This window comes from Sphingomonas sp. PSPC2-2, from assembly GCF_049897725.1.
GTDB lineage: Bacteria > Pseudomonadota > Alphaproteobacteria > Sphingomonadales > Sphingomonadaceae > Sphingomonas.
Window position 1 is genome coordinate 54615 of sequence record NZ_JAFCWU010000002.1, and the last position, 54695, is coordinate 109309.

The window sequence follows — 54695 nt, forward strand, 5'->3', positions numbered from 1 at the left end:
TTGATATGCACCATGCCGATGATCGTATCGAGCTTTTCGCGATAGACCGGCAGGCGGCTATGCCCGGCCTCGGCGAACAGCCGCACAAGATCGGCGAAGCTGGTCTGCTCCTCGACCGCGACGATGTCGGCGCGCGGCACGCCGACATCGCCCGCATCGCGCTCGCCGAAATGGAGCAGGTTGCGCACCATCGTGCGTTCGAGCGGGGAGAGGTCGCCCTTGGCGTCGGGTGCCGGGTCGTCCTCATGCGCGTCGATCGCTTCTTCGAGCGTGGCGCGGAGCGACTCGTCGCCCGAATGACCCGAAATCCAGCTGCGGAAACTCCGCCAGATGCTGGTTTCGTTATGCGGGGCACCGCCGAGATGGCTGGCGGTGCCGGTCGTACTTTGGCCGTCGGGCATGGCGGTCGTTTAGTCCTCTTCGAGACAATAAGGGTTGGCGATCCCAAGGGCGGTGAGCGCGTCGATTTCGATCGCCTCCATCGCATCGCCCTCCCGATCGTCGAGATGATCGTACCCTAGCAAATGCAGCGTGCCATGCACGATCAAATGCGACGCATGATCATCGACGCTCACGCCTTTTTCGGCGGCCTCGCGCACGCACGTCTCATAAGCGAGCACGATGTCGCCGAGCAGCACCTCGCCATCGTCGCTATTCTGGTCGATCGTGTCGAGCAGATCGGCCTGCACCATCGGGAAGGACAGCACGTTGGTCGGCTTGTCCTTCTGGCGATACTGCGCGTTGAGCGTCTGCACCTCGGCATCGTCGGTCAGCCGGATCGAGATTTCGACCGTGGCGGTGACGGAGAGCAGGGGGTCGTGCGGCGTGCGCTCGATCGCCGCCGTCGCGGCACGGGTGGCAAGCGCCTCCCAATCCTGCTCGGGCCAGACATCTTCGCGCGAAAGGGCGATTTCAAGCATCAGGCCATGTCCGTATTTGCAAAGTCGTTGCCCGTGTAGAGCAATTTGGCGTCGTTGGTTTTGGCGCAGGCATAAGCGAAGCAATCGCCCATGTTGAGCTCAGCGGGATGTCCGCTGCCCTTGCTGCAATTTTCGTAAGATCATGCGAGGTCCGTTAGGGCGAAATCATTGCCCTTATAAAGAAGTTCGGCTCCGCTCGTCGTCGCCGAGGCATAAGCGAAGCAATCACCCATATTCAGGCTCGCGGGGCTGCGGCCTTTTCCATAGCGTGCGTAGGCGTCTATCGCGACTTGCGTCTCTGCAAACGAGACGGGATTGATACGTATCACGCGCTTGTCGACGAAGTTTCGCACGACTTGGTTGGCCACATCGGGGGCATATCCATAGGAGCGGCAAAGCGCCGCGACCGTTTCCCAATAGGCAATTGCGGACGTCATTCGCTCGACATGACTGTCGACCCGCTCGGCCAATGCGACGGCCTCCTCCTCACCCGCGATCATGGCCACAAGGGCCGATGCGTCGATCAAAATGCTCACAGATCGCCCGATAATTCGTCAAAAAACGTCTTGTCTGCCAACAGTCCGGTAGGGGGCGGAAGGGGGTGGTCCCGCCAAAACTGCTGTAACCACTCGGGCGCATTCGGATGACGATCGGCGCGGTTCATATTGGCCTCAATCGCCTGCAAAGCCTTCTTTACCGCGCCCGTTTTACTCAGGCCGAGTCGAGTTGCGACCCGTGCTGCCAATGCTGTCGTGTCCGGATCCTTGATGTAGAGCGATGCCATCGTGCGTCTCAGTATATCCGGGATATTGAAATAGTATATCCTAAGGTGCCCCAAAAATCAAGCATCCTTCCCCTCATACGCCTCGACGATGCGCCCGACGATCGGGTGGCGCACCACGTCGCCGCTGCCGAAGCGGCAGATCGACAGGCCTTCGACGCCCTCCAGCCGACCGACCGCGTCGTTCAGCCCCGACGCGTTCATCCCGCCGGGAAGATCGGTCTGCTTGGGATCGCCGCACACCACCATGCGGCTGTTTTCGCCAAAGCGGGTGAGGAACATCTTCATTTGCGCAGGCGTGGTGTTCTGCGCTTCGTCGAGGATGATGAAGGCATCGGCCAGCGTGCGCCCGCGCATGAAGGCGATCGGCGCGATCTCGATTTCACCGCTGGCGATGCGCCGTTCGACTTGCTCGGCGGGCAGGCAGTCGTTGAGCGCATCGTAGAGCGGGCGGAGATAGGGATCGACCTTCTCCTTCATGTCGCCGGGCAGGAAGCCGAGCTTTTCGCCCGCCTCCACCGCCGGACGCGACAGGATCAGCCGCTGCACGCTGCCGGTGATGAGCTGCGCGACGGCTTGTGCGACCGCGATATAGGTCTTGCCGGTGCCCGCTGGCCCAAGCGCGAAGATGATGTCGTTGTTCAGCAATTGCCGCATGTAATGCGCTTGCGCGATGGTGCGCGGCACGATCGTCTTCTTGCGCGTGCGGATCATGATTTGCGGCACCGCGCCGCCACCGGCATCGGCCTGGATGATCCCGGCGAGCGTCGGCTCGCTCGACATGGCGATGACCGCGTCGATCAGGCCGGGATCGACCACTTCGCCGCGCACGATGCGGTTGTAGAGCCCGTGCAGCACATCGCGCGCCTGCGCCACCGCTTCGGCGCTGCCCTCCAGCCCCACCTTATTGCCGCGCGCGGTGATATAGACGCCGAGCTTGTTCTCCAGCGCGAGCAGATTCTGGTCGAACTCCCCGAACAGTTGCGCCATCAATTGGGGCCGGTCGAACACCAGTTCAGCGCGACTACGATCACCGGATTGCGCGGGGACAGGCTTGCGGCTCATGCGTTTCCTTTGCTCTGTTGGGTGGGCAACACTTTAGGAAGACAATGCGAGGCCGCGGATCGCGTGCTTGATCGGGGGCGGGCAGATATCAGCGTCGCAGCCCGATACGCTCGAGCACGATGCGTCCGCCCGACAGCAGGATCATGCCGACACCCGCCGCGATATAAACCCACAAGGCCACCGGATTGCGCTTCCATTGCGGCGGAACGAGATCGGTTGGCGCGGGCTTCGACATGGCCCCTATTTGGGCTTTTTGTTAGGCGGTGTCGAGGGGTGTGTGCGGCTCCCCTCCCTGAAAGGGAGGGGCTGGGGGTGGGTTGGTTTGAGGCGGGCGTCCGGGTGCGACAACGCGCCGACCCACCCCCGACCCCTCCCTTTCAGGGAGGGGAGAATTTAGGCGGTGCGCGTCCCCAGCATGGAATTGGCCCCAGCTTCTGCCAGCGTGACCTCGACCAGATCGCCGATCGCGGCATCGCTGACCAAATGGACCGATTGCAGCCACGGGCTCTTGCCGATCAACTGGCCCGGCAACTTGCCGGGCCGCTCGAGCAACAGCTGGCACGTGCGGCCGACGGTGGCGGCATTGAACGACGCCTGATCGCGGTTGAGCGCGGCCTGTAGCCGCTGGAGCCGTTCGTCCATCACCGTTTCAGGGATCTGTTCGGCCATCGTTGCCGCCGGGGTGCCGGGGCGCGGGCTGTATTTGAAGCTGTACGCCTGGGCATAGCCGACCGCATCGACCAGGCTCAGCGTCTGCTCGAAATCGGCATCGGTTTCGCCGGGAAAGCCGACGATGAAATCGCCCGACAGCGCAATGTCGGGGCGGCGCGCGCGAACGCGGTCGAGGATGCGCAGGTAAGAATCGCGGCTGTGGCTGCGGTTCATCGCCTGCAGCACGCGGTCGCTGCCCGATTGCACGGGCAAATGCAGGAACGGCATCAGCTTCTCGACGTCGCCATGCGCGTCGATCAGACCCTGCGTCATGTCATTGGGGTGGCTGGTGGTATAGCGGATCCGCGCCAGCGCCGGAATCTCGGCCAGCGCCGCGATCAGATCGTGCAGGCCGCGTGTATCGTCGCTCCACGCGTTGACGTTCTGCCCCAGCAGCGTGATCTCGCGCGCGCCCGCATCGACCAGCGCCTTGGCCTCGTCGACGATCTGGTCCCAGCCGCGCGAGACTTCGGCACCGCGCGTATAGGGCACCACGCAATAGGTACAGAATTTGTCGCAGCCTTCCTGCACCGTCAGGAACGCGCTCGGCGGCACGCGGCGGCGCGCGGGCAAATGGCCGAACTTCATGTCGACCGGCATATCGGTATCGAGCGCGGATTCGCCGCGTGCTGCCCGCGCAACCAACTCGGGCAGATTGTGATAGGCTTGCGGCCCCACCACCACATCCACCTTGGCGCGGCGCACGATCTCGGCACCCTCGGCCTGCGCCACACAACCAGCGATGGCGATCATCGGCGCGCGGCCAATGTCGCGCAGCGCTTCCTTGCGCAGCCGTCCGATGTCCGAATAGACCTTCTCGGTCGCGCGTTCGCGAATGTGGCAGGTGTTGAGCACGACCAGATCGGCCTCGGTCGGATCAGCCTGGGTCAGGCCCTGCGCGGCCATCAATTCGGCCATGCGATCGCCGTCATAGACGTTCATCTGGCAGCCGAACGACTTTACGGCATAGGTTTTGGGGGCGGGTTTCATGATGCGCGGGCTATAGGCGCGCCGCGCGAGCGTGACAAATTACGGTTGCGCGTGTCCGGTAAACGGCCGCAGCGGGTGGCCGATCGTGCGGACCAGCGCCTCTTCGATGCGACGGCGGCTTTCGGCGGCAATCGCCTTGCGCCCCGGAAAGTCGCGCGGATGGAAGGGTTCCAGAAACGTGACGGTCATGCGAAACGTGCCGCGCCGGGCGAGCAGCCGAACCGCATTGTCCTTACCCGTTTCAACGCCGATCCAGGAGATTTCCTCGCTCGCCGCGCCATAATCGAGCAACACCGGCTGCACGAGAATGCCGGGCGGGGGCGGCTCCAGCACCTTCAGCATCGGTGTCTTGAACGGGAAGAGGGAGCGTCCGTCGGTGGTGGTGCCTTCGGGGAACACGGTGACCGACCAGGTTTCAGCCAGCGCATCGCGCAGGCGGTTGATCTGTTCGGCAACGCCCAGGCGATCCTCGCGCTCGACGAATACGGTGCGGTTCAGCGTGGCGAGCCAGCCGACGATCGGGGCATCGCGAATCTCGGCCTTGGCGACGAAGGCGGTGCCGCTGGCCCCGGCGATCGCGAGGATGTCGATCCAGCTGACATGGTTGGAGATGTAAAAGACGTCGCGCTTCAGCGCCGCGCCCTTCACCTTCACCCGCGCACCGCAAATCCGGGCGGCGGCGGCCAGAAAGAAGCGCGGCCACGGCGAGGAAATATGCAGGATTCGCCACAGATAATGCGGCGGAATCGCGATCAGCAGGGCAAGCGCCAACAGAACGGAGCGGATGCACAGCCGCCACCAGCCGAGCCAGCCAAGCGGGGGCGGGTTGCCCGCCGCCGCCGCCGCGCGGGCTTCCGGGCGAATCGGCATCGCCTCAGGCCTTGCGGTCGAGCGCTACGCCGTAGAGTTCCATGCGGTGATCGACCAGGCGGAAGCCCAATCGTTCCGCAATCGCCTTTTGCAGCTGTTCGAGTTCGGGATCGACGAATTCGATGACCTTGCCGGTTTCGACGTCGATCAAATGATCGTGATGCGCCTCGGGGGCGGGCTCGTAACGCGAGCGGCCATCGCCGAAATCATGGCGGTCGAGAATACCCGCTTCTTCGAACAGGCGGACGGTGCGGTACACCGTCGCAATCGAAATGCCGGGATCGATGGCGGACGCGCGTTCATACACCTTCTCGACGTCGGGATGGTCATCGGCGTCGGACAGCACGCGCGCGATTACGCGCCGCTGATCGGTGATGCGCAGGCCTTTTTCTGCACAGAGAGCTTCGAGATCGATGTGACGCGCCATGAGACGCGTTTAGGCGTTTCGCGATTGTTGCGAAAGGGGATAGTGATTCGCAATAGGACAGGGGTCAGCCCCTCCCACGCCGGGGAGGGGCCAAGGGGTCAGCGAACGACCTTGCGGCGCTTGGTGCCGAGGCCAATCTTCTTGGCCAGCGTGCGGCGCTGTTCCGCGTAATTCGGTGCAACCATCGGATAATCCGCAGGAAGATTCCACTTCGTGCGGTATTGCTCCGGGGTCATCTGATAGTGTGTCATCAGGTGACGCTTCAGCATCTTCAACTTCTTGCCGTCTTCCAGGCACACGATGAAGTCGGGCTTGATCGAGGAGCGGACCGACACGGCGGGTTCCTGCTTCACGACTTCGATGGGTGCGGGGCCGCCGAGGTTGCTTAATGCACCGTGAACGTGAGCGATCAGCACCGGAAGATCCGAAACCGCGACGCTATTGTTGCTGACATGGGCCGCAACAATATCTGCGGTCAGCGTGATCAAAGTCTCCTGAAGCTCGTTCATGGTGTCCATTAATAATCCTTTCAACCGAACTGGACGATTGTTACGCATCGTCAGGGACACGCCTATCGCGCTTGAGAACGGTTCGCGCAAGTAGGTATTGTGCCGCATGACAGTATTGTTAGGTAAAATTGTTAGGCTAGGTCCCGCTGAAATGTCAGAGCATCGAACAGGCGACCGTTAGGTCCCCGATAGTAATCTCGACGTTCGCCGACTTTTGCAAAGCCTTCGTTGCTATAGAGCTTGATCGCTTCGTTGCCGTCGCGCACTTCCAGGTGGAGCGTCCGCGCACCTTGCGCCGACGCGTCCGACGCGACCGCGCGGAGCAAAGCAGCGGCAACGCCGCGCCGCCGCAAATGCGGCGCGGTCGCAAGCAGCAGCAACTCCGCTTCTTCCAGGACTCGGCGGCAGAGCGCAAAACCGGCCGGCTCTCCGCCGACTTCGGCAATCGTCAGCCACACACCGGGCATGGCCAGCAGACCCAGGACTTGATTGTGAGTCCACGCTTCTCCGAAACGGGCATCAAACGCTGCCTGCATGATTCGATCGACGATCGCGAGATCGGCAACGGCACCGCTGCGCAAATCGATCCCGAGCATCGTGCTCATGCGGCAGCTTCCGCAGTGGCCTGCGGTTTTGCGTCTGGGGCGCGCCCATAAATGGGTTTCGGCTCCAACCCGGCCAGGCCAGGCGTCAGCAGCACTGCATCCATGGCGTCGGGCAGCCAGGCTTCGGCTGCCACTGTCGGGTCCAACGCGGTGAGGAAGCGCACGCCGTTACCGACGGCCGGTCGACCGTTCAAAGTGGCCAGTGCCACTTCGGGACGCAGCGAGGCGAACGGACCGGTTTCGGCAAGCGGGGCGCTGAACCCCTGCATGAACACTTCGCCGTGGCCGCCTTCCAGCACAACGGCAATTTCGCCCGTCATGCCGCGCGAAAAGGCGGCGGCCGCCAGTAGCGGTAGCGAAGAATAGCCGCTGAGACTGGCTCCCCAGCCGAGCGCGAGGCCGCGTGCAGCGGCGATGCCGACGCGGATGCCGGTAAAGCTGCCGGGACCGCAATCGACCAGAATGTGGGCTGCGCGGCCGCCCTCGGGCAACGCCGCGATCATCGGCACCAGCCGCTCGGCATGACCGCGCCCTACAATTTCATGGGCGTGGGCGACGATTCGGGTGCCTTCGATCAACGCGACCGAGCAAGCCGCCGTCGCGGTTTCGATGACGAGGGTGCGCAAACCGCGATCAGGCGATGCTGTTGAACTTCTCGAACGCCGGGCGCGGCAGGCGATCGAAGATCGTCGCGGGGTCACCATGGCCAAGCGTCGAGATGAAGTTGGTGGTGACCGAGGGCGTATCGGCGAAGAAGGCGGCATCGACCTTGCCCGCATCGAAGCCCGACATCGGCCCGGTATCGAACCCCAGCGCACGCGCCGCGATAATGAAGTACGCGCCCTGCAGCGTCGAATTGCGGAAGGCAGAGGCGGCGCGGAGCTCGGCATTGCCCTCGAACCACGCTTTGGCGTCGACGTGCGGGAACAGCTCGGGCAGATAATTGTGGAAATCGCGATCCATGCCGATGATCACCGTCACCGGGGCCTTGAGCACCTTTGGCGCGTTCTGCGCCGAGCAGCATTCCGCCAGCTTGGCCTTGGCGGCATCGCTGGTGCACCAGATAAAGCGACCGGGAAGCTGGTTCGCCGACGTCGGGCCCCATTTCATCAGCTCCCAGATGGCGTGCAGGTCGCTCTCGCTGACCGGCGCATCGGTATAGCCGTTATAGGTCCGCGCGGTGCGGAAGATCTGGTCCAGGGTCGCGTCGTTCAAAACGGTCATCATACAGCTCGCACTTCGGTGACTTCGGGGACGTAATATCGCAACAGTTGCTCGATGCCATTCTTCAGCGTCGCACTCGAGGATGGGCATCCGGCGCATGCGCCCTGCATCGCCAGATAGACTTTGCCCTTGTCGAAGCCACGATAGACGATGTCGCCGCCATCGTTGGCGACCGCAGGGCGGATCCGCGTTTCGATCAGGTCCTTGATCTGCGCGACGATGTCGGCATCTTCGGGGTCGTCGGTGAAGGAGTCTTCAGCCGGGACGCTGATCGCGCCCGCAGTGCCGGGGCGGAACAGTGGCATGTCGGCGCTGAAATGGTCGAGCAACAGACCGAGCACGTCGGGCTTTAGGTTGCTCCAGTCGGTGCCGGGGGCGGCGGTGACGGAAACGAAGTCGCGCCCGAAGAACACGCCCGTCACATCACCCAAGCCAAACAGGGCTTCTGCCAGCGGCGAAGCTTCGGCTTCCTCGGGCGTGACGAAATCGCGCGTGCCCGCTTCCATTACCGTCCGGTTGGGAAGGAATTTGAGCGTCGCCGGGTTGGGCGTTGTTTCGGTCTCGATCAGCATGGCTGGCATGTGGCGCGCGGGGGGCGTGCGCGCAAGAGCGGATGTGTTGCGAATAGGACTCGAATAGGAAACGCATCGTCGCCGAAAAGCAATCCTCGGCCAGGTGTCGAACGGGTGTCGCTGGCGGAGGTGGGTTCACCGCGCTATCGTGCCCGGCATGATCGTGTATTCGCGCGCCTCGCGCCTCGCCCTTCTCGCCTTTCTCACCATCGGCGCCGCCCCCCAGCATTCGGTACGTGCCCCCGAAAGTCGCGCCGAGGCGCAGCAGGCCACTCCGTCGTCGAGCGCCGACGCCACCGATGGACGCCCCGGCGCGGCCATCGCCAGCCGGGCGGCATGGCTTTACAAAGGCAGCGACATCACGCCCGATCCGGCATGGCATTTCGGCGTGCTGAAGAACGGCCTGCGCTATGCGGTGCGCAAGAATGGCGTGCCGCCCGGCCAGATTTCGGTGCGGGTGCGGATCGATGCAGGGTCGCTGTATGAAAATGAGGGCGAACGTGGCTTTGCCCATCTGATCGAGCATCTTTCGTTCCGCGGTTCGGAATATGTGCCCGATGGCGAGGCCAAGCGGATCTGGCAGCGGATGGGGACGACCTTCGGTTCGGATACCAATGCTCAGACGACCCCGACCCAGACCGTCTACAAGCTCGATCTGCCGAGCGCGACCGATGCCGGGATCGACGAGAGCCTGCACATTCTGGCGGGCATGGTGTCCAAACCCAACATTACGCCGCAAGCGCTCAATGCCGAGCGCCCGGCCGTGCTCGCCGAGCAGCGCGAGGCACCCGGGCCGCAGGTGCGCGTGATCGATGCGCTGAACGCGACCTTCTTCGCCGGGCAGCCGCTCGCCGATCGTTCGCCGATCGGCCATGTCGCCGAGCTTGAGGCGGCGACCGCAGAGACGGTGAAAGCGTTTCACGATCGTTGGTATCGCCCCGAGCGTGCCCTGGTGGTGATTGCGGGGGATTTCGACCCGGCCAAGCTCGAACTGATGGTCGCCAAGAATTTCGCCGATTGGAAGGGCTCCGGCCCAAATCCCGCCGACCCCGATTTCGGCGTGCCCGATCCCAAGCAGATCACCACCAAGGCGGTGGTCGAGCCCGGTATCCCGACGCGGATCGAAATGGCGATCCTCCGGCCCTGGCGCTACAACGACGATACTGTCCTGTTCAACCAGAAGCGCCTGGCCGACTCGACCGCGCTCGCCGTGATCAACCGTCGGCTGGAAACGCGGGCGCGCTCGGGCGGCAGCTTTATCGCGGCCGCCGTCCGGCTCGATGATCCGTCGCGTTCGGCCAACGGCACCTTTGTCACGATCCTGCCGGTTGGCTCGGCGTGGGAGCCGGCCTTGAAGGACGTGCGCGCGGTCATCGCCGACGCACAGGCTTCGCCGCCGACCAGGGCCGAGATCGAACGCGAACTCGCCGAGGAGCGCATCGCCTTCAAGACGCTGGTCGACACCTATCGCGCGGAGGCGGGCAGCAAGGAAGCCGACGACATGGTGCAGGCACTCGACATTCGCGAGACCACGACCGCGCCATCGACGATCCAGAAGGTTTTCGAAGACGCCGAGAAAAAGGGCTTCTTCGCGCCGGACAAAATCCTCGCCTCGACCCGACGCCTCTTTCAGGGCAGCGCGACCCGCGCCCTGATCTCGACCCCGGCGGCCGAGCCCGGCATCGAGACGAAACTCGCTGCGGCGCTCAAGGTCGATGTCAAAGGTCTCGCGGGCAAGCGCATCAAGCAGGGCAAAGTGACGTTCGATACGTTGCCCAAACTCGGGGCACCGGCGACGATCGTGTCCAACACGCCGATCAAAGAGTTCGACATGCAGGAATATACGCTGTCCAACGGCGTGCGCGTGCTGATCTATCCGACAACGTCGGAGGACAGCCGCGTCTATGTCCGCGTGCGCTTCGGTGGCGGGTACAACGCCTTGCCGACCGATCGCGAAACTGCGGCCTGGGCGGCCGGGCTTGCGCTGACCGCAGGCGGTATCGGCAAACTCAACCAGGGCGATCTCGATGAATTGACCTCGGGCCGACGGATCGGGCTCGACTTCGGCATCGACGAGGACGCCTTCACCTACAATGCGATGACCTCGCCGACCGATCTCAACGATCAATTGCGCTTGATGGCAGCGGCACTGTCCGCGCCAGCCTGGGATCCGGCACCGGTGCTGCGCGCGCGGGCGGTGGCGATCTCGGGATATCCGAGCTCAAACGCGTCGCCCGACGGGGTGTTGTCGCGCGATCTCGAACGCTTGCTGCACGACGGCGATCCGCGCTGGGGCAACCCCAGCCTGGAGGCGATCACCGCCACGACGCCGCAATCGTTCCGCGCGCTGTGGGAGCCGTTGCTCAAGACCGGGCCGATCGAAGTGATGGTGTTCGGTGACATCAAGGCCGATGCCGCGATTGCGGCGGTGCAAAAGACGCTGGGAGCCTTGCCGCCGCGCGCCGTGCCTGCAGGGCTGGTGGTGCCGCCGGTGCGTTTCCCCGCGCACAATCTGTCGCCCGTGGTGCGCACGCATGACGGACCGGACAATCAGGCAGCGGCGGTGATCGCCTGGCCGACCGGTGGCGGCGTCGCGGGCGCGACCGAATCGCGCCGTCTCGACGTGCTGGCGGCGATTTTCAGCGATCGCCTGTTCGATCGCCTGCGCTCGCAAGCCGGCGCAAGCTACAGCCCGAACGTCTCCAGTTCGTGGCCGACAGGCACGCCGAGCGGGGGGCGCATCATGGCGATCGGCCAGGTCGCGCCCGACAACATCCCGCTGTTTTTCAAGCTCTCGCGCGAGATTGCCGCCGAACTGGTGGCCAAGCCTGTCGATGAGGACGAGCTGAAGCGCACGATCGGGCCGATGCAGCAATCGATCATGCGGCAATCGACCGGCAACCAGTTCTGGATGAACCAGCTCGACGGCGCGACCTATGAGCCCGCGCGCATCGCGGCGCTGACGCACCTCTATTCGGACATTTCCACGATGACGGCGGCGGACCTGCAGGCGACGGCGGCCAAGTACCTTCGCCCGGATCGCGACTGGACGATGCAGGTGGTGCCGAAGGCGAAGTGACCTACGCCTTGTACAGTGCCTCCAGTCGGGCACCGTACACCGCCTTCAGCACGTGCCGTCGGATCTTGAGCGAGGGCGTGAGCTGTTCGTTCTCGATCGCGAAGGGCTCGTCGGCGAGGACGAAGCGGCGGATGCGTTCGGTCACCGAAAGATCGGCATTCACGCGTTCCACAGCGAGGCCGAGCGCGGTGCGATATTGGCTGTTCTCGGCGAGGCGCTTGAAGTCACAGACATCGCCCTCGCGCGCGCACCATTCCTGCGTCCATTCGGCATCGGGCACGATCACTGCGACCATATAGGGCCGCCGGTCACCGAAGATCATCGCTTGCGCGATTTCGGGTTGCAGCGTCAGCATTCCTTCAACCTTTTGCGGCGCGACATTCTCGCCTTTGTCGTTGACGATAATGTCCTTCTTGCGATCGGTGATCTGGATGCGGCCCTTGGTGTCGATCAGCCCGATATCGCCGGTGTGCAGCCAGCCGTCCTTGAGGACTCGCGCGGTTTCGGCCTCGTTGCGCCAATAGCCCTTCATGACCAGTTCGCCGCGCACCAGGATCTCGCCATCCTCGGCGATGCGCACTTCGGTCTCGACCAAGGGCGGGCCGACCGTATCCATCTTGAGCCCGACCTTGGGGCGGTTGCACGAGATGACCGGGGCGGATTCGGTCTGGCCATAGCCTTGCAGCATGGTGATACCGATCGCCTCGAAGAAGGTGCCGACCTCGGGCGTGAGCGGTGCCCCGCCCGACACCAAAGCCTTGATCCGCCCGCCGAAGCGTTGCTGGATCTTGGGACGGAGCGTTGCGCCCAGGAACAGGTCCATCGGTTTGTCGAGCAAGCCCGCTTTGCCCGCCGCCTTCTTCGTGCCGAGCGCTTGCGCGCGGCCGAGCAGGAAACTGGAGAGCTTGCCCTGCTTTTCTACCGCCTTGGAAATGCGCGTGCGCAACACCTCGAACAGGCGCGGCACCACCACCATCAAGGTCGGGCGGACTTCCTCGATATTGGCGGCGAGCTTGTCGAGGCCCTCGCTATAGTAGATTTGCGCGCCGAGCCCGATCGGGAAATATTGCCCGCCGGTATGCTCATAGGCGTGGGATAGCGGCAGGAACGAAAGAAATACCTCGTCCTCCCAGCCGAAATCCTCCTCGATGATCGTGCAGCAGCCGTGGACATTGTGCAGGATCGCGCCGTGATGCTGCATCACCCCGCGTGGCGAGCCGCCGGTGCCGCTGGTGTAGATGATGCAGGCGGTGTCGTCGCGCGTCGCGGTCGCGGCGATGCTGGCCGGGTCGGTGTCGTGATCGGCGAGCAAGCGGTTCCACGGATGGAATTCGAGTGCTCCGGCCTGGCTCGCCCGCAGATCCTCGATGCAGATCACGATCTTCGCGGCGCTCGCGCGGATCGCGGCGGGGAGCAGCGTCCTGGCCAGTTTCGCGGTCGAGACGATGACCGCTTTCGCACCCGAATTCTCGATGATGTGGGCATGGTCGCGCTCGGTATTGGTCGTGTAGGTCGGCACGGTGATGCACCCCGCCGCCATGATCGCGAGATCGGCGATGCACCATTCCGGGCGGTTTTCCGACACCAGCATCACCCGGTCGCCGGGTGCCAGCCCGATTGCTTTCAAGCCGGCCGCAAGGCTCGCCACCTGACGCGCAGTCTCAGCCCAACTCCGCGAGACCCATTGTCCGCCGGTTTTATGCCACAGAAAGGGGGCATCCCCCTTTTCGGCAGCGCGCGCGAGGAACATCGCGACGAGATTGGGGAAGTGTTCGAGGGTACGCATGGTTCTCTCCCGGGGAGTAAGCGCGCCGCATTCGGCTGCGCGTAGGGGGGTTATTCGGGCGGTCGCGGCGCGGCACCGGCGCGGACGATCTGGGTGGTCTGGCCGTCTTCGCGTACGGCCACACCTTCGCTGCGCGGATCGGCGGCACCGACCCACTGACCGTTCACGCGCTCGATCGCATTGGCCTTGAGGCCGAGCGGGGCGATCTGGACATGCTCGCCCAGCGCCTGAAGCGCGGGCACCATCGCATCGAGTTGCGTGCCCTTCTCGGCCACTGCGTCAAGCTTGGGGGCATAGAGCAAGCCAAGGCCGATCGCATCCTGCGCCGACATTTTCCAGTCGAGCACCGCCACCAGCGCCTTGGCGACTTGCGCGATGATGGTGGACCCACCCGCCGCGCCGATCGCGATCCGTACCTTGCCATCGGGGCCATAGACGATGGTCGGCGACATCGAGCTGCGCGGGCGCTTGCCGCCTTCGACGCGGTTGGCGACGAGATAGCCGTCCTTGGCGGGGACGAAATCGAAGTCGGTCAGCTCATTGTTGAGCATCACGCCCCCGACCGACAGGCCCGATCCGAAATAGCTCTCGATCGTGGTGGTCACCTCCGCGACATTGCCGCGCCGGTCGACCGCGACCAGATCGCTGGTGCCGGGGATATCGGCATTGGGGGCGGGCGTGCGCGGCGGAGCGCCCGGCGGTGTACCGGGGGCGACACTCGCCATGCTGCGCTCGGGCGAGATCAACGCCGAACGTACGGCGATATAGCCGGGATCGAGCAAGCCTTTGACCGGCACGCGCACATAATCGGGGTCGCCGAGATACAGATCGCGATCGGCATAAGCGAGCCGTTCGGATTCGGCGAAGAGGTGCCACGCGACCGGGTTGTTCTTGCCCAGCGCCGCCATGTCGAAGCGCTCGAGCTGCTTGAGGATCATCAGCACCGCGATCCCGCCAGCCGAGGGCGGTCCCATGCCGCAGACTTTGTAGACACGGTATGTGCCGCAAATCGGCGCGCGCTCCTTGGCGCGGTAGCTGGCAAGATCGGCCAGCGTCATCTTGGACGGATTCTGCGCGGCACCGTTGACCGCCGCGACGATCTTCTGCGCCACCGCCCCGGTATAAAAGGCGTCTGGGCCTTTTGCGGCAATGGCGCTGAACAGCGCGGCCTGTTCCGGGTTTTTCAGAATGGTGCCGACGGGGAGCGCCTTGCCGTCGTCGCCCAGGAAATGCGCGCGCGCCCACGGATCGAGATGCCGACCGAAATTGTTGAGTCCGTTGTGGAGGCGCGGGGTGATCGCAAAGCCATCGCGCGCCAGGTGGATAGCGGGGCCGAACAAGGTCGCCCAGGGCAGTTTGCCATACCGCTGATGCGCCAGCGCCATCATTCGCAAATTGCCGGGCACGCCCACGCTGCGGCCGCCGGGGATGGCAGTAAAGATGGGCAGCGGTTTCCCATCGGCCCCGTAAAACCACTTTGGGTCGGCGGCAGCAGGTGCGGCCTCGCGCCCGTCGAGCCCGGTGGTGCGGTCGGTCGCGGCATCGTGATGCACCATGAAGCTGCCACCGCCGATGCCGCTATTTTGCGGCTCGACCACGTTCAGCGCAAGCATCGTCGCGATGGCGGCATCGGTTGCGCTGCCGCCCTTGCGCAGGATCTCCGCGCCGGCCGCTGCCGCGCGGGGATCGGCAGCGCTGACCATGCCGAGACTGGCGGGGGGCTTGGGGGCGGGGCGGCGCGCTTCTGCGGTGGCGGGTGCGAGCAACAGCAGGGCGAGGGCGGCGAGCGATCTTTTCATGCGACGACCCTAACGCGCTTCACCGCACAGGCAAGCCGCCGCCTGCGCCGCAGCAGCCTCGCCGTCCTCTCTAAAGACGTCGGCAAGGATTTACGCTGCGCGGTGTCGTTCGCTGGTGCCAACCGCCTCGGCGACGGTCGCGAACCCGTCGCGCTGCAGGGTGTTGGCGAGGCCGCGGACGATGCGGCGGGCGAGGCCGGGGCCCTGATAGACCAAGGCGGTATAGAGCTGGACCAGGCTCGCCCCAGCGCGGATGCGGGCATAGGCTTCCTCGGCGCTGTCGATGCCGCCTGCGGAAATCAAGGGAATCGCACCGCCTGTCGCCGCCCGGAAATCGGCGAGCCGCTGGCGTGCCAGAGCCGCAAGCGGTGCACCCGACAGCCCGCCAGTCTCGCCCGCGTGCGCGGAGAGCAGCGGCGGGCGCGAAATGGTGGTGTTGCTGACGATCAGCGCATCGACGTGATGCGCAGCGGCGGCACGCGCGATCGCATCGATCGCGGCCGCGTCGAGATCGGGCGCGACCTTCAGGAACAGGCGCGGCCGCGCGATCGGCGCGCGCCGCGCCTCGTCCGCCGCCGCGAGCAACTCGGTCAATTCGGAGCCATGCTGGAGATCGCGCAGGCCCGGCGTGTTGGGGGAGCTGATATTGACCGTGACATAATCGGCCACCTGCGCCGCAGCGGCCACGCCATGTGCATAATCGGCGATCCGGTCGGGCGCGTCCTTGTTCGCCCCGACATTGATACCGAGGATCCCGCGCCGCCTTGCCGCCGTTGCGCGCGGCAGCGCTGCGGCAATACCGCCATTGTTGAACCCCATGCGGTTGATCACCGCGCGGTCCTCGACCAGTCGGAACAAGCGCGGCTGCGGGTTGCCCGCCTGGGGCAGTGGGGTGAGCGTACCGATTTCGACGCTGCCAAAGCCAAGCCCGAAAAACCCGTCGATCGCGCGACCATCCTTGTCCACCCCGGCCGCCAGGCCCACCGGATTGGCAAAGTCCAGACCGGCGACGGAGGTGCGCAGGCTGTTGGGCGATTGTGCGCGGAAGAACGGAGCGCCTGTCGTGGCCCCGAGCGCCAGCAGCTTGAGGGTGAGGGCGTGCGCGCGTTCGGGTTCGAGCGCGAACAAAGCGGGGCGGATCAGTGGGAACAGCATCGTGCGCCTGATGGCATCCGGGAGCGCTGGCGTCAAAGCCGGCAAAGGTGCCTTAATTATGCATTTAGCATGAAAAGCGACGAATTTGTCCAATACACGACCTTCGAAAGACGCCATTAATGCAGTGCGACCCAAGAAGCTCCGGACCGGAGCATCTTTCCTCCGGCCCGGATGGTATACCATCCGGGCCGCTTTTATTTGTTTGGCAGAAGCGTTACACTTGATCGCGACAGGGCAGGGGCGTCGCGGCGTGGGATCGATTGAACTGGACTATGCCGTGCCGTCGGCCGACCTAGCCGAGTATATCACGCTGTTTTACGATTTTTCAGCGGACGTGCCGATGCTGGAAGATGTCGAGCGCGCCGATTATGCGCAATTGCGATTCCATCTGTCGCCTGGCCAGGCGGTCTATTCCTTTCCCGACGGGAGCGCGCAGGAGGCACCGGACGCGCATGTCCTTGGGCCGACCAGCGGCCCGCGCAGCGTGCGCGTGGCCGGGCCGGTGGCGGTGTTCGGGATGGGGCTGACGGCTGCGGGATGGTCGGCAATGATCGGGGCCGACGCATCGACGATGCTCAACCGTGTGATCGATGCAGCGCCGCTGTTTGGTGCGGCGCGGTTGCAGGGGGTTGCCGACGCTTTGCGCGAATCGCCCGGTGTCGGCCCACGGGTGGGGATTTGCGAGGCACTGGTGCGCGACCTGTTGCATAATGTGGACCCGCATTATGCCGATTTCATCCGCCACGTCGATGCGTGGCTGGCGGGCAGTCCGTCGCCGGAAATGGAATGTCTGATTGCGGCGACGGGCTTGTCGCGTCGCCAGATCGAGCGGAAGTGCAATATCCTGTACGGCGCGCCGCCAAAGGTGCTCGCCCGCAAATATCGCGCGCTGCGCGCGCCGGTGGCGATGCGTGGGGGCGAGGAAGGTGTCGCCGATGCGATCGACCGCGGCTTCTATGATCAGTCGCACATGATTCGCGAGGTTAAGCATTTTACCGGCCTTACCCCGCGCCAGATCCGGGCCGATCCCGGTCTGCTGTCGCAATTGACCATTTTGCACCGGAGCGCGCTGGGCGGGGTGGTCAGTCCGCTGATCAGCGAAACATAGCGCCATGCGCGCGCCGCCTTGGGCGGCCGTGCAACCAGGGGTTGACCCGCGCCGCTACTGCGCCCATTTGCAATCGGACAGAATTAATCCGATTGGAGCCGATGCGTCTTTCCAGCCTTGCCGACTATGCCGTCGTAATGATGTCCGCCGCCGCGCGACATTGCGGCAGCGCGGCCAAGCTGAATGCGACGACGCTGGCCGACGAGACTGGCCTGCCGCTGCCGACGGTGCAGAAATTGGTCAGCCGCTTGTCGGCGGGTGGCCTGATCGAGAGCACGCGCGGCACCGGCGGCGGCTTCCGCCTGTCGCGCCCGGCAGCGGCGATTTCGCTGGCTGAGATCATCGAGGCGGTCGAAGGTCCGATCGCTTTGACCGCCTGTGTCGAAGAAGGCCGCCACGACTGCGCGCTGGAAGGCGACTGCCGCGTCAAGCCGCACTGGAACGCCGTCAACGGCGCCGTCCGCGGCGCGCTCGACGGCGTAACGCTCGCAAGCCTGTCGAGGATGCCAGCATGACGCCCCAGCCGCGCGCAGCGCGTTTATTTTCTCATCTTCTTCGTGTCTTCGTGTCTTCGTGCGAGCAGAATTTTCTCGCACAAAGCCGCAAAGGCACAAAGAGGTTTTGTAGCCGCTGCGCGGCAAGGACTGCATGATGGCCACCAAGAACGCCGAAGCCTATGAAGCCGCGAACAAGTCGTATGAATGGGGTTTCCATTCGGACATCGAGCAGGACTTCGCGCCCAAGGGGCTGAGCGAGGATACCGTCCGCTTCATCTCGGCCAAGAAGGGCGAGCCCGAATGGATGCTCGACTGGCGGCTGCAGGCGTACCGTTTGTGGCTGACGCTTGAGACGCCCGATTGGGCCAAGCTGCAGATCGACCCGATCGATTATCAGGACGCTTATTATTACGCCGAGCCCAAGGCCAAGCCCAAGCTCGGCTCGCTCGACGAAGTCGATCCCGAAATCCTGCGCGTCTATGAAAAGCTCGGCATCCCGATCGAGGAGCAGAAGATGCTCGCCGGGGTCGAGGAGCTTGGCGAGGACGGCCAGCCCAAACGCCGCGTCGCGGTGGACGCGGTGTTCGACAGCGTCTCGGTCGCCACCACCTTCCGCAAGGAACTGGAAAGCGCGGGCGTCATCTTCCGCTCGATCAGCGAGGCGATCAAAGAATATCCCGACTTGGTGCGCAAGTGGCTCGGCAAGGTCGTGCCGCAGCATGACAATTACTTCGCAGCGCTCAACTGCGCGGTCTTCAGCGACGGGACCTTCGTGTATATCCCGGAGGGCGTGCGCTGCCCGATGGAGCTGTCCACCTATTTTCGCATCAATGCCGAGAATACCGGCCAGTTCGAACGCACGCTGATCGTCGCCGATAAGGGGGCCTATGTCTCCTATCTCGAAGGCTGCACCGCGCCGATGCGCGACGAAAACCAGCTCCACGCCGCCGTGGTCGAACTGGTCGCCTTGGACGATGCCGAAATCAAATATTCGACCGTGCAGAATTGGTATCCCGGCGACGAGAACGGCAAGGGCGGGATCTACAATTTCGTCACCAAGCGCGCGCTCTGCCAGGGCCGCAATTCCAAGGTGTCGTGGACCCAGGTCGAGACCGGCAGCGCGATCACCTGGAAATATCCGTCCTGCGTGCTGAACGGTGAGAATTCGGTCGGCGAATTTTACTCGGTCGCGGTGACCAACAACCGCCAGCAGGCCGATACCGGCACCAAGATGATTCACAATGGTAAGGGCAGCCGCTCGACGATCGTGTCGAAGGGCATTTCGGCGGGCCGTTCGGACAACACCTATCGCGGGCTGGTGCGCGTGGCACCCGGCGCGGAGGGCGTGCGCAACTTCACCCAGTGCGATTCGCTGCTGCTCGGCGACCAATGCGGCGCGCATACCGTGCCCTATATCGAAGTACGCAACCCGTCGGCGCAGATCGAGCATGAGGCGACCACCTCGAAGATCAGCGACGACCAGATGTTCTACGCGATGCAGCGCGGGCTGGATCAAGAGGCGGCGGTGGCGCTGATCGTCAACGGCTTCGCCAAGGAAGTGCTCCAGCAACTGCCGATGGAGTTTGCGGTCGAAGCGCAGAAATTGCTGGGGATCAGCCTTGAGGGGTCGGTCGGATGAGTTTGTCGCCGCAAGACTATGATCGGCGCACCGACTCCCCTCCCCTTCAGGGGAGGGGCCGGGGGTGGGGCCTCTCCGCCGAGTACCTAGCGGCGTTGCAAAAGCGCGCCGGAGAAATGCGCCGTAACCCGACCGAACCCGAGAAACGTCTCTGGCGCGCGCTGTCCAACGGCCAGGCGAACGGCCACAAATTCCGTCGTCAAGCCGTCATCGGCCGCTACATTGCCGACTTCGTCTGCCCGCAAAAGGCGCTGATCGTCGAAGTCGATGGCGATACGCATGATGAAGCCAAGGACCGGCTGCGCGACGATGTGCTGGCGGGGTTGGGCTTCCGCGTGCTGCGGGTATCGAACCACGATGTGATGGCGAAACTCGAAGGGGTCTTCGATGCGGTCGTGATCGCGCTGGCACAGGCGTCGGATCGCTGGGAGAGGCCCCACCCCAACCCCTCCCCTGAAGGGGAGGGGCTAGACGCGGTCGAGGCGCAGAAGTTGTTGGGGATCTCGCTTGAGGGGGCGGTGGGGTGATGGAGGCCGCTCGCCTCAAACGCGCGCGGTGGCGGCTTCGTGCCTACTTCATTGGGAGCGGCATCATTATGGCGTTCCTATTTCTGTTACTCGCCGAGGGCGTGATCCGGTTCTTTGGAGTCGAAGCCACCAACTATCTGGCGACACTAGTTTTTGCCGCAATGGTAATGGCCGGCGGAACCTACGCGATCATCTACTTTAGCGCTGTTGTCGTTCACGTCGCGCGACGTCGGCTCAACAAGCAGCCAATCATGGAAACTGAAGACTAACGATGCTTAAAATCACTAACCTCCACGCCGAAATCGACGGCAAGGAAATCCTCAAGGGCCTCTCGCTCACCGTCAATGCGGGCGAGGTCCATGCGATCATGGGGCCGAATGGTGCTGGCAAGTCGACGCTGGGCTATGTGCTCGGCGGGCGGCCCGGTTATGAGGTGACGGCGGGCTCGGTCGAATTCGACGGCAAGGATTTGCTCGCGCTCGCCCCGCACGAACGCGCCGCCGCTGGCCTGTTCCTCGGCTTCCAATATCCGGTCGAAATCCCCGGCGTGTCCAACGTGCAGTTCCTGCGCGAGGCATTGAACGCCCAGCGCAAGGGCCGCGACGAAAAGCCGCTCTCGGGTGCCGAGTTCCTCAAGTTCGCGCGCGCGCAGGCCGATGCGCTGAGCATGGACCAGGACATGCTCAAGCGCCCGGTCAATGTCGGTTTTTCGGGCGGCGAGAAGAAGCGCAATGAGATGGTGCAGATGGGGCTGATCGACCCCAAGCTCGCAATCCTCGACGAGACCGACAGCGGGCTCGACATCGACGCGCTGCGCATCGTCGGCGAGGGTATCAACCGCATCATGCGCAAGCCCGAGAAAGCGGTGATCCTCATCACGCACTACGAGCGCCTGCTGAGCTATGTCGCGCCCGATTTCGTGCATGTCCTCTCGGCCGGCCGGATCATCCGTTCGGGCGGGCCGGAACTCGCGGCGGAGCTGGAGCGCGAAGGCTATGCCGGGGTGGTGGCGTGATCGCGCTCGCCCTGGCGCTCGCGGTGCAGGGTACGCCGCTGCCCGCCGAGGAGCCTGACATCGTTGTGATCGGTCGTCGGCTTGCCGCGCTGTCGGTACGGGTGGGGCGCGATCCGCAGGGGCGCTTTACCTGCGGCCTCAGCCAGTCGACCGGGAATGCTCGGCTCGATGAGCAATTGTGCCGGACTGCGGCGAAATGCGTCAAGACCGGTGCGATCGATCAGGGAGCCGCTGCCGCCTGTATCGATCGCCGCAAACCCGCCTTGCTTGAAGGCGTGCGGCGGACCTTGGCGGCAGGGGCGCGGCCATGACGCTCGCTCTCCCCACGCGTCGCGATGAATCCTGGCGGTATAGCGATCTCGAAGCCGTCGCCTCGGTCTGGCCCGTGCCTGCCGCCGAAGTGATCGACGTTCCCGCTGGCGAGTCGATCGCGCGCGTTATCGTGCAGGATGCCGCGACCGATGCCGTGGCGATCCGCGATTACCGTGTGATCCTGCGCGAAGGGGCGTCCGCAACCTTCCATGTGCTCAACACCGGCGGCAAGCTCGGTCGCGTGACGATCGATGTGACGTGCCATCAGGGTTCGCATTTCGAACTCGGCGGCGCGATGCTCGGCGGGGGCGAACAGACGCTCGAACTCGTCACCACGCTCAACCATATCGAGCCCAATGCCACCTCCAATCAGGTCGTGCGCTCGGTGCTCGGCGGGCGGGCGACGGGGTCGTATCTCGGCAAGGTCGCGGTCGCGCGCCATGCGCAGAAGACCGATGCGTCGCAGTCGGTCAAGGCGATGCTGCTGACGCGCACCGCCACCGCCAATGCCAAGCCCGAGCTCGAAATTTTCGCCGATGACGTGAAGTGCGCGCATGGCGCGACCGTCGGCGAACTCGATGCCAATGCGCTCTTCTACCTCGCCTCGCGCGGCATCGCCCCGCCCGAAGCCAAGGCGATGCTGCTGCGCGCGTTCATCGGCTCGGTGTTCGAGGAGATTGAAGACGCCGCCGAACGCGACCGCGTGGAAGCGGCGGCGCAAGCGGCATTGGAGCGGATGCTGTCTCTCCCTCTCCCGTTGGGAGAGGGAAGGGGCCCATCGCGCAGCGATGGGAAGGGTGAGGGTGGCTTATGACAACCGCGCTTGACCCTCACCCTTCCGTCGCTTCGCTCCTCCCTCCCTCTCCCGATGGGAGAGGGGTTTTGGCAGCCCTCGACCACCGCGCCGATTTCCCCGCCATCCCCGCAGGCTGGGCGTATCTCGACACCGCCGCCACCGCGCAAAAGCCGCAAGCGGTGATCGATGCGATCACGCGCGGCTATGACACGAGCTATGCCACCGTGCATCGCGGCGTGTACCAACGCTCGGCCGACATGACGCTCGCCTTCGAGGCGGCGCGGCGGCGCGTGGCTGGCTTCCTGAACGCGGCTTCCGAAAACGAAATCGTGTTCGTGCGCGGCGCGACCGAGGGCATCAACCTCGTGGCGCAATGCTGGGCGGGCACCCAGTTGCAGGCGGGCGACCGCATCCTGCTGAGCCAGCTTGAGCACCATTCCAACATCGTGCCGTGGCAAATGGTGGCCGAGCGGCTGGGCGTGGCGATCGACGTCATCCCGCTGACGCCCGACCACAAGATCGACCTCGACGCGATGGCGGCGATGATCACGCCCGCCCACAAGCTGGTCGCGCTGGCGCATGTCTCCAACGTGCTCGGCTCGGTGCTCGATGCCCGTCATGCCGCCGATATCGCGCATTCGGTCGGGGCGAAACTCCTGCTCGACGGTTGCCAGGCGGTGCCGCGCATGGCGGTCGACGTCGCTGCGCTCGATTGCGATTTCTACGTCTTCTCCGGCCACAAGCTCTACGGCCCTACCGGCATCGGCGTGCTGTGGGCGCGGCCCGATTTGCTCGAAGCGATGCCGCCTTATCAGGGTGGCGGGTCGATGATCGACAAGGTCAGCTTCGCCAAGACGACCTATGCCCCCCCGCCGGGCCGGTTCGAGGCGGGCACGCCGCATATCGTCGGCGTGCTCGGGCTCCATGCCGCGATCGACTATGTCGAGAGCATCGGGCTCGACCGTATCCACGCGCATGAAACCGCGTTGGTCACGCTGACGCGCGAGGCGCTGTCGCAGATCAATTCGGTGGCGCTGTTCGGGCCCGAGGATTCCGCCGGAATCGTCAGTTTCAGCATCCAGGGGGTGCATCCGCACGACATCGGCACCATCTTGGACGAAGCGGGCGTCGCGGTGCGCGCCGGGCATCACTGCGCGCAACCGCTGATGGAGACGCTCGGCGTCGATGCGACGGCGCGCGCCAGCTTTGGCGTTTACAACACTGCAGACGATGTTGCCGCGCTGGTGCGCGGGATTGAACGGGTAACGAGGATTTTCGGATGAGCGACCGGATCGAAATCGAGGAAGTGAGCGCGGTCGAGCAGCCGCCGCGCGCGCGGGTCGAGGCGGCGGAGGAAACGCCGGGCCAGACGCTCGAGCGCAAGCGCGACTATCTCGAAGGCTTTCTCGCGCAAAAGCCAGCGGGCGATGCGGCGGGCGAGCCTGGCGGCGCGCTGTACGAGGCGGTGGTCGAGGCGCTGAAGGGCATTTACGACCCCGAAATTCCGGTCAACATCTACGATCTCGGGTTGATCTACGGTGTCGATGTGACCGAGGCGGGCCATGCCGTCGTCACCATGACGCTGACCACGCCGCATTGCCCCGTCGCCGAATCGATGCCGATGGAAGTCGAGATGCGCGTCGGCGCGGTGCCCGGCATCGGCTCGTCCGAGGTCAATCTGGTGTGGGACCCGGCGTGGGACCCGGCCAAGATGTCCGACGACGCCAAGCTCGAATTGGGCATGCTATAAAATCCCCCTCCCGCTTTGCGGGAGGGGTTAGGGGAGGGCAGTCCTCGCGAAAGCCGCTGCTCCCCAGATGGAAAGCCCCTCCCCCAACCCCTCCCGCAGGCGGGAGGGGAGAAGAAGGACGAAGCCGATGACCACCACCACACGGGTACGCCCCGCCGCCTTGATCCTGACGGCTTCCGCCGAGGGTCGCATCGCCGCGCTGATGGCGAAGGCGCCCGAGGGCGCGATCGGCGTCAAGCTGTCGACGCCCAAGCGCGGCTGTTCCGGCCTCGCTTACTCGGTCGATTATGTGACCGAGGCCAAGCCGTTCGACGAACGCATCGATACCCCCGGCGGCACCTTGTTCGTCGATGGCGGGTCGATCCTGTATCTGATCGGATCGACGATGAACTGGGTCGAGGATGATTTTACGGCAGGCTTCGTGTTCAACAACCCCAATGCCAAGGGTGCATGCGGCTGCGGCGAGAGCTTCACCGTTTAACCAGGCGTCCGCTGCAACAACGCCGTCCGCAGGCACTCGCACACCAATTCGCTCCGCTGGTTGAACATGCGGTGCTTGAACACCACCAGCCCGGCATCGGGGCGTGATTTGCTCGCGCGCAGCTCGACCACCTCGGTTTCCGCGCGCAGCGTGTCGCCGACGAACACGGGCTTGGGCATCACCACCTTGTCATAGCCGAGATTGGCGACCAGCGTGCCGAGCGTGGTATCGCCGACCGACAGGCCGACCATCAGCCCGAAGGTGAAGATGCCGTTGACGACGATGCGGCCGAATTCGGTCGCGCCGGCATACTCCGCATCCAGATGCAGCGGCTGCGGATTGTGGGTGAGCGTGGTGATCAGCAGATTGTCGGTCTCGGTCACCGTGCGGTGAAGCGCGTGCTCGATCCGGTCGCCGACCGTCCAGGCGTCGAAAAAGCGCCCGCTCATGCCGCACGCCAGATCGCGGATCGAGCACGTGCGGTGTGCCTCACCCTGTATCGGCAGATGCCCTCGCACTCAATCTTCCGCATTCTGCATCCTTTCCTGACGCGCCCTCGGCCTTGGCTTGAGGGGACGTCGATCGCATGTCATGGACCTGTCGATAAACCCCGCCCAAGTGGCGGCGTGATCGCGTTCCCGAGGCACCGGCCATGGCCAAGAAATACTATCTGACGGCTACGCTGTCCGACGGCTATGTGAAGACGATCGGTCCGACGTCGCTGGCGTTCACCCATTATTGGCGGATCGTTGCCCAGCTTGGCAATGGCAAGACCGAGGTATTTTGGGGGCACGCCAAATCGCTGGCGGAAGCCCGCAAGAAGCACACCGCCGCCCGCGACGCCGCCACCCAGCGGGGGTGGATCGATTACGCTTTCGAGGTGGTGGAACTGGCGCGCACGCCGGGATGACCGACGTGTCGGTATCATGTCCGGCGGTCTTCGGTGGAGCTGAGCTGCGCTGGTGACCCCTACGAGAATCGAACTCGTGCTTTCGCCGTGAGAGGGCGACGTCCTAACCGCTAGACGAAGGGGCCGTAAGGCGGAGGAGCGGCCTTACCGATCCCGCCTCGCGGCGTCAAGCGAAGTGCCGCGCGCTCGGAACCTGCCCGGCGCGTGGGCGTTTCCCTAGCCGATACCGCCCGCACCTGCGGAGTGGCGTAATGGGAGGATTTCCGATGCTGTGGACCATCGTCGTCGTTTTGCTGGTGCTGTGGGCGCTGGGTTTTGCCGTTCATATTGGCGGTGGGTTGATCCACTTGCTGTTGGTGATCGCCTTGATCGTCGTGGTCGTTCGCCTGCTGCAGGGCCGCAGCGCGCTCTAACGGATCCGCGCGGCGCGGGGCGGTTCAGGCCGCCGCGCGCCGCCGTTCCGCCATTTCCACGTTCAGCATTTCCGCAAGCAGGAAAGCGAGCTCGATCGACTGGCCCGCGTTGAGCCGCGGATCGCAATGCGTGTGATAGCGATCGGCGAGCGATTGTTCGGTCACGTCGACCGCGCCGCCGGTGCATTCGGTGACATTCTGCCCAGTCATCTCGGCATGAATGCCGCCCGCGATTGAGCCTTCCGCGCGGTGAACCGCAAAGAAGCCGCGCACTTCGGCCAGGATGCGGTCGAACGGGCGCGTCTTATAGCCCGTCGCTGCCTTCACCGTGTTGCCGTGCATCGGATCGCAGCTCCACACCACCGGATGCCCTTCGCGCAGCACCGCGCGCACCAATTTGGGCAGGCCCGCCTCGATCTTATCATGGCCATAGCGCGTGATCAGCGTCATGCGGCCGGGCACGCGGTTGGGGTTGAGCGTGTCGAGCAAGCGCAGCAGCGCGTCGGGCTCAAGGCTTGGGCCGCACTTCATGCCGATCGGGTTGCCGATGCCGCGCAGATATTCGACATGCGCGCTGCCTTCGAAGCGCGTGCGATCGCCGATCCACAGGAAGTGCGCGCTGGTGTCATACCAGTCGCCTGTCAGCGAATCCTGCCGCGTCAGCGCCTGTTCGTAGCGCAGCAGCAGCGCCTCATGGCTGGTGTAGAAGCGCGTCTGCGCGAGTTGCGGCACCGTCTCCGGGCTGATGCCGCACGCGGCCATGAAATCGAGCGCTTCGCCGATGCGGTCGGCGGTTTCGGCATATTTTTTGGCCCAGGGGCTGCGGCCCATATAATCGAGCGTCCAGCGATGGACTTGGGCGAGATTGGCATAGCCACCGCCAGCAAAGGCGCGCAGCAGATTGAGCGTCGCCGCCGACTGGCTATAGGCGCGGATCATGCGCTGTGGATCGGGCAGGCGACCTTCGGGCGTGAACTCGATATCGTTGACGATGTCACCGCGATAGGCGGGCAATTCCACGCCATTTTGCACTTCGACATCGGACGAGCGCGGCTTGGCAAACTGCCCGGCCATGCGGCCGAGCTTCACCGTCGGCAGCTTCGACGCAAAGGTCAGCACCACCGCCATTTGCAGGATGACGCGGAAGGTGTCGCGGATGGTGTTGGCGCTGTGCTCGGCGAAGCTCTCGGCGCAATCCCCGCCTTGCAGCAGGAACGCCTTGCCCTCGGCGACGCGCGCGAGATCGGCGGTGAGGTTGCGCGCTTCCCCGGCGAACACCAAGGGCGGGAAGCTGGCGAGCGTGTCGGTTGCCGCGTCGAGCGCCGCCGCATCGGGATAGGTGGGCATCTGGCGCGCGTCGGCGCGCGTCCAGCTATCGGGGGCCCAGCTGCTCATGTCATTCTCCGTGCGAATCGAAATGTACCAATCGGCATGGGTGGCGATGCCATTGGCCGCGATCTGATTGACGACCGGGCCGCTGGCGCGCTTGCCATCTTCTTCCCAGCCCTGAACGGTGGAGCCGGGCGCGCCATACCACGCGCCGAACGCCGCCCGGCTGAGCGCGCGCTCTTCGCGAAAGTGCTTGATCTTGAGGCCGGCCATCGTCGTCATGGGCGGCGCATTACCCAATTGGGGTAAGGGCGGCAAGCGCGAATTTTCCCAGATGGGGTAAATTAGGGTTTGGGGTGAAGTTGGACGACCGGGATTGGTGGGAAGCGGTCGTTGACGCTGCACATCGAAGCTGTAGTTTTGACCGATGCCCATTCGCCGCTCTCTCTGCGTAGTGTTCCTGTTGGGAATGAACTGTCCAGCTGTTGCTCGCAGTCCAGAGCCTAGAGTCGAAACTGGCTGGATTTCTGATGGAGTGAGGTCATGCGTCTTCGACGAAGGTCCTTCGACTTCGAAGCCAACCCATTGCTCTCAGTATCACCGCGTAATCGACCGCAAGACCACAGGCGGTAGTGTGTGGAGCGAATATGAATGGATGTGGAAAGGCAGCAACGGCCTTGAAGTGCATTACCGTGCCCGTATCGGCACTGCCGGTATAAGCGCTTTCACCATCGGAGAACTGTTCGATGGTAGATCAAATCTACCGGGACGCGCGAGCAAGAACGCAGTTTCATATTCACCAAGCAGAGAGGAGTTGGTGATTGGGGTGCCAGGTGAGGAGTACGAGTTCTCCGTAAAGGGTGGAGCGTTCTAACCGTCAAGCCGACAAGTCAGTCGGCGTTTACCTGACGTCCGCAAGTGGGCGACTTCTGCCTGCCGGGATGGATCAGACCGCTCCCTAATACCCCGCCCCCAAATCCACGACATTTTCCATCGCCCGTCCCGCCAGGAAAGCGTCGAGGTTGCGCAGGAACAAGGCGGTGGCGCGCTGGAACATTTTGGTCTGGCTGCGGCCCGACAGGTGCATACTGTGGATCGCATTGGGCGCGGACCATAAGGGATGCTCGGCGGGCAGGGGTTCGGGGGTGACGGTGTCGAGGAAGGCCCCGGCGATCGTCTTTTGGGTCAGCGCCGCGATCAGCGCGTCCTGATCGACCATGTCGCCGCGCGCGATGTTGATGAGCCAAGCGTCGGGCTTCATCGCAGCAAGCTCGTCCGCGCCGATCAGCGTCTTGGTCGCGTCGGTTGAGGGGGCGGCGAGCACCACCCAGTCGAAATCGCCGAGCCGCGCTTTCCAGGCCTCGGGCGTCAGCGTGCCGCCCTGGCCCGAGCGGGTTACCCCCGTCACCGCGACACCGAAGGCGGCGAGCCGTTCGCCGATCAAGCGCCCGATTGCGCCATAGCCGACGATCAGCGCGGCTGTTTCGAACAGTTCGAGGCGGCCCGGGGCATAATCGGGCCATTCGTGGCGGTCGGCGCTGCGCACCACCCTGTCGAAGCGCTTGGCGGCGGCGAGGATGCCGAGCACGGCATATTCGGCCACCGCGATGGCATTGATGCCCGCGCCATTGGTCACCACCGTCCCGCGCGCGGCGAGTGTCGGCAAATCGAGCGCCTCGACCCCGGCGATCGCGGTGAACAGCCATTTGAGCGATGTCCCCGCCGCCACCGCTTCCGGGGTCAGCCCGTGCGGATAGAGGTCGACCCAGCCGATTTCGGCGTCGGCCATCGCGGTCGTCGCTTCCTCGCGCGTCGTCACCCAGGTCACTTCAAGCGCGTCAGGAAGCCGATGTTCGATCAGCGCGCGCGCGAGCGCAGGGAGGACGGCCTTCATCAATGTCTCCTATCGTGCGCGATCACGATTCCCGGCGTACCGACAGATCGTCCCCCGCATTGTCTGCTGTGCAGCTTGAACGAGGAGGTGTGAGAAGGAAAGAGGGAGCTAGACCGCCAATTTCCAGTCCCAGGCCAGCGCATCACCATCCATCACCTCGACACCGACCGCCGCCAGTGCATCGCGAATCTCATCTGATCGGGTGAAGTTCTTTGCCGCACGCGCTTCTTTTCGGGCGGCGAGTTGGGCATCGATGTCCGCCTCGGTGACGATCGCGGTCACCGGGCGCACGCGGAGTTCGCTGCGGGTCAGCGTGGCGAGGTTGAGGCCCAGTACCGCATCGAAATCGTCGAGCGCCTGCAACCGAGTCGCGGGCGACAGGCGCTTGTCCGCCAGCAGCTCATCCAGCACCGGCAGCGCGCGCGGGGTACCCAGATCATCGCCGACCGCTTCCTCCAGCCGCGCCAGATAGGGTTCGGCATCGCCCTTCAGCGTGCCGTCATCGCGCGCGCGCAGGGCATCGCGCGCGATCACCAGCCGCTTCAGCCGCGTGAAGGCGGCGGCAAGGTTCTCCCACGTAAATTCCAACTCGCTGCGATAGTGCGCCTGCAGGCACATCATGCGGTAGGCGAGCGGATGGAAGCCCGCATCGACCAGCGTCTGCAAGCGCAGGAACTGACCCGTAGACTTGGACATCTTGCCGCCGCGGTCCACCAGGAAGTTGTTGTGCATCCACACTCGCGCGCCGGTGTCGTCGCACGCACAGAACGCCTGGTTCTGCGCGATCTCATTGGGATGATGGATCTCGCGGTGGTCGATCCCGCCGGTGTGGATGTCGAACGGGTGGCCAAGATGCTGCAGGCTCATCACCGAGCATTCGAGATGCCAGCCGGGCGCGCCCTTGCCCCAGGGGGAATCCCATTCCATCTGGCGCTGCTCGCCGGGGGGCGACCGCCGCCAGATCGCAAAATCCTGCGGATGGCGCTTGCCCGAGACCGGATCGATCCGGCTTTCGCCTGCGTCGGACACGGCGCGCGCCAGGCTGCCATAATCGGGCACGCGCGTGGTGTCGAAATAGAGCCCGCCGTCGATGAGATAGCAGTCCTGCTCGATTCGCTGGGCGAATGCGATCATTTGCGGGATGTGGTCGGTGGCGACGGTCCATTCGGCGGGCGGATCGATATTGAGCCGCGCGACATCTTCCTTGAACGCCGCAGTATAATGCGCGGCGATTTCCCAGATCGACTTGGCCTGCGCGGCGGCGGCCTTTTCCATCTTGTCGTCGCCGGCATCGGCGTCGGAGGTCAAATGGCCGACATCGGTGATGTTGATGACATGCTTGGTCGGGAAGCCCTTCCAGCGCAGCACGCGCCCGAGCGTATCGGCAAACAGGAAGGCGCGCATGTTGCCGATATGCTGATAGTTATACACCGTCGGCCCGCAGGTGTAGATTCGCACCAGGCGCGGATCGATCGGGACGAACGGCTCCAGCGAGCGCGTGAGGCTGTTGTAGAAGGTGAGGGGCGTGCTGCTCATTGCGCCCGCTTACAGACCGCTCCGGCCCAAAGTCACGTAAAAGGTGCGGTATGCCTTGAAAGTTCGGGCATCGCCGTGTAGGGCGCACGCCTTGCGACGCGGACCTCATGTTCGCGGCGGCGCTTTTCTATCGATTCGGAGCTGTTCGGGTTTATGCAAATCATCGTACGCGACAACAATGTCGACCAGGCGCTGCGCGCGCTCAAGAAGAAGCTGCAGCGTGAGGGCGTCTATCGCGAGATGAAGCTGCGCCGTCACTACGAGAAGCCGAGCGAGAAGCGCGCCCGTGAGCGCGCCGCTGCCGTACGCCGCGCGCGCAAGCTCGAGCGCAAGCGTATGGAACGCGACGGCGCACGGTAAGATCGTGATCGGGCGGGCGCTGATGCCCGCCACGACCTGATTTCGCCTGCCTATCTTTCTCGACCCCCTGCCCGGGAGCCACCATGTCGATCACCGCTGTCCCGCTAAAGCCCGTGAAGCGGAGCATTTTGGTGTATCTGTGGCTTGGCATCGCCGTCGCGCTGGTCGCGGCGGTTGCACTGGCGTTCCAGACTCAGGTCAATCCCGCTACGGCCTTCCTCGCGCACAACGCGCGGACGAAGGGCGTGGTGACGACACCGTCGGGCCTGCAATATCAGGTGCTGACGCCGGGCACCGGGCCGAACCCGACCGACGCGGACGAAGTCCTCATCACCTATGAGGGACGCCTGCTGGATGGCACCGTCTTCGACAAGTCGCAGCAGCCGACCCCGCTCGAGGTTGGTGGGGTCGTACCCGGGTTCAGCGAAGCGCTGAAGCTGATGAACAAGGGCGGCAAATATCGCCTGTGGCTCAAGCCGAGCCTTGGCTATGGCGAGCATGTGCCGCCCGGCGGCCCGATCCCGCCCAATGCGGCGCTGGTGTTCGATGTCGAACTGCTCGATTCGATGCCGATCCTGAAGTACAAGCAAATGCAGCAGCAGATGATGCAGCAGCAGCAGGGGATGATGCCCCCGGGTGCCGGTGGACCGCCGACGGGCCGCTGATATGCGCGCGATCGCATTTGCCGCCGGGCTGGCGGCGCTGCTCCTGACCAGTGGGATTGCGCAAGCGCGGGTCAAAAAGCCGCTCCCGCGTCGCGCCCAGCCAGTCGCCGCAGTGCCGGTTACGGCCGATGCTTTCCTCGCTGCGAACGCGCGCGTGCGCGGGGTCATCCAGACTCCGTCAGGCTTGCAATATCGGGTGGTGAAACCCGGAACCGGGACGGAAAAGCCGGGCGACGGAGACGTCGCGCTGGTCAACTATGTCGGCAAATTGACGAATGGCACGACCTTCGACAAAAGCGCCCAACCCACGCCCTTGCCCGTCGCGGGGCTCGTGCCGGGTTTCGCCGAAGCGTTGAAGGCGATGCCGCGCGGCGCGCAGTATCGGGTGTGGATTAAGCCAAGTCTGGGCTATGGCGAGGCCGGTTCCGGGCCGATCCCGCCAAAGTCGGTGCTGGTGTTCGACATCGATTTGATCGATTTTATTTCGCAGGCCGCTTTTGACCAGTTGCGCCAGCAACAGCTTGCCGATCCCAAGACGGCTCCGGCCGCGCCCTGACGGGCGGTATCGAAAAACCGGCGTCCAAATTGATGGATGCCATATCCGGCCGGATCGGTATTGAGGCGTAACGAAGTAACCTTTCGCTAACGTATTTTTTCGGAGCAAAGATGACCGTCCGCCCGTTGCGTAAAGCCGTTTTTCCTGTCGGTGGTCTTGGCACCCGCTTTCTCCCCGCAACCAAGGCAATGCCCAAGGAGATGCTGCCGGTCGTCGATCGCCCGTTGATCCAATATGCGGTGGACGAAGCGTTGGAAGCAGGCATCGAGCAGATGATCTTCGTCACGGGACGCGGAAAATCGGCGATCGAGGACCATTTCGACATCGCGTACGAGCTGGAGGCGACCATGACCGCGCGCGGCAAGTCGCTGTCGATCCTTGACGCCACCCGGCTCAAGCCGGGCGCGGTCGCCTATGTTCGCCAGCAGGAACCAATGGGTCTCGGCCACGCGGTGTGGTGCGCGCGCGATATCGTGGGGGATGAACCCTTTGCGGTTTTGCTCGCCGACGATTTCATGGTGGGCAAGCCCGGTTGCCTGAAGCAAATGGTCGACGCCTATATGCAGGTCGGCGGCAACATTATCTGCGCGCAGGAAGTGCCGGAGGATCAGACGCACATGTATGGCGTGATCACGCCAGGCGTGCGCGACGGTGCCCTGACCGAAGTCAAAGGGCTGGTCGAAAAGCCCGCCAAGGGCACCGCGCCCTCCAACCTGTCGGTGATCGGCCGCTACATCCTCCAGCCCGAGGTGATGCGGGTGCTCGAAACCCAGGGCAAGGGCGCGGGTGGCGAAATCCAGCTGACCGATGCAATGGCGCGGATGATTGGCAATCAACCCTTCCATGGGCTCACCTTTGACGGCAAACGCTATGATTGCGGCGATAAGGCTGGGTACGTAACCGCCAATCTGGCGGTGGCCGTCGGGCGCGCGGATATTGGCGAAGCCGTCCGTGCTTTTGCGGTCGACCTGCTGAAATAAGGCTCGAGCGGTCGGGGCTGATCGGGCGCTCAGCAGCGCTCGATATAGCCGCGATACCAATCCACGAAACGGGGCACGCCGACATCGATCGAGGTGGTCGGTGCGAAGCCGAGGTCGTGCTGGATCGCGCTAATGTCGGCGAAGGTATCGGGCATGTCGCCCGGCTGCATCGGCGCGTTGATGCGGATGGCGGGCTTGCCGCACGCCGCCTCGATCAGGTCGATCAGCCGGTCGAGCCGCTCCGAACGGTGGTTGCCGATATTGTAGAGCCGGTGCGGGGCCGGGCTGCCGCCGGCCTTGATGCTGCCGTCATCGGCAGGCGGATGGTCGAGGCAGGCGACGATCCCGGCAACGATATCGTCGATATAGGTGAAATCGCGCCGCATATCGCCGTGATTGAACACCTGGATCGGGCGACCTTCGAGGATCGCGCTGGTGAACAGCCACATCGCCATGTCGGGCCGCCCCCACGGCCCATAGACGGTGAAGAAGCGTAACCCCGTTTGCGGCAGGCGATAGAGATGCGCGTAGGTTTCGCTCATCAACTCGTCGGCGCGCTTGGTCGCGGCGTAGAGCGACAAGGGGCGGTCGGCGCGGTCGTCGACCTTGAAGGGTACGCTCGCATCGCCGCCATAGATGGACGAGGACGACGCATAAACGAGATGCGCCACGCCGCGCTGCCGCCCGAGTTCGAGCAGGTTGAGGTGCCCGGCGATGTTCGAATGGATATAGACGCGCGGATTGTCGATCGAATAGCGCACCCCGGCCTGCGCGCCGAGATGGACGATGCGGGTGAATCGTGCGGACCCGAGCGCTGCATCGAGCGCGGCATGATCGGCGAAATCGACGCGGTGTAGCGTGAAGCGCCCCTCGGCCTCCGCCGCGATCGCCGCGACGCGCGCTTCCTTCAGGCTGACGGGATAATAATCGTTGAAATTATCGATGCCGATGACGTGCTCGCCGCGCGCCAGCAGCGCGCGCGCGACGTGCATGCCAATGAACCCGGCGACACCGGTGACGAGGATGGGGTCGGTCGACATGGCGTTCCCTATCAGGCCTTAGCTGGCGAGGCGCAACGCTTCCGTGCGGACGGGCGCGCGGGGCTGATCGGGCCAGATACCGCGTGTGTCATAGACGATCTTGTCGGCGCGCTCATCGACCGGCACCGATTTGAACACGTCATGATCGACCAGCACGATCATGATGCCGCACGTCTCGATCGCGGTGTCGATGTCGGTCAGCGTCGTGCCGGTGCCGTCAAACGCGGCGGGCAGGGCGCGGGTATAAGGTTCGACCACATCGAGCCGATCGCCGAAGCGCTGCGCGAGTGCCGTCGCGACTTTCAGCGCGGGGCTTTCGCGGAAATCGTCGATATTGGCCTTGAAGGCGAGGCCCAGACAGGCGACGCGAACGCCCGGGTGCGCCGCCACCATCGCCTCGGCGCGTTCCACGACATAGTCGATCTTGGCGTCGTTTACTTCGCGCGCGGTGCGGATCAGCGGGGTGTTGTCGCGATCGGCATGGACCAGGAACCACGGGTCGACCGCGATGCAATGCCCGCCGACGCCGGGGCCGGGCGACAGGATGTTGACGCGCGGATGGCGGTTGGCGAGGCGGATCACCTCCCACACATCGACTTCCATCGTATCGGCGACGCGGCTCAGTTCGTTGGCGAAGGCGATGTTCACGTCGCGGAACGCGTTTTCGGTCAGCTTGGTCATCTCCGCCGCGCGCGCGGTGGTGGTGACGCACGCGCCGCGCACGAAGCGGCGATAGAATTGCAGCGCTTTGCGCGCACACCGCGGCGTGATGCCGCCAATCACGCGGTCATTGTCGATCAGCTCGACGAGGATGCGCCCAGGGAGAACGCGCTCGGGGCAATAGGCGATCGCGATGTCGGCGCTCTCGCCGGTCTTGCCGGGCACCTTCAGGTCGGGGCGCAACTGCGCGAGCAGGTCGCGCACCTTCTCGGTCGTGCCCACGGGCGAGGTCGATTCGAGGATGATGACGTCGCCCGCCTTCAACACCGTAGCAATGGTGGTGGCGGCGCGCAGGACGTAGCCGATATTGGGCGCGTGATCGTCGGCAAAGGGCGTCGGCACCGCGATAACGAACACGTCGGCGGGTTCGATCTGCGTCGCCGCGCGCAAGGTGCCGCGCGCGACCACACCCGAGACGAGGCCGTCGAGATCGACTTCCTCGATATGGATCTTGCCCGAATTGACCGTCTCGACGACATGTTCGGACACGTCGATGCCCAGCACCTTGGCACCCGTGCGCGCGATTACGGCGGCGGTTGGCAGGCCGATATAACCCAGCCCGACGACGACAACCTTCAGTTCAGCATCCGAAACCATCGGCGATTACCTTTGCGATCCTGCCGGACGCATGGCCGTCGCCGAACGGATTGTGGGCGCGTGCCATGGACTGGTACGCGCCCTTGTCGTCGAGGAGGGTTGATATTTCGGAAACGATCCGTTCGGGATCGGTCCCAATCACCTTGGCCGTGCCCGCCGCCACGCCTTCGGGGCGTTCGGTCGTCTCGCGCATCACCAGCACGGGCTTCGCGAGTGCGGGCGCTTCTTCCTGCACGCCGCCCGAATCGGTCAGCGCGATGTCGCACAGCTCCAGCGCGCGGATGAAATGCGGGTAATCGAGCGGATCGATCCGCGCGATATTGGGCCGGTCGCCCAGCACGCGGTTCATCGCCTCGACGACATTGGGGTTGGGGTGCATCGGAAACAGGATTGCCACGTCATCGCGCGCGGCGATGCGGGCGAGCGCGTGCGCGATATTGTCCATGCCCCCGCCGAAATTCTCGCGCCGGTGGGTGGTGACCAGGATGATGCGCTTGCCCGCGAAACGCTGCGCAATCGCGTCGAGCCCGCTCGCGAGCGTCGGGTCCGCGACCAGCTTGGCGCGCGTCGCGTACAGCGCGTCGATCACGGTGTTGCCGGTGACGTGGATCGTCGCGGGGGCGATATTCTCGCGGCGCAGCGCGTCGGCGGCGGTTTCGGTCGGCGCGAAATGCTGATCGGCGATCGGCGCGACGATGCGGCGGTTCACTTCCTCCGGCCAAGGCTGGTAAATGTCGCCCGAGCGCAAGCCCGCCTCGACGTGGCTGACCGGCACCTTGCGATAATAGGCCGCCAGCGCACCGACCATCGCAGTGGCGGTGTCGCCCTGCACGATCACCCGGTCGGGCTTTTCGGCATCCATCACGTCGCCAAGCCCGGTCAGCAGCCGCGCGGTCAGGCGGTCGAGCGTCTGGCCCGGTTCCATCAGGTCGAGATCGATATCGGGGCGCAGACCGGCGATGCTGAGCACCTGGTCGAGCAGCCCGCGATGTTGTGCGGTCACGCAGGTGCGCACGTCGAGGCCGCCCTGCGCCTTGAGCGCAGCAACCACGGGAAAGAGTTTGATCGCTTCGGGCCGGGTGCCGAAGATGACGAGGATGCGCGGAGAGGTCATGGCAGGCGCATAGCGTGCGCTCCCTTAAAACCCCGCTAACTGCATCCCCCGCATCCGGGATCCTTGGGCAGCACGATCGTGCGGAAGCGGAAGGCGAGCGCGTCGATCAGCAGCAGCTTGCCCGCGCTATCCTCGCCGAAGCCGACCACGCTGCGCATCGCCTCCAGCGCGGCGAGGCTGCCCATCACCCCGGTCATCGCGCCGAGCACGCCCTGTTCGGCGCAACTGTCGCCCGCCTGATCGGCCACATTGCCGACGAAGCAGCGATAGCACGGCTTGTCCGCCTCCCAGCCGCGAAAAACGCCGAGCTGGCCTTCGAACTGCCCGACCGCCGAGGAGACGAGCCGGATCCGCAGCGCGTGCGCGGCGTCGGCAACGGCGAGACGCGTCGTGAAACTGTCGGTACCGTCGATCACCACGTCCGCTCCGCCAAGGAGGCGGGCGGCATTGTCGGGGGTCAGCCGCTCGGGGCGCTGGTCGATCACGACATGCGGGTTGATCCGGTGAGCCGCGAGCGCCGCCGCCGCGACCTTGCCCGCGCCGACATCGGCATCGCCGAACAGGGTTTGGCGTTGGAGGTTGGAAAGATCGACGGTGTCGTCATCGATGACGATCAGCCGCCCGACCCCGGCTGCTGCCAGATATTGAATGGCTGGGCTGCCAATACCGCCTGCGCCGACAATCGCGACCGACGCGGCCTTCAGCCGCATTTGCCCTGCGCCACCAACCTCGCGCAGCACGATATGGCGGGCGTAGCGGTTCAGCTCTTCGTCGGACAGCGTCACAGGCAGCCTGTCAGAGGCACAGCTTTGGTGTTTCGCGCCGTTTTCCGTTCGCCCTGAGCCTGTCGAAGGGCCTTGCTCAGGGCAGGCTCAGCCCGAACGGGATGGGGATGATCCGGCCTCTCCGAGGACGGCACTAGGCGTTCCACTCGAACACGATCGTCGCGCGATACCAGGCGTCGGTCGCGCCCGGCCGCATCGGCAGATTGCCCCGCGCAAAACCGGTGACGAGGCCCGCCGCATATTGTTCGACCGTCGGGCAGGCAATGGCGTGCGGCACCGCGCGCCGCACCGTTCCGTCCGAGGCGATCAAGGTCGCGACGTCGACACGCACGACATAATGGCCATCGGCCGGCTTGGGCACGGCGCAGCGCCCGGCGGTGATTTCGGTCGCCACGAACCCGGACAGCTCGGGCGTCACCTTGGGCGGCGCGAGATAGGGGATCGGTGCCAACGCCGACCAGTCGGTCGGCATGGCGGGCAGCTCCGCCGCCTGGAGCAGAAGCAGCAGGGCGATCATCGCCCGGTCGACCCGAAGCCGCCGACGCCGCGCGCGGTATCGTCAAGCGCCTCCACCACTTCCAGCACCGCGCGCTGCACGGGGGCGGGGACAAGCTGCGCGATCCGGTCGCCACGCGCGATTGCGAACGGCTCCTGCCCGAGATTGGCGAGAATGACTTTCACTTCGCCGCGATAATCGCTGTCGATCGTACCCGGCGTGTTGAGGCAGGTGATGCCGTGCTTCAGCGCCAGGCCCGAGCGCGGGCGAACCTGCACCTCATATCCCGGCGGAATCGCGATGGCGAAGCCGGTTGCAATCGCCGCGCGCGCGCCGGGCACGAGCACGGTTTCCTCGGCGGCGACGACGTCCATGCCCGCCGCACCCTCGGTTGCATAAACGGGCAGGGGCAGGCCTTCGCCATGGGGGAGGCGTTTCAGCGCAATGGTAATGGAGCCACTCATCGCCGGATCATAGCAGTGCGTATCGGGCGTGTCGAAGGTCGCCGAGCCGTTCGGCGCAAGCGTTGCCAAAATGCGATCGGCCAGCCGCGCCGCGACCTCGTCCTTCGGCAGCCGCTCCCAGCTTTCGATCCCGCCTGCAGTAACGATGTGGACGGCATTGGCGGCACCCCCCATCACGTCGCCCGACACGTCGTTGGCGACGATCCAGTCGGCGCGTTTGCGCGTCAGCTTGGCGGTGGCGTGCTCGGTTACGCGCTCGGTCTCGGCCGCAAAGCCGATCAGCAGGCGCGGGCGCAGCGGGCTGGCGGCGAGCGTGGCGAGGATGTCGGGATTCTCGACAAGCTGCAGCGTCGGGGGCCCGTCCGGGCCTTTCTTGATCTTCTGCGCGGTGCGGTCGACTCGCCAGTCGGCGACGGCGGCGACCATCATTGCCGCATCGACCGGCAGCGCCGCTTCGACCGCCGCTGCCATCTCCAGCGCGGTCTCGACATCGATGCGCGTCACCCCCGGCGGCGTGGGGAGCGCAACCGGCCCCGCGACCAGCGTCACCCGCGCGCCGCGCGCGGCCAGCGCGGCGGCAATCGCAAAGCCCTGCTTGCCGGAGGAGCGATTCGCGAGGTAGCGCACCGGGTCGATCGGCTCATGCGTGGGGCCGGCCGTGACTAGGATGTGAAGCGCGGTCACGCAGCCAAAGCCGCCCGAATCGCCGCGAAAATCGCCGAGGGCTCGGGCAGGCGACCGGGGCCATATTCGCCGCACGCCATCGCGCCTTCATCGGGCTCCAGCACGGTCACGCCATCGCCGCGCAGCGTGGCGACGTTGCGCTGCGTTGCCGGGTGCTGCCACATCCGCACGTTCATTGCGGGTGCTGCAAGCACAGGCTTGTTGGTCGCGAGCAGCAATGTGGTGGCCAGGTCGTCGGCGATGCCCGCCGCCATTTTCGCCATCAGATCGGCGGTGGCGGGCGCGATCACGACCAAATCGGCCTCGCGGCTGAGCTGGATATGGCCCATCTCGACTTCGTCCTTCAGGTCCCACAGGCTGGTATGGACCTGGTTTTCGGACAAAGCGGCGAGCGTCATCGGGGTCACGAAATGCGCGCCGCCATCGGTCAGCACGCATTTGACGGCGATCCCGCCCTTGCGGCACAGCCGGATCAGCTCGCATGCCTTATAGGCGGCAATGCCGCCGCCGACGATCAGCAGAATCTTCATCGCACCACCCGCGTCACGGTAATCTTGCGGCGCGGGTCCTGCGCGCGCGCGATCAGATCGCGCACGCCATCGGGCGCAAAGGCAAGGCCGATCAGGAGCGTGGGCGCGACCATCAGCCCCCAATAGAAGGTGTCGGCGCGCCCGAACAGAGCCAGCAGCGCGGCATAACCGGCGAACACGGCCAGCGCGCGCAACGCCAGTTCGCTCTTCCACGCAGCCCAGCCGAACAGTGCCAGCCCGACGACCGGCGCGGCGAACCACAAGGGAGCCAAGCTCAACACCGTCCAAAGCTGCATCGTCGTGATGAAAAAGCCGAAACCCAGCGGGCCGGGCCAGCCCGACAGAGCCGGATCGGTCTCCCGTACCACCAGCGACACGGCGTGAGCGTGGAGCGCGAGTACGATCGCCAGCACCCCCAGCGTCGATGTCCAGCCGATCGCTTCCTTGCGGTGGCCCTCGGCAAAGGCGAACACTGCCATGATACCGACGTAGAGCGCAGCGCTTTCCCGGATCAGCATCGCGATCAGCCCGATCGCGACCGCCTCGATCCATTTGCCCTCGCGCCGCGCGGCGAGCGACAGTGCGATCAGCAATCCCGCCCAAATCTCGTGAAAACAGGCGAGGTCGGCTTGCACGAAGGCGATCAGCCCCCCCGCCAGCAACGCCATCGCGACCCACACCGCTGCCGGACGGGCAAAAGCCGACCGCAATTGTCGATACCAGGCGAACACCACTCCCGCGACCAGCGCATAGAGCAGCAGCATGGTGACGGGGGGCGGCAGCGCGGCCTGTACCACCGCGAGCGTCGGCAGGCGGAAGGTGAGGAAGGGGCGCATCGGATCATCGCCCGCGCGGAGCGCTTGGGCGGTCACCGGATAATAACCGCCACCGCCGCGCATCCCTTGGACAATCGTCTCATAGCGCACGACATCGGCTTGATCTTCGCCGCGATTGGCCGGGTCATGGTCGATCGACGGTGTCCCGGGGCTCGCCAAAGCCAGCAAGGTCGCGAGTAACAGCAGCGCGAGTAGCGCCAGGCCGATACGGGCCTTCTGGAGCGATACCCCGGCAAATCTGGAAGGCTTGGCGAGCCACAGGGGCGTGGCGTCCTTCACCCCCAGAGCACCCACCCAAGGCCCAGGCTTGCCCCCGCGCTCACCAGCGCAACGAGCGCATACCGCCAGCCGCCGCCGACGCGCAGCACTTCGATGTGTTTGAGCGGCGGCTCGGGCGGGGCTCCGGGCGGATTGGGGAAACGCCGTTCGATGTTGCGCACCAGATCGGGCAAGCGCGACAGGGTCCGGAAGCCCTCGACCAGTCGGTCGGCGACCGCCGCTTCGGGGCCGAGTTCTGTGCGGATCCATTCGCGCACGAACGGGGCGGCGGCGTCCCACAAATTGATGTCGGGGTCGAGGCTGGTCGCGACGCCTTCCACCATCACCATCGTCTTTTGCAGCAGCAGCAGATGCGGCTGCGTCTGCATGTCGAAATCGCGGGTGATGTTGAACAGGCCGTCGAGCATCATGCCGATCGACATGTCCTTCACCGCCATGCCGCGCATCGGCTCGCCGACCGCGCGCAGCGCAGTGGCGAATTCGGCGACATTGTGGTGCGGCGGCACATAGCCCGCCTCGAAATGGATTTCGGCGACGCGCTTATAGTTTCCGGTGATCAGCCCGTAGAGGATTTCGGCCAGCCACACGCGGGCGCGCCTGTCGATCCGGCCCATGATGCCAAAGTCGATCGCGGCGATCTTGCCGCCCGGCAGCGCGAACAGATTGCCCTGGTGCATGTCGGCATGGAAGAAGCCTTCGGCGATCGCCTGGCGCAGGAAAGCGTGGACGAGGGTGTTGGCCAGCGCCTGCATGTCATAGCCCGCTTCGACCAGCGCCGCGCGGTTGGACAGCTTGATCCCGTCGATCCATTCGAGCGTCAGCACACGGCCGGTGGTGCGCTGCCAATCGATCTTGGGCACCAGGAAATCGGGCTCGGCGGTCATCGCATCGGCGAGTTCGGAGGCGGAGGCGGCTTCGCGCCGCAAATCGAGCTCGCGCGCGGTCCAGCGCTTGAACGTCTCGATCACCAGGCGTGGGCGCAGCCGTGACAGTTCGCCGCCCATCGCCTCGACTTGCGCCGCCGCCCATTCATAGGTGTCGATCGCGCGGGTGAAATCTTCCTCGACGCCGGGGCGTAGCACCTTGATCGCGACGGTGCGGCCGTCGGTGGTGACCCCGCGATGGACTTGCGCGATCGAGGCTGCACCGACCGGGACGGGATCGATCGAGGCGAACAATTCCGCCGGATCGCGCTGGAACGCGCGCGTCATCGCGGCGTGGATCGTGTCATAGGGCACGGGCGGCAGCGCGTCCTGCAGCCGCATCAGATCGTTCGACGCCGCCTCGCCGACAATGTCGGGCCGCGTCGCCAGCGTCTGGCCGAGCTTGATCGCAGCGGGGCCGATCGCCTGAAACGCATCGGCATAGCGCGGCACGGCGGGCACGCGCGCACCGATCCGTGCGATCCGCGCGAGGCGACGCACCGGCGTCGGCGTATTGGGGTCGCGCTCGATGCCCGAGAGCGCGCCGTGGCGCGCGAGGATGCGGCCCCATTTGAGCAGGCGCCACAGGTGGATAGCGGGGGCGGTCATATTGTTCCCTCTCCCCACGGGAGAGGGAGGGAGGAGCGAAGCGACGGAAGGGTGAGGGTGATTGGGCAGGCGTTGGTCGCCCTCACCCTCCCACTCGACTGCGTCGAGCGGGCCCCTCCCTCTCCCGTTGGGAGAGGGGTTTCAGCGCACTGCATCAAATCTTCCACCCGTGGTGGATCGCGACCAGCCCGCCCAGCATCGGCTCGACCCCGGTCTGCACGAAGCCCGCGTCGCGGATCATGCCTTCGAAAGTCGGCATGTCGGGGAAACGGCGAATCGATTCGATCAAATAGCGATAGCTGTCGGCATCCTGCGCCAGCAACTTGCCGAGCTGCGGCACCACCTTGTGGGAATAGACGTCATAGACATCGGCGAAGCCGGGCCACAGCGTGGTCGAGAACTCCAGGCAATAGAAGCGCCCGCCGCGGCGCAGCACGCGGTGCGCCTCGCGGAGCGCCTTGGGGATGTCGGTCACGTTGCGGATACCGAAGGCGATCGTATAGGCGTCGAAAAAGCGGTCGGGGAAGACCAGCGTCTCGGCATTGGCCTCGGTCCATACCAGGCCATCAATGCCGCGCTTGGCGGCGCGTTCCATGCCGACTTCCAGCATTTGCGGGTTGATGTCGGCGACGGTCACGCTCGCGCCCGATTCGGCCAGGCGGAAGGCGATGTCGCCGGTGCCGCCCGCCATATCGAGGATCTGCTCGCCCGCGCGCGGCTTCACGCGGCGGACGAAGCGATCCTTCCACAAACGGTGCATCCCGCCCGACATCGCGTCGTTCATGATGTCGTAGCTGCGCGCCACGCTCGAAAACACGCCGCCGACGCGCGCGGTCTTTTCGGTGGCGGGGATGTCTTCATAGCCAAAGGAGACGGTGCCGGGGGCGGTATCGGAGCCGGATTGGGTGTCGGTCATGCCGCCCGCTCTAGCCGAGCGAAGCGGCGGCGCAAACCACTGCATGGCGGATGGGTCAAATTGTCACGTGGCGGCGATTCCTGTTCGCGCCTTCGCGTCTTCGCGTGAGAAAGAAGGCGCATTGCCCGCGAAGGCGCGAAGGAAGGACGTGTCATCAGCCAGAGCGCGGGCTGTCGTTGACCCCTGGCACCGTTCGGGCGAAAGCGGGGAATGCCTGAGCTCCCCGAAGTCGAAACCACCGTGCGCGGTCTGCGGCCCGTGCTGGAGGGGCAGCGCATCGCGCTGGTCCAGCTCCGCCGCCCGGACTTGCGGCACCCCTTTCCGGCCGATCTCGGCCAGCGTCTGACCGGGGCGACGGTCACCGGGCTTAGCCGACGCGCCAAATACGGGCTGATCGAAACCGATCGCGGCGACACCATGGTGTTCCATCTCGGCATGTCGGGGCGTTGGCGCGTCGACCCCAGCGAGGTGCTGCCGCACGATCATTTGATTCTCGAAACCGCGACGCAGCGGTTGGCGCTCAACGATGCGCGGCGCTTCGGCTCGGTCGATCTGCTGGCGACGACCGCGCTCGCCGACTTTCCCGCCTTCAAGGCCTTGGGGCCGGAGCCGCTCGGCCCCGAGCTGACCGCCGCGTACCTGCACGCGGCGCTTGCCGGGCGGATCGCGTCGATCAAGCTGCTGTTGCTCGATCAGCGAATCGTCGCCGGGCTCGGCAACATCTATGTCTGCGAGGCGCTCCACCTTGCGGGCATTTCGCCCAAGCGCGGCGGGGGCGAGCTGTCGCGCGCCAAGCTCGAGCGACTCGTCGCGGCGATTCGGTCGGTGCTGCTCTCCGCGATCGAGGCAGGCGGATCGACCCTGCGCGATTATGCGCGGCCCGATGGGGAACTCGGCTATTTCTCCAAGCAATTCCTGGTCTATGGCCGCGAGGGGCAGCCCTGCGCGTGCGGGGGCACCGTAGCGCGCTATGCCGAGGGCGGGCGCTCGACATTTTGGTGCCCAAAGTGCCAGCGGTGATTGACCAGCGCGCACGTTCTCGCTAAGGCGCACGGCTTCCGGGGCCGGGAGCTTTCTCCCGCCCTTTCTTATTTGCAGAATCAGAGGGCTTCATGGCGAACACGCCACAGGCGAAAAAGCGTATCCGTCGTAACGCCGCGCGGACACTGGTAAACGGCAACCGCACCGGTCGCATCCGTACCTTCGTCAAGAAGGTCGAGAATGCACTGGAAGCAGGCGACAAGGCCGCAGCGACCGCCGCGATGGCGCTGGTCCAGCCCGAGCTGATGCGCGGCGTCGCCAAGGGCGTGCTGCACAAGAACACCGCCAGCCGGAAGTTCTCGCGTCTGACCAAGCGCCTCTCCGCGCTGGCCTGATTCCCGCTGATTTTGCGGTAAAAACGCCCGCTGGATGCAAATCCGGCGGGCTTTTTGTCGTCGGCTGCGGAACCGCATCGCTTCCATCCCATCGCCGCGCGTTGTGCACGGAACGTTTCGGGACCCCGCGAACCCCAATTTACCGGAACCCACGGATTCACCGCGATTCGCAAAAACGACACGAAAGTGTAACGACAATATCTGTTGTGAATCAGATACTTATAAGAAATTTGACGCGAATCCGTGGCTAGATACGAGTCAATCCAGATTATTTCAAAAATCTGACAGGGGCAGGCCTTGATCGACTCGCTGCGATCTTCATAACTGGCCCTCCAACGCGCAGACCGAGCGTCTCGCGACTCAATTCGAATGGCAACGTCATGCAGGCGGTGATTCCGGCTGTGGGGGGCTTTGTCTGTGCAGTTCCGGCGGCGCGGTCTTTCACCGCGCTGTCAAACAAAGGTTTTTGGTGTGGTCGTAACGTTGAACAGGGGGGCGAGCGCAAACGGTACGAGCGTGGACGGCGTGCAGCCGGACGGTTCGGTCGACCGCGCTTGGGCCGTCGTACGGGCGCATTTGCGGGAATCGGCCGGGGCGCGGCTGTTCGACCAGTGGCTCAAGCCGATGACGCTGCTGCCCGGTCTGGACGAGGGATCGGTGCGCCTGGCGTTGCCGTCGGCGTTCATGACCAATTGGGTCCGCAACCATTATGCCGATCGTTTGCTGCAGGAATTCCGCGCGGTTCTGCCGACGGTCCGGCGCGTCTCGATCGAGACGGGCTCCGCCACCGCGGCACCCGCGCCCGCCGTGCTCACGGTCGAGTCGCTCCCGGCTGCGGTGGAAGCTCCCGTGGTGGTCGCCGATCGCCCGCCGCTTGACCCGCGCTTCACCTTCGATCGCTTCGTGGTCGATGCCTCCAACATGGTCGCCTTCAATGCCGCGCGCGCGCTGGCCGAGCCCGGCGTGCCGCGCTTCAGCCCGCTGTTCCTCCACAGCGGCACCGGGCAGGGCAAGACGCATTTGATGCACGCAATTGGTGCTGCCTATCTTGCGGCGGTGCCCGGCGCTCGCGTGCTGCTGATGTCGGCCGAGCGCTTCATGTTCGATTTCGTCCAGGCGCTGCGCAACCGCGACACGCACAGCTTCAAGACGCGGCTGCGCTCGGCCGATCTGCTGCTGGTCGACGATCTGCAATTCATCGCGGGCAAGGATTCGACGCAGGAAGAATTCTTCCACACGATCAACGAAGTGATGGGCGCGGGCAAACGCCTGGTGATCTCGGCCGACCGCTGCCCGCAGGGGCTGGACGGGGTCGAGGCACGGATCACCTCGCGCCTGTCGTGCGGGCTGGTTGCCGACATCAAGGCACCCGATCTGGCGCTGCGCCGCGCGGTGCTGGCGCGCAAGCTGGTCGATATGCCGGGTGCCAAGGTGCCCGCCGAGGTGCTCGATTTGCTGGCGTCGCGCATCACCGCCAGCATTCGCGATCTCGAAGGCGCGCTCAACCGTGTGGTGGCCTATGCGCAGCTGACCGGGGTCGAGATCGACCTCGACTTCGCCGTGGCGACGCTGGGCGACGTGTTGCGCGGGGCGGAACGGCGCGTGACGATCGATGAGATCCAGAAGGCGGTCTCGGCGCATTTCGAGCTGAAGCCGGTCGATCTGGTGTCGGCGCGGCGCGCGGTGGTGGTGGCACGGCCGCGCCAGATCGCCATGTACCTCGCCAAGCGCCTGACGACGCGATCGCTGCCCGAGATCGGCCGTAAGTTCGGCGGGCGCGACCATTCGACCGTGATCCACGCGGTGCGCCGGATCGAGGAACTGCGCGACACCGATCGCGAGATCGATACCGCCGTGCGCTATTTGCTGCGCGAGCTGGAGGGCTGATCGCTTAACCTCCCTCTCCCAGCGGGAGAGGGAAGGGGCCCGCCGCGTCAGCGGTGGGAAGGGTGAGGGCGACTTTGCGGGGCTGCACCCGGCTCACCCTCACCCTTCCGCGGCTTCGCCGCTCCCTCCCTCTCCCGCTGGGAGAGGGATTTTGTGGCGACGGTCGGCCTGCGGCGAAGGTTACACCTGCAACCCAACCGCCGCCTGCGCCGCCGCCAGCGTCGGGGCCGCCAGCACACTCGCGCGCGCCGCGCCATCGGCCAGCACCGCGCTCACCGCCGCACGATCGTCGAGCAACGCCGTCAGCCGCTGGCGAATCGGCGAGAGCGTCGCCACCGCCAGATCGGCGAGGGCAGGCTTGAACGCGCCGAAGCCTTGCCCTGCGAACTGCGCCAGCACCGCATCGGGCGTCACGCCCGCAAGCGCCGCATAGATCGTCACCAGATTGCGCGCCTCAGGCCGTTCGGCGAGGCCGGCGACTTCGCCCGGCAAGCCGTCGGCATCGCTCTTGGCCTTGCGGATCTTGCCCGCGATGGTGTCGTCATCATCGACCAGATTGATGCGGCTGGCGTCCGAGGGATCGGACTTGGACATTTTGGCGCTGGCATCGCGCAAGCTCATGATGCGCGGCGCGGCCTTGGAGATGAACGGCTCGGGCAGCGTGAAGGTGTCGCCATAATCGGCGTTGAACTTCACCGCGATGTCGCGCGCCAGCTCGAGATGCTGCTTCTGGTCCTCGCCGACCGGCACGTGCGTCGTCTGATAGAGCAGCACGTCGGCGGCTTGCAGCACGGGGTAGGTGAACAGCCCGACGCTTTGCGTCTCGCCCTTCTTGCCGGCCTTGTCCTTCCACTGCGTCATGCGGCCGAGCCAGCCCATCCGCGCGGTGCCGCCCAGAATCCAGTGGAGCGCGCTGTGCGCGGGCACGCGCGCCTGGTTGAACAGGATCGCGCGTTTCGGGTCGATCCCGCAGGCGAGCAAAGTGGCGGCCATTTCGGTGGTGTGGGCGTTGAGCTCGGCCGGGATGACCGGCTGCGACAGTGCGTGAAGATCGGCCAGGAAGAACAGGCAATCGTCGCCTTCCGGCATCGCGTCTTGCATCGCGACCCATTGCTTGATCGCGCCGAGATAGTTGCCGAGGTGGAGATTGCCGGTTGGCTGGATGCCGGAGACGACACGCATATGCTTATTCCTGGGCGGGCTTGGGAGTGTTGGAGGTGCCGCGCCGCCGCATCAGCGCCTTCAGGTCCGCGATCCGGTAAGCACCGGTAACGAAACAGGCCACGCCATAGACCGCGCTGCCCGCGCCGACCAGCACGCCAAGGGCTGCATAGCGCACGATCAGCGCGCCGCCGAGATAGGGGGTGAGCAGCCGCTCGAACGCGAACACCGTCGCCCCCATCAGCAGGGCGGCGAGCAGCAGGCGCGGGACCTTGCGGCGCAAAGCGCTGTCCGCCGCGAAATGGCCGCGCTCGACCAGCGTGCGATAGAGCATGGCGACATTGACCGTCGAGGCGAGCGCGGTGGCGAGCGGCGGGCCGACATGGCCGATCAGCGGGATCAGGATGAGGTTGCCGACGATGTTCACCGCAATCGAAATCATCGCATAGCGCACCGGCGTCCTGGTATCGCCGCGCGCATAATAACCGGGCGTCAGCACCTTCACGAGCACATAGGATGGCAGGCCGACCGAGAAGGCGCTGAGCGCCCAGCCGCAGCGGCGCGCGTCCATCGCGGTGAAATGCCCATATTGGAACAGCCCGCGCACGATCGGCTCGGCGGCGACCATGAAGGCGACGGTGGCGGGGAGGGTGAGGAACAGCGCCAGCTCGATCCCGCGATTCTGCGTCTCCATCGCGGCGGTATCCTGCCCGGTCGAGAGCAGGCGCGACACTGTCGGCAACAGGATCGTGCCAAGCCCGATGCCGATCAGCCCGAGCGGCAATTGGTTCAGCCGGTCCGCATAATAAATATACGTGATCGAGCCCGAGGCGAGCAGGCTGCCCGCGAGCGAGGTCGAGATCAACAGATTGATCTGCGACGCGCCCGCGCCCGCCGCAGCGGGGACGATCAGCCGCAGCATCTCGCGCACATCGGCGTCCAAGCGCGGCAGCCGCAGCCGCATATCGACCCCGGCGCGGTGGCACGCCCATAGCAGCCACAGCAGTTGCAGCACGCCGCCGACCGTCACCGAAATCGCCTGCACGCGCGCGGTCTGATAGACGTCGGTGCCGTGGAAGAACCACAGCCCCGCGATCATGGCGAGATTGAGCAGGATCGGGGCCGCCGCATTGACCCAGAATTTGTCGAGCGAATTGAGGATGCCCCCCAGCAGCGACGCCAGCGATATCAGCGCGAGATAGGGCAACGTGATCCGCGACAGCATCACCGCAAAGGCGAATTGCTCGTGGGTGGGATGCTGGCGGGCGAAACCGCCCGAGAGCAGCCAAGTGATCGGCCAGGCCGCCAGGATCAGCGCGCCGGTGAACAGGATCAGGATCGGCAGCAACACCGCCAGCGCGCGCTCGGCGAAGCGATAGCCGCCGGCAATGCCGTCCGGCCCGGCGGCTTTCTTGTTGAACATCGGGATGAAGGCGGCGGAAAACGCGCCCTCCGCGAACAAAGCGCGGAACATGTTGGGCAGACGGAAGGCGACGCCATTGAACGCGTCCGATGCAAACCCCGCCCCGACATAACGGGCGGCGAGCGAATCGCGCACCAACGCCAGCACCCGGCTGGCCAGCGTGAGGCCGCCGATCGAGCCGAGTGATTTGACGAGGTTCATGGCGCTGTCTTCACAAAAACAGCCCCCGCATCCGGACTGGGAGATCGGGGGCTGAAAGGGCCCTTAGGCGGTGCCGAGCGTCTCGCCAATGCCGCCTTCGGCCGCTTCCTGCTGCTGCAGGAAGACGCTGGCGAAATCGATCGGCTCGAGCAGCAGCGGCGGGAAGCCGCCGTCACGAATGGCATCGGCCAGCACGCGGCGCGCGAACGGGAAGATCAGGCGCGGCGCTTCGGCCAGCAGGAACGGCTGGAGATGCTCGGCCGGGAAATTGCGCAGGCCAAACAGCCCGGCATAAGAAAGGTCGACCAGGAAGGCGACGGTGCCTTCTGCGTCCGCCTTCACTTCGATGCGCAGCACGATTTCATAGACATCGTCGCCGACCTGGGCCGAAGCAATGTTGAACTGCACGTCGATGGCGGGCGCGGTCGGGTTCTGGAAAATGGCCGGTGCGTTCGGATTCTCGAACGACAAGTCCTTCACATATTGCGAGATGAGGCCGGCCGCAGGCGCGGTGTCCAGGCCATTGCCATAGGGGTCGGTCGTCGGAACCGTGGTGGTGATGAAGCCGTCGTCCTGCTCGCTCATGGAACTCGTCCTTACCCTGATCGTATAAGCGCCACACTTCCGTGGCGTGGTCGAAAGCGCGCGCCTAGCAGGGGGGGGCAGCGAGTTCAACTCGCCGGAGACGCTCGTCTTATTGCATGATTTGAATCCTTGGCGCGTTAGGCCTATGTACTGCATCTGTTGAAAGCCCCGGAGGCCGCGTGTTCCTGACCGTCATTCTCGTAATGCTGACTGCGTTTCTGGCGCTGAACCTGTATCGGGTGCTGGGCAAACGCACGGGTCACGAACAGCCCTTGCCCAAGCCGACCGAGGAACGTGCTCCGCTGACGGTGGTGCAGCGCCCGGTCGAGGCGATCGGCGAAGCGCGTGAACCGATCAGCCGCAATGTCGAGCCCAAGGCCGAAGCGGGGATCCGCGCGATCATCGCTGCCGACTCCACCTTCGACGTCTCGCGTTTTCTCGGTGGCGCGCAGGGTGCCTATCGCATGATTTTGGAGGCATTCTGGAAGGGCGACGAGGAACAACTCGCCTGGCTTGCCGAGGATTCGGTGCGCGATGCCTTCACCAGCGCGATCCTGGCGCGTGACACTGCGGGCCATGTGCTGGACAACCGGCTCGTGTCGATCGAGCGCGCGGTCATTGCCGACGCGTCGCTCGACGGCAAGGTTGCGCGGATCACGGTCCGCTTCGATGCCGACATCGCTGCGGTGACGCGCGATGCCGAGGGTAACGTGATCGCGGGCTCGATGACCGATGCGGTTGAGACGCATGATGTTTGGACCTTCGTGCGCACTCTCAAGAGCAGCGACCCGAATTGGAAGCTCGCCGACACCGACGAGGCATAACGCCAATGCGGGGGGCATTTACCGGGCTGCCGATTGCGTTTGCCGTCTTGCTCGCCGGGTGCGGCGGTCACGTCGAACGCCCCCGTCCGGTCGCCAACCGTCCTGCACCGGTGCGCAAACCCGTCGCCGCCACCCCGATCGCGCCGCAGCCCGTTGCGCCGGTGGCGGCCGGCACGGCGACCGCCGCCAGCGCGGGCGTGATCGCAGGTCCGCCTGTCTACACGCTCCCCATCGACGAAGCCGCTGCGGCGCGGGCTCTGGTGGCTTTTCAGGCCTCCTGTCCGTCGCTGTTGCGCCGTACCGATGTTTCCGGCCTGACTCGCGGCAGCGATTGGGCGGCGGCGTGTGGGGCCGCGCCAGGCGTCCGCCGGGGCGAGGCACGGGCGTTCTTCGCCGAATATTTCGAGACGGCGCAGGTCGGCGACGGCAAAGCCTTTGCCACGGGCTATTACGAGCCCGAAATCCGCGCCGCGCGCGAACGGCGGCGCGGCTATGACGTGCCGATTTACGCGCGACCGACCGACCTGGTCGATGTCGATCTCGGCCAGTTCAGCGATACGCTGAAGGGCAAGAAGATCCGCGGCCGCGTCGATGGGCGCAGCTTCATCCCCTATGACGATCGTACCGCGATCGAGACCGGCTCGCTCGCCGGACGCGCGCCGATCCTTGCCTGGGCGGCCGATCCGGTCGAATTGTTCTTCCTGCAGATCCAGGGATCGGGGCGGCTGCGCTTGCCCGACGGGTCGGTGATGCGGATCGGCTATGACAATCAGAATGGCCGCGATTACACCGGCATCGGCACGCTGATGAAAAAGCGCGGCTTGCTCGGGCCGGGGCAAACCTCGCTGCAGGGCATGTCGCAATGGTTGCATGACCATCCCGATCAGGGCCGCGACATCATGCGCGAAAACAAGAGCTATGTGTTCTTTCACGAACAATCCGGCTCGCCGATGGGCGCGTTGGGCGTTGCGGTCACCGGCGGGGTGAGTGTCGCGGCCGATCCGCATTTCATCCCGCTGGGGGCCCCGGTCTTGCTCTCGATGGATCGCGCCGACGCCAGCCGCCTGTGGATCGCCCAGGATACCGGCGGCGCGATCAAGGGGGCCAATCGCGTCGATACCTTTTGGGGGGCAGGCCCCGATGCCGAGGCCATCGCCGGGGGCATGACCGCGCGCGGCACCGCCTTTCTCTTGTTACCGACGGGCACTCTTCAGCGACTGGCTGGCGCGCGCGTGTCTGGTGAGAGGCCCGATGGGAACGCGTCACCTCAGTTCTGACGAAGCGGCGTTGTGGGCGCGGGTGATGGCCGGGGTACGCCCTTTGGCCAAAGCCGCGCCGACGGTGCCAGCGACGGGCTCGAAAACCGCCAGGGCAGCGGGCGTGGCCGCGCCATCCATCGCCCCGCCGGTTGCGGCAACGCCTGCCAAGCGTGTCGTCGGCCGCGTTCCACCGTTGCCGGTTCCCAAACCCGCACGCGCTGCCGCCAACAGCGCCAACACGCTGGACGGCACCTGGGACAAGCAAATCGCGCGAGGCCTCGTTTCCCCCGATCGCACAATCGATTTGCACGGGCATACGCTGCAATCCGCCTATAATGAACTGGACGGCGCGCTCGACGCGGCGATCCGGGCCGGGGATCGCACGATCCTGCTGGTCACCGGAAAGCCGCCGCGCCCGACCAGTGAGCGTCCGCACGCGCGCGGGGCGATTCGCGCGGCGACCGGCGACTGGCTGGCCGGGTCGCGCCACGCCGACGCGATTGCGGCGGTCCGCGCGGCACATCCGCGCCACGGTGGGAGCGGTGCGCTCTACATCGTGCTGAAACGCGCGCGGAGTTCGCGAAAGTCTTAACCTTTGGCTGTCATCGTCTTGGACAAGCCGGTGCGTTTCGCACCACGCTGCCAGGAGCCAACGATATCGCGATGGAAGGCGTTACGCTCAAAAGCCGCGCAATCGTGTTCGCGATGTGCTCCGGGGCGGTCGCTTTTATCCTTGCGCTCGCCGCGACATCGTCGGGCGGCGTCGAAATCAGCAACATCTCGCGTGCGCTGATCCCGGCGATCGTTTGTGCGGTGATGTGCTGGGCGTCGACCGAGCGCAGCATTGCCGGGACGGCGTCGGCGATCGACGCTGCGATCGCGCGTCTGGCGCAGGCGGCGCAGGGCGATCTCAGCGACCAGATCCCCCCCGAAATCGCGACGAACGTGCCCCAGCTCGCTACCGCGATGCATGGCTTGTTCGCGCAGTTGAACGCCAATCTCGATAGCGTCCAGCGGCTGGCGATGTTCGATCCCGTGACCGGGCTTGCCAATCGCACCAACTTTCGCCGGGCGTGCGAGCGGCTGTTGTCGACGATGCCGACGGGCGCGGGCGGCGCGCTGTTCTTCATCGATCTGGACCGCTTCAAGGCGGTCAACGATACGATGGGCCATGCCTGTGGCGACATGCTGCTGGGGATGGTTGCCAACCGCCTGCGCGCGGTCGCCGACAGCGTCACGCTGCCCGAGGCCGGGCCGGCCCCGCTGATCGGCCGGCTGGCGGGCGACGAGTTCACGATGTTCTTCGCGCAGGTCGATTCGGCGGACGCGGCCCGGATCGGGCGTGCGGTCCTGTTCGCGCTGGCCGAGCCGTTCGATCTGGCGGGCACCGATATCGCGATCGGCGCGTCGATCGGCATTGCGCTGCGCCCCGACCATGGCGAAACGCTGACCGACCTGATGCGCGCCGCCGATGCCGCGATGTATCACGCAAAAAGCAGCGGCCGCGGCCGCGCCGAGCACTTCTCGGCCGAGCTGGCCGCGCAGATCAGCGAACGCGCCGGGCTCGAAAGCGCGCTGCGCGACGCGATCGACCGCGATGAGTTCGCGCTCGTCTTTCAACCGCAGCTCCGCGTCGGATCGGGGCAGATCGTCGCGGCGGAGGCGCTGTTGCGCTGGCGGCACCCGCAGGAGGGGTTGCGCCTGCCCGGCACCTTCCTACCGCGCGCCGAGGAAACCGGGCTGATCGTCGAGATCGGCGACTGGGTCGTGCACAGCGTCGCCGAGACGATCGCGCGCTGGAGCCGGATGGGGATCGAACACCGCCTCGCCGTCAACGTGTCGCCGCGTCAGCTCGACCATGCCAGCTTCTTCCGCCGCCTGCGTGCCGCGATGCACCGCGTCGATGCACCCGCGCGGCTGCTCGAACTCGAAATCACCGAGACACTCGCGATGCACTGCAGCGACGAAGTGCTCGAGGCGATCGCGCTGCTGCGCGCCGATGGCGCGACCATCGCGATCGACGATTTCGGCACCGGCTATTCCAGCCTGCCGCGCCTGCGCGCGCTCCCGCTCGACCGGATCAAGCTCGACCGCAGCCTGATCGAACATATCGCCGCGGACGCCGATGCACGCATCATCGCACAGGCGGTGATCGGGCTGATCCACGGCCTTGGCTGCCAGGCGGTCGGCGAGGGGGTCGAGACGCAGGCGCAGGCCGATATCCTGCGTATCATCGGCTGCGACGTGATCCAGGGCTATGCCATCGCCCAACCGATGAACGAAGCCGCCTTTCTCGCCTGGAGCAAGGGCGAAGTGCGCTGGGCGGCGGTCGGCTGAACCGCGCACCCGCGCAACGACCGCACGCTGTCCTACAATAACCATATCGGTTAAATACGCGGACATGCAGAACCTCGTCCCCACCGCTCGCCCGGTGCTCGCGTTCGAGCCCGTTCCCCGCAAATATCGCTATGACGGCTGGACGCCCGAGCGGCAGCACGGCTTCATTGCCGCGCTCGCCGAAACCGGATCGGTCACCGCCGCCGCCCGGCGCATCAACATGAGCGCGGAGGGGGCCTATTACCTCCGCCGACAACCGGGGGCAGACGGCTTCCGCGCCGCGTGGCTCGCCGCGCTCGATCACGGGGTGCAGCGCCTGGTCGATGTCGCGATCGAACGCGCGATCGAGGGCGTGCCCGTCCCGGTCTTCCACAAGGGCGAGCAGGTC

At 65.3% G+C, this 54695-nt stretch carries 59 protein-coding genes, 1 tRNA gene and 1 pseudogene (2 of these 61 cut by a window edge); 26 read left to right on the forward strand and 35 right to left on the reverse strand.

The window, feature by feature from the left end; genetic code table 11:
• The 14 genes from ACP7BY_RS04525 to ACP7BY_RS04590 form a co-directional block, all read right to left on the reverse strand.
• Positions 1-401, reverse strand: partial view of a hemolysin family protein gene (locus ACP7BY_RS04525; RefSeq protein ID WP_033965516.1) — the start only. Its footprint begins 523 nt before the window's first position; only the first 401 of its 924 coding nucleotides appear in the window; its start codon is at positions 399-401; its stop codon lies beyond the left edge, outside the window.
• 9 nt (positions 402-410) lie between these two features.
• On the reverse strand, positions 411-920 hold the full coding sequence (gene ybeY, locus ACP7BY_RS04530; protein WP_033965518.1) for an rRNA maturation RNase YbeY: 510 nt from the start codon (positions 918-920) through the stop codon (positions 411-413).
• Between the two features lie 140 nt (positions 921-1060).
• Complete coding sequence (locus tag ACP7BY_RS04535) at positions 1061-1456, reverse strand: type II toxin-antitoxin system VapC family toxin (protein ID WP_209516332.1); 396 nt, start codon at positions 1454-1456, stop codon at positions 1061-1063.
• Positions 1453-1704 carry a type II toxin-antitoxin system VapB family antitoxin gene (locus tag ACP7BY_RS04540; RefSeq protein WP_033965519.1) on the reverse strand — a complete coding sequence of 84 codons (252 nt, stop codon included), beginning with the start codon at positions 1702-1704 and terminating at the stop codon, positions 1453-1455. The genes ACP7BY_RS04535 and ACP7BY_RS04540 overlap by 4 nt, the downstream gene beginning before the upstream one ends.
• 57 nt (positions 1705-1761) lie before the next feature.
• Positions 1762-2766, reverse strand: coding sequence for a PhoH family protein (locus ACP7BY_RS04545; protein ID WP_033965520.1), 1005 nt, complete (start codon positions 2764-2766; stop codon positions 1762-1764).
• Positions 2767-2854: 88 nt separating this feature from the next.
• A complete protein-coding gene (locus ACP7BY_RS04550; RefSeq protein WP_156143031.1) occupies positions 2855-3001 on the reverse strand; it encodes a hypothetical protein in 147 nt (48 codons plus the stop codon).
• A gap of 158 nt (positions 3002-3159) precedes the next feature.
• Positions 3160-4467, reverse strand: coding sequence for a tRNA (N6-isopentenyl adenosine(37)-C2)-methylthiotransferase MiaB (miaB, locus tag ACP7BY_RS04555; RefSeq protein WP_081988785.1), 1308 nt, complete (start codon positions 4465-4467; stop codon positions 3160-3162).
• Between the two features lie 39 nt (positions 4468-4506).
• Positions 4507-5337: a lysophospholipid acyltransferase family protein gene (locus ACP7BY_RS04560; protein WP_033966075.1), complete on the reverse strand. Its 831-nt coding sequence runs from the start codon at positions 5335-5337 to the stop codon at positions 4507-4509.
• 4 nt (positions 5338-5341) lie between these two features.
• Positions 5342-5764, reverse strand: a complete 423-nt coding sequence (locus tag ACP7BY_RS04565) for a Fur family transcriptional regulator (protein ID WP_010407487.1) — start codon at positions 5762-5764, stop codon at positions 5342-5344.
• Between the two features lie 98 nt (positions 5765-5862).
• Positions 5863-6273 (reverse strand): MucR family transcriptional regulator, encoded by a 411-nt coding sequence (locus tag ACP7BY_RS04570; protein ID WP_405053023.1) that lies wholly within the window; start codon positions 6271-6273, stop codon positions 5863-5865.
• Positions 6274-6404: 131 nt separating this feature from the next.
• The gene (locus tag ACP7BY_RS04575; RefSeq protein ID WP_033966072.1) at positions 6405-6878 is read right to left on the reverse strand and encodes a GNAT family N-acetyltransferase; all 474 of its coding nucleotides are present in this window, start codon (positions 6876-6878) and stop codon (positions 6405-6407) included.
• Positions 6875-7504, reverse strand: a complete 630-nt coding sequence (gene tsaB, locus ACP7BY_RS04580) for a tRNA (adenosine(37)-N6)-threonylcarbamoyltransferase complex dimerization subunit type 1 TsaB (protein ID WP_033966071.1) — start codon at positions 7502-7504, stop codon at positions 6875-6877. The genes ACP7BY_RS04575 and tsaB overlap by 4 nt, the downstream gene beginning before the upstream one ends.
• A 7-nt stretch (positions 7505-7511) precedes the next feature.
• Positions 7512-8105, reverse strand: coding sequence for a malonic semialdehyde reductase (locus ACP7BY_RS04585; protein WP_033966070.1), 594 nt, complete (start codon positions 8103-8105; stop codon positions 7512-7514).
• Positions 8102-8674: a NifU family protein gene (locus tag ACP7BY_RS04590; RefSeq protein WP_033966069.1), complete on the reverse strand. Its 573-nt coding sequence runs from the start codon at positions 8672-8674 to the stop codon at positions 8102-8104. The genes ACP7BY_RS04585 and ACP7BY_RS04590 overlap by 4 nt, the downstream gene beginning before the upstream one ends.
• Positions 8675-8831: 157 nt before the next feature.
• On the opposite strand from ACP7BY_RS04590, the gene ACP7BY_RS04595 reads away from it, so the two are divergent.
• Positions 8832-11753, forward strand: a complete 2922-nt coding sequence (locus ACP7BY_RS04595; RefSeq protein ID WP_137902503.1) for a M16 family metallopeptidase — start codon at positions 8832-8834, stop codon at positions 11751-11753.
• 1 nt (position 11754) lies between these two features.
• Here the strand turns inward: ACP7BY_RS04595 and ACP7BY_RS04600 are convergent, their stop codons facing one another.
• The 3 genes from ACP7BY_RS04600 to ACP7BY_RS04610 form a co-directional block, all read right to left on the reverse strand.
• Positions 11755-13539, reverse strand: coding sequence for an AMP-dependent synthetase/ligase (locus ACP7BY_RS04600; protein WP_033966066.1), 1785 nt, complete (start codon positions 13537-13539; stop codon positions 11755-11757).
• 50 nt (positions 13540-13589) lie between these two features.
• Positions 13590-15338, reverse strand: a complete 1749-nt coding sequence (ggt, locus tag ACP7BY_RS04605) for a gamma-glutamyltransferase (RefSeq protein ID WP_033966064.1) — start codon at positions 15336-15338, stop codon at positions 13590-13592.
• A 90-nt stretch (positions 15339-15428) separates the two neighbouring features.
• Positions 15429-16493, reverse strand: a complete 1065-nt coding sequence (locus ACP7BY_RS04610; protein ID WP_137902504.1) for a quinone-dependent dihydroorotate dehydrogenase — start codon at positions 16491-16493, stop codon at positions 15429-15431.
• A gap of 250 nt (positions 16494-16743) precedes the next feature.
• Between ACP7BY_RS04610 and ACP7BY_RS04615 the strand changes: the two genes are divergently transcribed.
• The 11 genes from ACP7BY_RS04615 to ACP7BY_RS04665 all read left to right on the forward strand — a co-directional run bounded on the left by ACP7BY_RS04615 (position 16744) and on the right by ACP7BY_RS04665 (position 24618).
• Positions 16744-17601 (forward strand): AraC family transcriptional regulator, encoded by an 858-nt coding sequence (locus ACP7BY_RS04615; RefSeq protein WP_249340812.1) that lies wholly within the window; start codon positions 16744-16746, stop codon positions 17599-17601.
• A 101-nt stretch (positions 17602-17702) separates the two neighbouring features.
• A complete protein-coding gene (locus tag ACP7BY_RS04620) occupies positions 17703-18116 on the forward strand; it encodes an SUF system Fe-S cluster assembly regulator (protein WP_010407504.1) in 414 nt (137 codons plus the stop codon).
• A 136-nt stretch (positions 18117-18252) separates the two neighbouring features.
• Positions 18253-19737 (forward strand): Fe-S cluster assembly protein SufB, encoded by a 1485-nt coding sequence (gene sufB / locus ACP7BY_RS04625; RefSeq protein WP_033966878.1) that lies wholly within the window; start codon positions 18253-18255, stop codon positions 19735-19737.
• Entirely contained in the window at positions 19734-20264 is a 531-nt protein-coding gene (locus ACP7BY_RS04630; RefSeq protein WP_126849270.1) for an endonuclease domain-containing protein, read from the forward strand. Before sufB ends, ACP7BY_RS04630 begins: the two co-directional genes overlap by 4 nt.
• Positions 20261-20533 carry a hypothetical protein gene (locus ACP7BY_RS04635; protein ID WP_126849271.1) on the forward strand — a complete coding sequence of 91 codons (273 nt, stop codon included), beginning with the start codon at positions 20261-20263 and terminating at the stop codon, positions 20531-20533. The genes ACP7BY_RS04630 and ACP7BY_RS04635 overlap by 4 nt, the downstream gene beginning before the upstream one ends.
• A gap of 2 nt (positions 20534-20535) precedes the next feature.
• Positions 20536-21279 (forward strand): Fe-S cluster assembly ATPase SufC, encoded by a 744-nt coding sequence (sufC, locus tag ACP7BY_RS04640; protein WP_033966866.1) that lies wholly within the window; start codon positions 20536-20538, stop codon positions 21277-21279.
• On the forward strand, positions 21276-21590 hold the full coding sequence (locus ACP7BY_RS04645; protein WP_033966864.1) for a hypothetical protein: 315 nt from the start codon (positions 21276-21278) through the stop codon (positions 21588-21590). Before sufC ends, ACP7BY_RS04645 begins: the two co-directional genes overlap by 4 nt.
• Positions 21587-22405 (forward strand): SufD family Fe-S cluster assembly protein, encoded by an 819-nt coding sequence (locus ACP7BY_RS04650; RefSeq protein WP_231565325.1) that lies wholly within the window; start codon positions 21587-21589, stop codon positions 22403-22405. The genes ACP7BY_RS04645 and ACP7BY_RS04650 overlap by 4 nt, the downstream gene beginning before the upstream one ends.
• Positions 22406-22473: 68 nt before the next feature.
• A complete protein-coding gene (locus ACP7BY_RS04655) occupies positions 22474-23670 on the forward strand; it encodes a cysteine desulfurase (RefSeq protein WP_033962997.1) in 1197 nt (398 codons plus the stop codon).
• A complete protein-coding gene (locus tag ACP7BY_RS04660) occupies positions 23667-24137 on the forward strand; it encodes an SUF system Fe-S cluster assembly protein (protein WP_137902506.1) in 471 nt (156 codons plus the stop codon). Before ACP7BY_RS04655 ends, ACP7BY_RS04660 begins: the two co-directional genes overlap by 4 nt.
• Positions 24138-24264: 127 nt before the next feature.
• Positions 24265-24618 carry a HesB/IscA family protein gene (locus ACP7BY_RS04665; protein WP_033963000.1) on the forward strand — a complete coding sequence of 118 codons (354 nt, stop codon included), beginning with the start codon at positions 24265-24267 and terminating at the stop codon, positions 24616-24618.
• Here ACP7BY_RS04665 and ACP7BY_RS04670 read toward each other — a convergent pair.
• Positions 24615-25067, reverse strand: a complete 453-nt coding sequence (locus tag ACP7BY_RS04670) for a MaoC family dehydratase (protein ID WP_033963003.1) — start codon at positions 25065-25067, stop codon at positions 24615-24617. The two genes, ACP7BY_RS04665 and ACP7BY_RS04670, sit on opposite strands and share 4 nt — an antisense overlap.
• Before the next feature lie 203 nt (positions 25068-25270).
• Between ACP7BY_RS04670 and ACP7BY_RS04675 the strand changes: the two genes are divergently transcribed.
• A complete protein-coding gene (locus ACP7BY_RS04675) occupies positions 25271-25528 on the forward strand; it encodes a hypothetical protein (protein WP_033963006.1) in 258 nt (85 codons plus the stop codon).
• 50 nt (positions 25529-25578) lie between these two features.
• On the opposite strand, the gene ACP7BY_RS04680 is transcribed toward ACP7BY_RS04675, so the two are convergent.
• Positions 25579-25653, reverse strand: a tRNA-Glu gene (locus tag ACP7BY_RS04680).
• A 141-nt stretch (positions 25654-25794) separates the two neighbouring features.
• Here ACP7BY_RS04680 and ACP7BY_RS04685 point away from each other — a divergent pair.
• Positions 25795-25941 (forward strand): lmo0937 family membrane protein, encoded by a 147-nt coding sequence (locus ACP7BY_RS04685; protein WP_010407531.1) that lies wholly within the window; start codon positions 25795-25797, stop codon positions 25939-25941.
• A 24-nt stretch (positions 25942-25965) separates the two neighbouring features.
• Here ACP7BY_RS04685 and ACP7BY_RS04690 read toward each other — a convergent pair whose 3' ends face one another.
• From ACP7BY_RS04690 to cysS, 3 genes are all read right to left on the reverse strand, one after another.
• A complete protein-coding gene (locus ACP7BY_RS04690) occupies positions 25966-27552 on the reverse strand; it encodes a class II 3-deoxy-7-phosphoheptulonate synthase (protein ID WP_033964147.1) in 1587 nt (528 codons plus the stop codon).
• 676 nt (positions 27553-28228) lie between these two features.
• A complete protein-coding gene (locus ACP7BY_RS04695) occupies positions 28229-29164 on the reverse strand; it encodes a D-2-hydroxyacid dehydrogenase (protein WP_033964149.1) in 936 nt (311 codons plus the stop codon).
• A gap of 108 nt (positions 29165-29272) precedes the next feature.
• Positions 29273-30700, reverse strand: coding sequence for a cysteine--tRNA ligase (gene cysS / locus ACP7BY_RS04700; RefSeq protein ID WP_033964150.1), 1428 nt, complete (start codon positions 30698-30700; stop codon positions 29273-29275).
• 153 nt (positions 30701-30853) lie between these two features.
• Here cysS and rpsU point away from each other — a divergent pair, with 153 nt between their 5' ends.
• The 4 genes from rpsU (at position 30854) to galU (ending at position 33261) form a co-directional block, all read left to right on the forward strand.
• Positions 30854-31060: a 30S ribosomal protein S21 gene (gene rpsU / locus ACP7BY_RS04705; RefSeq protein ID WP_010162663.1), complete on the forward strand. Its 207-nt coding sequence runs from the start codon at positions 30854-30856 to the stop codon at positions 31058-31060.
• Positions 31061-31143: 83 nt separating this feature from the next.
• Positions 31144-31725, forward strand: a complete 582-nt coding sequence (locus ACP7BY_RS04710; RefSeq protein ID WP_033964151.1) for an FKBP-type peptidyl-prolyl cis-trans isomerase — start codon at positions 31144-31146, stop codon at positions 31723-31725.
• A 1-nt stretch (position 31726) separates the two neighbouring features.
• Positions 31727-32281, forward strand: coding sequence for an FKBP-type peptidyl-prolyl cis-trans isomerase (locus tag ACP7BY_RS04715; protein ID WP_033964160.1), 555 nt, complete (start codon positions 31727-31729; stop codon positions 32279-32281).
• Between the two features lie 110 nt (positions 32282-32391).
• A complete protein-coding gene (gene galU / locus ACP7BY_RS04720; RefSeq protein ID WP_033964152.1) occupies positions 32392-33261 on the forward strand; it encodes a UTP--glucose-1-phosphate uridylyltransferase GalU in 870 nt (289 codons plus the stop codon).
• A 29-nt stretch (positions 33262-33290) separates the two neighbouring features.
• On the opposite strand, the gene ACP7BY_RS04725 is transcribed toward galU, so the two are convergent.
• From ACP7BY_RS04725 to ACP7BY_RS04770, 10 genes and pseudogenes are all read right to left on the reverse strand, one after another.
• The gene (locus ACP7BY_RS04725; protein ID WP_137902507.1) at positions 33291-34301 is read right to left on the reverse strand and encodes an NAD-dependent epimerase/dehydratase family protein; all 1011 of its coding nucleotides are present in this window, start codon (positions 34299-34301) and stop codon (positions 33291-33293) included.
• A gap of 18 nt (positions 34302-34319) precedes the next feature.
• The gene (wecC, locus tag ACP7BY_RS04730) at positions 34320-35618 is read right to left on the reverse strand and encodes a UDP-N-acetyl-D-mannosamine dehydrogenase (protein ID WP_033964153.1); all 1299 of its coding nucleotides are present in this window, start codon (positions 35616-35618) and stop codon (positions 34320-34322) included.
• Positions 35602-36732 carry a non-hydrolyzing UDP-N-acetylglucosamine 2-epimerase gene (gene wecB / locus ACP7BY_RS04735; RefSeq protein ID WP_033964154.1) on the reverse strand — a complete coding sequence of 377 codons (1131 nt, stop codon included), beginning with the start codon at positions 36730-36732 and terminating at the stop codon, positions 35602-35604. The genes wecC and wecB overlap by 17 nt, the downstream gene beginning before the upstream one ends.
• A gap of 35 nt (positions 36733-36767) precedes the next feature.
• Positions 36768-37517 (reverse strand): HesA/MoeB/ThiF family protein, encoded by a 750-nt coding sequence (locus ACP7BY_RS04740; RefSeq protein ID WP_137902508.1) that lies wholly within the window; start codon positions 37515-37517, stop codon positions 36768-36770.
• A gap of 133 nt (positions 37518-37650) precedes the next feature.
• A complete protein-coding gene (locus ACP7BY_RS04745) occupies positions 37651-38034 on the reverse strand; it encodes a hypothetical protein (protein ID WP_033964155.1) in 384 nt (127 codons plus the stop codon).
• The gene (gene dut, locus ACP7BY_RS04750) at positions 38031-38477 is read right to left on the reverse strand and encodes a dUTP diphosphatase (RefSeq protein ID WP_171010470.1); all 447 of its coding nucleotides are present in this window, start codon (positions 38475-38477) and stop codon (positions 38031-38033) included. Before dut ends, ACP7BY_RS04745 begins: the two co-directional genes overlap by 4 nt.
• 57 nt (positions 38478-38534) lie before the next feature.
• A pseudogene (coaBC, locus tag ACP7BY_RS04755) lies at positions 38535-39691 on the reverse strand (bifunctional phosphopantothenoylcysteine decarboxylase/phosphopantothenate--cysteine ligase CoaBC); the annotation flags it as partial.
• Complete coding sequence (locus ACP7BY_RS04760) at positions 39688-40806, reverse strand: hypothetical protein (protein WP_231565324.1); 1119 nt, start codon at positions 40804-40806, stop codon at positions 39688-39690. The gene ACP7BY_RS04760 and the pseudogene coaBC, both read right to left, overlap by 4 nt.
• On the reverse strand, positions 40803-42338 hold the full coding sequence (ubiB, locus tag ACP7BY_RS04765; protein ID WP_033966856.1) for a 2-polyprenylphenol 6-hydroxylase: 1536 nt from the start codon (positions 42336-42338) through the stop codon (positions 40803-40805). The genes ACP7BY_RS04760 and ubiB overlap by 4 nt, the downstream gene beginning before the upstream one ends.
• Positions 42339-42492: 154 nt before the next feature.
• Positions 42493-43254: a class I SAM-dependent methyltransferase gene (locus ACP7BY_RS04770; protein ID WP_126847567.1), complete on the reverse strand. Its 762-nt coding sequence runs from the start codon at positions 43252-43254 to the stop codon at positions 42493-42495.
• 210 nt (positions 43255-43464) lie between these two features.
• On the opposite strand from ACP7BY_RS04770, the gene mutM reads away from it, so the two are divergent.
• The 3 genes from mutM (at position 43465) to dnaA (ending at position 46517) form a co-directional block, all read left to right on the forward strand.
• Entirely contained in the window at positions 43465-44274 is an 810-nt protein-coding gene (gene mutM / locus ACP7BY_RS04775; RefSeq protein WP_137902509.1) for a bifunctional DNA-formamidopyrimidine glycosylase/DNA-(apurinic or apyrimidinic site) lyase, read from the forward strand.
• 92 nt (positions 44275-44366) lie between these two features.
• Complete coding sequence (rpsT, locus tag ACP7BY_RS04780) at positions 44367-44630, forward strand: 30S ribosomal protein S20 (protein ID WP_033966658.1); 264 nt, start codon at positions 44367-44369, stop codon at positions 44628-44630.
• 516 nt (positions 44631-45146) lie between these two features.
• A complete protein-coding gene (gene dnaA / locus ACP7BY_RS04785; RefSeq protein ID WP_137902510.1) occupies positions 45147-46517 on the forward strand; it encodes a chromosomal replication initiator protein DnaA in 1371 nt (456 codons plus the stop codon).
• A 180-nt stretch (positions 46518-46697) separates the two neighbouring features.
• On the opposite strand, the gene trpS is transcribed toward dnaA, so the two are convergent.
• The 3 genes from trpS to secB form a co-directional block, all read right to left on the reverse strand.
• The gene (gene trpS, locus ACP7BY_RS04790) at positions 46698-47699 is read right to left on the reverse strand and encodes a tryptophan--tRNA ligase (RefSeq protein ID WP_137902511.1); all 1002 of its coding nucleotides are present in this window, start codon (positions 47697-47699) and stop codon (positions 46698-46700) included.
• A 4-nt stretch (positions 47700-47703) separates the two neighbouring features.
• A complete protein-coding gene (murJ, locus tag ACP7BY_RS04795; RefSeq protein ID WP_126847561.1) occupies positions 47704-49302 on the reverse strand; it encodes a murein biosynthesis integral membrane protein MurJ in 1599 nt (532 codons plus the stop codon).
• 63 nt (positions 49303-49365) lie between these two features.
• The gene (gene secB, locus ACP7BY_RS04800) at positions 49366-49887 is read right to left on the reverse strand and encodes a protein-export chaperone SecB (RefSeq protein ID WP_033966849.1); all 522 of its coding nucleotides are present in this window, start codon (positions 49885-49887) and stop codon (positions 49366-49368) included.
• Positions 49888-50066: 179 nt separating this feature from the next.
• Here secB and ACP7BY_RS04805 point away from each other — a divergent pair, with 179 nt between their 5' ends.
• The 5 genes from ACP7BY_RS04805 to ACP7BY_RS04825 form a co-directional block, all read left to right on the forward strand.
• A complete protein-coding gene (locus ACP7BY_RS04805) occupies positions 50067-50711 on the forward strand; it encodes a Tim44/TimA family putative adaptor protein (protein WP_033966848.1) in 645 nt (214 codons plus the stop codon).
• Positions 50712-50716: 5 nt separating this feature from the next.
• Positions 50717-51988, forward strand: coding sequence for a murein transglycosylase A (mltA, locus tag ACP7BY_RS04810; RefSeq protein ID WP_126847557.1), 1272 nt, complete (start codon positions 50717-50719; stop codon positions 51986-51988).
• The gene (locus ACP7BY_RS04815) at positions 51963-52562 is read left to right on the forward strand and encodes a Smr/MutS family protein (protein WP_171010463.1); all 600 of its coding nucleotides are present in this window, start codon (positions 51963-51965) and stop codon (positions 52560-52562) included. The genes mltA and ACP7BY_RS04815 overlap by 26 nt, the downstream gene beginning before the upstream one ends.
• 71 nt (positions 52563-52633) lie before the next feature.
• A complete protein-coding gene (locus ACP7BY_RS04820; RefSeq protein WP_137902512.1) occupies positions 52634-54307 on the forward strand; it encodes a putative bifunctional diguanylate cyclase/phosphodiesterase in 1674 nt (557 codons plus the stop codon).
• Positions 54308-54371: 64 nt separating this feature from the next.
• A protein-coding gene (locus ACP7BY_RS04825; RefSeq protein WP_052192349.1) for a hypothetical protein crosses the window boundary here: on the forward strand, positions 54372-54695 show its 5' end (the start). The gene runs 669 nt beyond the window's last position; the window shows 324 of its 993 coding nt (coding positions 1-324); the start codon lies at positions 54372-54374; its stop codon lies beyond the right edge, outside the window.

Bases quoted from the DNA above. Each gene is read 5' to 3' on its own strand.
- ybeY (WP_033965518.1), bottom strand. From the start codon at position 920: ATGCTTGAAATCGCCCTTTCGCGCGAAGATGTCTGGCCCGAGCAGGAT.
- ACP7BY_RS04540 (WP_033965519.1), bottom strand. From the start codon at position 1,704: ATGGCATCGCTCTACATCAAGGATCCGGACACGACAGCATTGGCAGCA.
- ACP7BY_RS04545 (WP_033965520.1), bottom strand. From the start codon at position 2,766: ATGAGCCGCAAGCCTGTCCCCGCGCAATCCGGTGATCGTAGTCGCGCT.
- ACP7BY_RS04550 (WP_156143031.1), bottom strand. From the start codon at position 3,001: ATGTCGAAGCCCGCGCCAACCGATCTCGTTCCGCCGCAATGGAAGCGC.
- miaB (WP_081988785.1), bottom strand. From the start codon at position 4,467: ATGAAACCCGCCCCCAAAACCTATGCCGTAAAGTCGTTCGGCTGCCAG.
- ACP7BY_RS04560 (WP_033966075.1), bottom strand. From the start codon at position 5,337: ATGCCGATTCGCCCGGAAGCCCGCGCGGCGGCGGCGGCGGGCAACCCG.
- ACP7BY_RS04565 (WP_010407487.1), bottom strand. From the start codon at position 5,764: ATGGCGCGTCACATCGATCTCGAAGCTCTCTGTGCAGAAAAAGGCCTG.
- ACP7BY_RS04570 (WP_405053023.1), bottom strand. From the start codon at position 6,273: ATGAACGAGCTTCAGGAGACTTTGATCACGCTGACCGCAGATATTGTT.
- ACP7BY_RS04575 (WP_033966072.1), bottom strand. From the start codon at position 6,878: ATGAGCACGATGCTCGGGATCGATTTGCGCAGCGGTGCCGTTGCCGAT.
- ACP7BY_RS04585 (WP_033966070.1), bottom strand. From the start codon at position 8,105: ATGATGACCGTTTTGAACGACGCGACCCTGGACCAGATCTTCCGCACC.
- ACP7BY_RS04590 (WP_033966069.1), bottom strand. From the start codon at position 8,674: ATGCTGATCGAGACCGAAACAACGCCCAACCCGGCGACGCTCAAATTC.
- ACP7BY_RS04595 (WP_137902503.1), top strand. From the start codon at position 8,832: ATGATCGTGTATTCGCGCGCCTCGCGCCTCGCCCTTCTCGCCTTTCTC.
- ACP7BY_RS04600 (WP_033966066.1), bottom strand. From the start codon at position 13,539: ATGCGTACCCTCGAACACTTCCCCAATCTCGTCGCGATGTTCCTCGCG.
- ggt (WP_033966064.1), bottom strand. From the start codon at position 15,338: ATGAAAAGATCGCTCGCCGCCCTCGCCCTGCTGTTGCTCGCACCCGCC.
- ACP7BY_RS04610 (WP_137902504.1), bottom strand. From the start codon at position 16,493: ATGCTGTTCCCACTGATCCGCCCCGCTTTGTTCGCGCTCGAACCCGAA.
- ACP7BY_RS04620 (WP_010407504.1), top strand. From the start codon at position 17,703: ATGCGTCTTTCCAGCCTTGCCGACTATGCCGTCGTAATGATGTCCGCC.
- sufB (WP_033966878.1), top strand. From the start codon at position 18,253: ATGGCCACCAAGAACGCCGAAGCCTATGAAGCCGCGAACAAGTCGTAT.
- ACP7BY_RS04630 (WP_126849270.1), top strand. From the start codon at position 19,734: ATGAGTTTGTCGCCGCAAGACTATGATCGGCGCACCGACTCCCCTCCC.
- sufC (WP_033966866.1), top strand. From the start codon at position 20,536: ATGCTTAAAATCACTAACCTCCACGCCGAAATCGACGGCAAGGAAATC.
- ACP7BY_RS04650 (WP_231565325.1), top strand. From the start codon at position 21,587: ATGACGCTCGCTCTCCCCACGCGTCGCGATGAATCCTGGCGGTATAGC.
- ACP7BY_RS04660 (WP_137902506.1), top strand. From the start codon at position 23,667: ATGAGCGACCGGATCGAAATCGAGGAAGTGAGCGCGGTCGAGCAGCCG.
- ACP7BY_RS04665 (WP_033963000.1), top strand. From the start codon at position 24,265: ATGACCACCACCACACGGGTACGCCCCGCCGCCTTGATCCTGACGGCT.
- ACP7BY_RS04670 (WP_033963003.1), bottom strand. From the start codon at position 25,067: ATGAGCGGGCGCTTTTTCGACGCCTGGACGGTCGGCGACCGGATCGAG.
- ACP7BY_RS04675 (WP_033963006.1), top strand. From the start codon at position 25,271: ATGGCCAAGAAATACTATCTGACGGCTACGCTGTCCGACGGCTATGTG.
- ACP7BY_RS04685 (WP_010407531.1), top strand. From the start codon at position 25,795: ATGCTGTGGACCATCGTCGTCGTTTTGCTGGTGCTGTGGGCGCTGGGT.
- ACP7BY_RS04690 (WP_033964147.1), bottom strand. From the start codon at position 27,552: ATGACGACGATGGCCGGCCTCAAGATCAAGCACTTTCGCGAAGAGCGC.
- ACP7BY_RS04695 (WP_033964149.1), bottom strand. From the start codon at position 29,164: ATGAAGGCCGTCCTCCCTGCGCTCGCGCGCGCGCTGATCGAACATCGG.
- cysS (WP_033964150.1), bottom strand. From the start codon at position 30,700: ATGAGCAGCACGCCCCTCACCTTCTACAACAGCCTCACGCGCTCGCTG.
- rpsU (WP_010162663.1), top strand. From the start codon at position 30,854: ATGCAAATCATCGTACGCGACAACAATGTCGACCAGGCGCTGCGCGCG.
- ACP7BY_RS04710 (WP_033964151.1), top strand. From the start codon at position 31,144: ATGTCGATCACCGCTGTCCCGCTAAAGCCCGTGAAGCGGAGCATTTTG.
- ACP7BY_RS04715 (WP_033964160.1), top strand. From the start codon at position 31,727: ATGCGCGCGATCGCATTTGCCGCCGGGCTGGCGGCGCTGCTCCTGACC.
- galU (WP_033964152.1), top strand. From the start codon at position 32,392: ATGACCGTCCGCCCGTTGCGTAAAGCCGTTTTTCCTGTCGGTGGTCTT.
- ACP7BY_RS04725 (WP_137902507.1), bottom strand. From the start codon at position 34,301: ATGTCGACCGACCCCATCCTCGTCACCGGTGTCGCCGGGTTCATTGGC.
- wecC (WP_033964153.1), bottom strand. From the start codon at position 35,618: ATGGTTTCGGATGCTGAACTGAAGGTTGTCGTCGTCGGGCTGGGTTAT.
- wecB (WP_033964154.1), bottom strand. From the start codon at position 36,732: ATGACCTCTCCGCGCATCCTCGTCATCTTCGGCACCCGGCCCGAAGCG.
- ACP7BY_RS04745 (WP_033964155.1), bottom strand. From the start codon at position 38,034: ATGATCGCCCTGCTGCTTCTGCTCCAGGCGGCGGAGCTGCCCGCCATG.
- dut (WP_171010470.1), bottom strand. From the start codon at position 38,477: ATGAGTGGCTCCATTACCATTGCGCTGAAACGCCTCCCCCATGGCGAA.
- ubiB (WP_033966856.1), bottom strand. From the start codon at position 42,338: ATGACCGCCCCCGCTATCCACCTGTGGCGCCTGCTCAAATGGGGCCGC.
- ACP7BY_RS04770 (WP_126847567.1), bottom strand. From the start codon at position 43,254: ATGACCGACACCCAATCCGGCTCCGATACCGCCCCCGGCACCGTCTCC.
- mutM (WP_137902509.1), top strand. From the start codon at position 43,465: ATGCCTGAGCTCCCCGAAGTCGAAACCACCGTGCGCGGTCTGCGGCCC.
- rpsT (WP_033966658.1), top strand. From the start codon at position 44,367: ATGGCGAACACGCCACAGGCGAAAAAGCGTATCCGTCGTAACGCCGCG.
- trpS (WP_137902511.1), bottom strand. From the start codon at position 47,699: ATGCGTGTCGTCTCCGGCATCCAGCCAACCGGCAATCTCCACCTCGGC.
- murJ (WP_126847561.1), bottom strand. From the start codon at position 49,302: ATGAACCTCGTCAAATCACTCGGCTCGATCGGCGGCCTCACGCTGGCC.
- secB (WP_033966849.1), bottom strand. From the start codon at position 49,887: ATGAGCGAGCAGGACGACGGCTTCATCACCACCACGGTTCCGACGACC.
- mltA (WP_126847557.1), top strand. From the start codon at position 50,717: ATGCGGGGGGCATTTACCGGGCTGCCGATTGCGTTTGCCGTCTTGCTC.
- ACP7BY_RS04815 (WP_171010463.1), top strand. From the start codon at position 51,963: ATGGGAACGCGTCACCTCAGTTCTGACGAAGCGGCGTTGTGGGCGCGG.
- ACP7BY_RS04820 (WP_137902512.1), top strand. From the start codon at position 52,634: ATGGAAGGCGTTACGCTCAAAAGCCGCGCAATCGTGTTCGCGATGTGC.